The organism is Paenibacillus spongiae, assembly GCF_024734895.1.
Taxonomy (GTDB): Bacteria; Bacillota; Bacilli; order Paenibacillales; family Paenibacillaceae; genus Paenibacillus_Z; species Paenibacillus_Z spongiae.
In genome coordinates this window covers 350,172-407,842 of sequence record NZ_CP091430.1, presented here as the reverse complement: position 1 = coordinate 407,842, position 57,671 = coordinate 350,172, and the positions used below count along the sequence as shown (strand labels likewise).

Here is a 57,671-nt window from a genome sequence, read left to right as displayed (position 1 = left end):
GAAGCCGAGCAGCGCGAACGCGAGGAACCCCGCGCTCAAGAACAGGAAGATACTGTTGTCGGAGACGTAGCGCATCCCCAAGCCGCCGAGTGTCGGCCCCAGGATGCTTCCGATGCTGAAATGGATGGAGGCAATGACATTCGCCGCCGGCAGGATCGACTTGGGCAAAATATCCGCCGCATAGGCAAGCCCCAAAGAAAAGAATGATCCGACGACTCCGCCTGCGATGGCGAAGAGCACGAACAACAGCGCTACGCTGCTTCCAGCGGCGGGTATCGCGAAGAAAGCAAGCGAGCCTATGACTCCGCAGCCGATCAATACCGGCTTTCGCCCGATCCGGTCGCTCCATATGCCTAGCGGCAGCTGCAAGATCAGCCCCCCTATGCCGAAGGCCAATAACAACAGAGAGATCCAATGCTGGCTGAGCTCGATGCGCAAGCCATACAGCGGAAAGCTGCTGTTCATGGATGCTTCCATCAATCCGTACAGAAGACCCGGAATGAGCACGAACCATGCGGCTCGATAGGTGGTCACGAAGCGGTTTTCCTTCGCAGCCCCCTTCGCTGCCCGTTCGGGCAGCTCGTTCTTCATCCGCAGCACAAGCAGCAGCACGGTGATGAAGAACAAACTAGGCACAAGGAACGGAACCGCCCTGCCAAGCGGAAGCAGGTTGATGCCAAGCGGCCCAATGCTAAAGCCGACTCCGTATGACATGCCGTATAAAGAAATATATTTTCCCCGCGCATGCGCAGGACTGGAGCTGACGATCCATAGCTGGGTGGCAAAATGAAGCGCGCTGTCGCCTACGCCGACCAGCAGCCTCAGGACGAACCAGACAGCCAGCGAATGGGTGAACGGGAAGAGGATACTGGCAAGCGTGACCAGCGCGATGCCTGCCAATATAACTTTCTTGTAGCCAAATCGTACTACCGGCCTCTCGATAAAGAACATCGTACAGAAAATCCCGATATACATAGCCGCCGAGTTCATACCGTTCATATCCGGGGAGACGCCGGCGTCTTCGAGCATGATCGACAGCAGCGGCAGCAGCAGCCCTTGGCTCATGCCTGCGACGACGACGACCAGAAGTAATGTAACTAATCGATAACGGAAGGAAATGGAATCCGAAGAAATAACACCTGATGACAAACCTGCTGCACTCTCCTTGCATAACGAAACACCTGATTGCCCTTACCCATTCTATACTCGGCGGTCAAGTCTGACAACCGGTCTTTCATTGGCAATTAACGTGCCTAAGCTTTAGCCGAACGAACCCAGCAGCTTCTCCTCCAGTTCATGGCCCCATCGGACATGAAAATCGGAAGTCGGATGATTAATGCCATTAGACAGATAATCGTGGATATCCAGACCGTCCTGCTCCATTCTCTCCCACAGCGCATACACATCCAGCAGCGGAATATGGCGTTCGCGCGCGAGATCCCGGATCGCCCCGGCATAGAGAGCCAGCATTCCTTCTTCGGCCAACCGGATGAAGGCCGGCACAAGCGGCTTATGAATGTCCGCCACGCGTACGTTATTCTTCGTCATCATCATGCAAGGCGTCATCAGCAGCACCTCGGCTTCCGTCTCTGCCGTAACCCTGTCGACCAGATCGGCAAGAGCCCGGGCGAACGGCCCAATGCCATCGCGGCCGCCATGAGCATCGTTATGGCCGAAGCAAATCGTCACCAGATCGGGTTTGTACATCAGCACGTCGCGTTCCCAGCGATGCCGGGAAGCTTCCGCACCGTCTCCCGAGACGCCGGAGTTAATGACATTAACGACCGTCTCGGGATATCTCCGTTCCATCGCCCTCCGCAGTATTTGATGGTAGACATTCTCGTACTCTACAACGCCTGCCTGCATGCAGCCCTGCGTAACGCTGTCGCCCATGGCGACGTAGGTTACGGCACGCGCTCTTGCGTCGCCGGACTTCTCCCCCAGCCGTTCATGCAGCCGGTTAAATGGTTTCATGCTCCGCTCCCCCTGCTTCGTATTGTTATGCCGATAATAGCGTACTCCATATGGATAATCTTGTCTTTGTACGCTATCGACTTATTCCCCTTCTCGATGTCCGGTTGCAAGCATCACATGCCGATCTTTGCTCATATTCCACCTCTTTAGCGATTTCCACAGCCCAAAAACCTTTATATTCCGGGGTTTCACCTCGCAACCGGCACCTGAAGGGGAAAATGATAAATAGAATGAAAACCCTTTCTTTACGCCGCTAAATCCATTCTCTATGGTCGTTATAGGAGGCCGCCCGGCAACAAGGCGGCAGGTTAACATAAGAAATGGAGGTCGTATCTATTTTGCGAAGACGTTCATGGGTATCAGGCTTGTTGATTTTGTCATTGATGCTAGGCCTGTTTGGCTTTGCGCCATCTAAGCCGATAGCGGCAGCGGCGCCATCCGCCCCCTCGGCCGGACAATCGAATGAACCGGTGGATCTGGGCGCGCCGGTTCAAACCGCGCAAGCGATCGATGTTGAATTCGGAATTGAGGAAGGGGTTAACGTGGCGTACACAACCGTAACGGGCAGCGCCTCGGCAGGCGACTATGCCACCTTCAGCGTGCTGGATCTCGACAACGAAGTGCGCCTGCGCACTTACAAGCTGGAAGGCGCTTCGAACGCCTGGAGTCATACCAAGACACCGGATGGCCGGGTGTTTATCGGCGGCTCCAATAAGATGTTCGTGTATTCGCCCGTAACGAAGCAAGTTACCGACCTCGGGGTGCCGATTGCGGGATCAAGCTCCATCTGGTCGCTGACCTCCGATGAGCAGGGCAACGTTTACGGCGGCATTTACTCCGAAAGCGTGAAAGGCCGTATATTGCGCATCGACGCGCAAACGTTGGAAATCACCGATCTGCTTAACGGACCGGTCGACGCCCAGGAGGCCTATATCCGCAGCATCGTCTACCATGACGGCTACCTATATGCGGGCACTGGCTCCAGCAACGGCCGCGTATGGAAGATCAGCACGACAGAGCCTCAGCAGGACCAAACAAGACTCGAGCTTCCGGGCACGCCTTCGGATGATATCTACGCGGGCAAATATAACGCCATGGGGTTCGTCTATGCACTGAATATTCATGAGCATTATTTGTTCGCCTTCTACAACGGTCCGTCCATCATGCAGGTCTACGATCTGGATACCGGCCGCTGGATCGACGCCAGCTTCAGCAATATCCGCGGGGTTGAGGCTGCTACCGGCTATAAGGACGGCAAAGTCTATACAAGCAAGAAAGACAAGATGATGTGGGAAATCGATTTGGCTGCGATGACCGAGAAGCCGGTCATGCCGTTTGACGGCAACATCCGGCATAGCGAATGGCTCCAATTGCCGAACCAGCCGGATTTCCCGAGAGGCGCGATGGCCTCCATCTCGTTCAACGCCAAGGTGACGCTGTCCGATCCCGGGCTTCAGCTGCAGCGGTCGATGAAGCTGCTCGTGGACGGCCAGGGCATCAATCTTCAAGCGCTCGAAACCGGGCCCGACGGCAAGCTGTACATGAGTACGTATTTGAACTCGGAAGGCGCTCAGTACGATCCCGCCACGGGCAAATTCACCATATTCCCTCTAGGCCAAGCGGAAGGCATCGGTCATGTGGGCGACAAGGTATACTTCGGTTTGTATCCGAAGGCCGATATAGCCGTATACGATACGACTGCGCCGCTGTCCACGACGAAGGAGCCCGCGTCCTTGTTCCATATCGGCGAAGAACAGGACCGACCGTTCATCGTGACGGAAGGCGACGGCAAGCTGCTGCTCGGGACGATTCCCGGTTATTCGCAGACGGGCGGCGCGCTGACGATCTATGATCCCGCCGCAACGGAGGCGAGCGGCCAGCCGCAGTTCGAGGTGTTCCGCCACATTGTGCAGGATCAAAGCATTACCGGCCTGCTGTACCATAACGGCCTGATCTTCGGCTCGACGTCGATCTCCGGCGGCCTCGGAGAAGCGCCTGCCGGCGCCCGCGCCAAACTGTTCGTATGGGACATGGCGGCGAAGAAGAAGCTGTACGAGTGGGAGCCGACCATTGAGGGAATATCGAGCCTGCAGATGATCAGCGGCTTGACGCTCGGTCCGGACGGTCTGATCTGGGCGGCTGCCAATGGCGTGGTGTTCGCCTTTAATCCGGAGACGCGCGAGGTTGTAAAGTCGAGAAATATTCATCCTGATGTGACGTTATACGGCAAATGGCGTCCGGTTCATCAGCGCTTCAGCAGTGATGGGCTGCTATACTCCGATGCGGCAGGCAAGCTGGTCGTCATCGATCCGGAGACGATGGGCTGCACGCTAATCCGCGACAAGGCGAGCCTGTTCACCTTGGATCGCAACGACAATCTCTATGTGGCCGATGCAACCAGGCTGCTGCGGTATGCGCCTTTCGCAAAGCCGGAGGCTCCTGGCGGAGAACCGGAGGGTCCAAGCAAACGATACCTGGACATTAAGAATGACGGATTCGAGGATGTCAATGAAGACGGGTCGATTCCCGGCTGGACGATTACAAGCTTCCTGGAAGGCTATGCATCCGTGTCCGTAACGGATGAGAAGAGCGCTGCGGGCGGCAAAAGCGTGAAGCTCGTGGATTCAAGCGATAAATCGGCCGTCGAGCTGAAGTCCGATCCGGTGCGGGTGAAGCCGGGAAGACAATATACCGTCAGCTTTAATATGTACCTGGACGGATCCTTTCCGAATCCGGATTCGGATAAGCCGTTCAGCATGAGCCGCGCCTCCGTAGGCGTCCGCTATTATGATGCTGACGGCAAGGAGCTGAAGGTGACCGCGAGCGAGAACAACCATGTTGCCGGACCGCAGAAGAGCTGGATTCCGGTCGAAATGAATGTGATGGTTCCCGCGAATGCCGTTGAGATGCGGCTGATCGTCTTCTGCTCGCCATTGTGGGTAGCAACCGTATATTACGATGAAGTATCGGCCTATACGATTATCGATCCTTCCGAGGTGCCTGTCGTAAGCGCGGAAGCTGCAACCACGGACATTAAGGAAGGCGCTGATGCGACGCTGTCCGTGAAAGCGACGGAGCAAGCGGACATCATTGTGATGGAGGGAGACAAGGTCGTCGCGCAAGGAATCGGCGCCGGCGACACGCCGGTTACGCTGACCATTCCCGCACCTGGCGCCGGCGCGCACAATTACACCGTAACCGCCGATGTGCCGCTTGTCGCTTCGAGCGAACCGGCGGCATTGCCGACGATTCACGTACACCGCTTATCCAAGCTGGAGCTGAGCGAGGATTCGATTCACATGCAGGTCGGCGACGTCTATCAAGTCAAAGCCATTGCGGTTTACGGCCCCGTGACGGAAGACGTCTCGTCCGAGGCGATTCTCCAAGTCAAACCGGCCAAGACCGTGAACGTCGAAGGCAGCACAGTGACGGCTTTGAAGCAAGGAAACGCGAAGGTTACAGTCGCCTATGGCGGGAAGACCGAGGAATTGCGCGTAAAAGTGACTCAGAAAGGACATAAGTAAAGCAGCGAACGAAATCGGATGCGTCATAGAAGCCACGGCCGGTTACCATGATCTGAGAATGGCCGCAATGAAGGCTGACGATTCATGTCCGGTTGAGCTATCCTACGAAAGGGGGTTCCGAGGGGCGATACTGCCCCCCGGAACCCCCATTTACTATACTTAGGATTCAATCTCCGCCGTCTCTGCAAACAAATGCTTGTATTTCTCATAGTCCGCTTTCTTGCATTCCATCGTTAGCCGGGTTCCTTCCGGCTCATAGCTGGTCTCTTGGACATTCGCATTGGCGTTGAAGTAAGCGACCAAACGGCCTTCCGCGAACGGAATGGTTACCTCGCATTGCATATAATCCTGGAAGATCCGATCCTTCACCAGCTCAATCAGCTCGTCGAGCCCCGCTTCTTCCTTGACGGAGAGATACACCTCTTCTCCTTCTACCTTCGGATACCGCTCGCCAGTCAGATCGGCCTTATTGTAGGCATAAATCATCGGAATATGATCGGCGCCCAGCTCCTTCAGCGTCGTATTCGTCACTTCAATGAGCCGTTCGTACTCCGGATTGGAGTAGTCGACGACCTGAATCAATAGATCGGCTTCGGTGACTTCTTCCAGAGTGGAACGGAACGCTTTGACCAGATAATGCGGCAGCTTGCTGACGAAGCCGACCGTATCGGTAAGCAGAAACGACTTGTTATCCGGCAGCTCAATGCTGCGAACCGACGTCTCCAGCGTGGCGAAAAGCATATCCTTAGCCAACACCTGTTTGTTGGAAGCAGGCATGTAGCGATTCAGAATCGCGTTCATGACGCTGGATTTGCCAGCATTGGTATACCCGACAAGACAGACGATCGGCACGCCGGTTTTCTGCCGCTGTCTGCGCTGAACCTGACGCTGCCCAACAAGCTTCTCCAGCTCGGTCTGCAGAGCGGAGATTCTCTCCTCGATGCGCCGGCGGTCGAGCTCCAGCTTCGTTTCGCCCGTTCCTTTATTTTTCATGCCCGATCCGCCGCCTTGACGGCCGAGCGATTCACGCAAGCCGACGAGACGCGGGAGCATATATTGCAGCTGCGCGATTTCCACTTGCAGCTGAGCTTCACGCGTTCGAGCCCGCTCGGCAAATATATCGAGGATCAGAATCGTGCGATCAATAACCTTCTTCTGCAGCGCGCTCTCCAAATTGCGGATTTGCGAAGGGGACAGCTCGTCGTTGAAAATAACGGTCGATGCATCGACCCCTTCCACAAGTGCGGACAATTCCCCGATTTTTCCGGTACCCAGATAATGAGAGCTATTGATCTTGGCAGCCTTCTGGCTCAGCTCGCCGGATACCTCAATGCCGCATGCATCCGCAAGATTGCGCAGCTCCTCCATCGAGTAAGCAAAATCAGGCCGATCCTGCAGATTAACGCCGACGATAACGGCTTTATTGTTCGGTTGTTCCATATCGAAATTCCTCCTTTAGGTCGATCAACTTTAGTTAGAGTGAAGCCAAAAAAACGCACGGGCGCTATGGCCTGTGCGTTCGATTTACGAATAGAGGAAACTTGGGATCATACCCTAACGGAAGCCGCAGCTTGCCGCTTAGCGGTATAGAGGTCATGTCGGACAGCAATACAAAAGATACCTGCCTCACCTCATGGGCGAGCAGCACAATCATACGCAGCCGAATATATATTCCTTATAAAGGCAGCACGAGTCCTGTATCCTGGTTCGTCTCGTGGTGTGAAATCCTGCATATGGGTTACCTTTAATCGGACAGACCTATCCTGAGTCCTCTGCACACAGGCAGAGCCTTGGCGCTATTCAATTAGCCGCGCAAAGTTCTAACTCGGATATAATCTATCACGGTAACCCTCCGTTCCAATTTAAGTAAACCCATTCTAACATACGTTTTAGCAGGATTGCAATTCATTATAGAAGCGAGGCGATTCCCCCCGCTGCGGAACGGTCAGATCAGCGCACCTATCCAATCGCGCGGCATGAAGGATGCTAACTGTCCGAGGCGGCACGCAAGTTTCGAGAGTTTGTCGTCCGGAGCTTTGCCGAATTATCTTGGCATTAAATGTTTCATTTACGAAACAAGAGAACCCCCTGCCCGGAGAAAAGGGCGGAAGATTCTCTCGATTTGAACCTGTTTTACTTATAGTATGATGTCGTTAACGGCACGAACAGTTTACCCTGGCCTTTCAAATCGCCGTAGATGTATAGCTCGCTCACGCCTCCGATATCGACGACAATCGTCTTCAGGCCGTCGGCGACCGTCACGGATTCCTGCTTCAGGATGATGTCCTTGTCACTGTCCTTAATGACGAGCTCCTCGACATCTTCCCCGATCGCCGCCACTTGCAGATACAGCTTCTGGTATTTGCCTTTCGGGTACAGCATGAAGGAACCGCTGCGGTTGCCGGTGGCATTATTGAAGTACACGTCTTTATAGTCTTTGCCGTTGAACGTCGTCATCTGCGGATCTTTCGTCCGATACATATCCTCGAAGCCGTCCGCGATCGGCGTTCCTTCGGTTTTCTCGCCGATGGACACCGTCTTGGTCTTCGTATCGTAATCGACCGCCACGCCCAGTGCGCCGGAGACGGCTCTCACAGGCAAATACGTCGTCCCGTTATATACGATTGGCAGCGTCGGCACTCCCTTGTCATTGGTTGGCTGGAACGCCTTGCCGTTCACCGTCATCTTCAGGCTCTTATCGAAATAAGCCTTGATTTCCTGCAAGTTCGAGCCCGCGAAGGCTCCGGTCCCGGCACCAAGCATCATGCTGGCCGCCGAGATCGTTACGATCCACTTCTTCTTCACTCCGGTCAACTCCCTCTGAATTGTAAAAACTGTAAGCAGGTCCTAGTATAGTGAATAAAGCTGGCGGCAACAAGGCACGAGGAATCTATTTATCTTCCATAAATTGGTTAATCATGTGTCTAAAGAACCACTTTTACTTGATATTTAGACATTGGCTATGTTCAGCTTAACAGACAAAGGGAACACCGGACGAAGCGTAACTGAAGAGCATACCCCGTCCTATTTGGCATCTAAAAAATAAGGCCAACCCTCCGCGAGACTTGGGGTTGGCCTTTATTCGGATCCGCTCTTATTCCGCCAGATGACAAGCGACGGCGTGTCCGTCCTCCGACGTTCTAAGCTCTGGCATCTCCGATTTGCACCGTTCCACGGCGAACGGGCAGCGCGTATGGAACCGGCAGCCAAATCCACGAACTGCATCTCCCGGCGCACGTCACGCATCTGTTTGCGGTTCAGCCCCGTAATTTCCCGCCCGTCAAAATGGATCGTGCCTTCCGTCGGCTCGATCAGCCGCAGCAGAACCTTGGCGAGCGTCGATTTGCCGCAGCCGCTCTCGCCGACGACGCCGACGATTTCGCGTTTGTATAGCGTAAGGTTGACCTTATCCAGCGCGTGCACCTTCTGCTGCGCCGTGGCAAGCAGGCCGCCGTTTACCGGGTAATGCTTCGTAAGGCCGTTCGTTCTTAACAGGATGTCCGTGAAGGAGACCGCTCTGGGCATCTCAAAGCAATTCGGCTATCGCACGCCGGACGAGCCGGCTTCCGGGGAAGCCGGCTCTTAAAGGGCGTTATCGCGGACGCCATGGGGCGGATCCGATTATGCTCTGCAGGAATTCAATGCGGGGATTCATAGTTCGCAGCCTGGGGAGGGTATGTCACGTGATTAGACGAGCGCAATCAACGTTCCGCCCATCGCTCCTGTGATCACGATAACCCACGGCGGAAGCTTCCAAAAGACGAGCATCGCGAACAGAATCGAGACCAAGGCAAAATCGGCAGGAGCCAGAATCGCCGTCGTCCAGAGAGGGTCGTACAGTGCCGCCAGCAGGATGCCGACAACCGCCGCGTTGATCCCGGCCAATGCTCCCTGAACCTTTGCGCTTCTCCGCCATGAATTCCAGAACGGCAGCGCCCCCACGATCAGAAGAAACGCTGGCAGAAAAATAGCCGCCGTGGCTAGTACAGCTCCTGAAACCCCGCCCATCATCGCGCCCAAGTACCCGGCGAAGGTGAACAGCGGTCCGGGTACGGCTTGCGCCGCGCCGTATCCGGCCAAGAAATCGGCCTCGCCGACCCACCCTGTCGGCACGACTTCCCGTTCGAGAAGCGGAAGGACGACGTGTCCTCCGCCAAAAACAAGCGATCCCGACCGATAAAAGCTGTCGAATACGGCTATCCAATCCACAGCAACCATGTTCCGCAGCAGCGGCAAGAGAATGAGCAGTCCGAAGAAGACAGCCAAACATAGCACGGCAGTCCTTCGGCTAACAGGGACCGATAAACGGGACGCTTCCGGCACGGCTGTTCTTCGATATAACACCATGCCGATCATGCCCGAAGCAGCAATAAACAGGACTTGGCTGAAGGCGGTCTGCCACAACAGGGTAGCGGACGCAACCAAGATTGCGATCGTTGCCCTGCTGCGGTCGGGAGTCAGCTTCTGCCCCATGCCCAGTATGGCCTGCGCGACGATGGCCACGGCGACGATCTTAAGACCGTGAATCCATCCCGCGCCGCCTATATCGAAGCCCTGCAGCAAGAAAGCGAACAGAACCAGCGCCACAACCGACGGCAGCGTAAAACCAAGCCAAGCCGTCAGCCCGCCGAGCAGTCCGGCGCGGATAACGCCGATGCCGATGCCGACCTGACTGCTGGCAGGACCGGGCAGCAGCTGGCATAATGCGACCAGATCCGCATAGCTGCGTTCGTCCATCCACCTGCGGCGGCGTATGTATTCGTTATGAAAATAACCCAGATGCGCGATTGGGCCTCCGAATGAGGTAAGACCGAGCTTTGCCGATACCGTCAACACCTCCAGAAGAGACTGCGCTTTGCTCCGGGGCTCATGTTGGAGGTCGGCATCCTTCTTTTCCACGCGTTGTTCCCCTTCCCTTGATTAATTAGGTTCCGTCGGATACTACGACGACGAATCGACGTTCATCCATCCGTCCGTTAGGCGCCCATGCCGTCCATTCAATATAACATCTGAGAATATTTCATCTCTACCTCAATAAAGGGATTTACAGCTTCTTCATATCCGAAGGCAAAACAAACAGCCTCAGTCTGATGGAAGCTCTAACTAAGGCTGCCGTCTCTGGCATCGCTCATCGATGGTCAGTTTAACGGGGATTGCTCGACAATAGCTCCCGATCCAGGAGCGGCTTGCCGGTTTCGGCGTAACGGGCCGTGTACGATGAGGCTTGAAATGCGAAAGCGCGTCTAGGCTTGTCCGTATGATTGCCTTTGCTGTGATGAAGCGTTTCCCGATGAAAGAATACGGCGTCTCCCGGCTTCATCGGCTTGCAGGGCATGCCGTTCTCCGGTACGGCGGCACGGCGGTGCGCGCCTCCCTCATCCAGATTCGGCTGTCTCCCTAATCGGTGCGAGCGGGGAGCGATCCAAAGGCCGGCATTCTCCTGCGTAATAGCGTCCAGCGCTATGAAGCCGTTCAGCATATGACCGAGGATATGCGTGTACTGGTTATCCTGATGCCATTCCAGCCCTTTGCCGCGAGGCGGAACGACGGCGTACATGCCCATCCACAGACGCACGGCGTCGCCAAGAACCCCTTCCAACACCCCTACAACCTTAGGATCCCGGAGCATCCGGGCGGTAGCCGGATACTGCAGGCCGTGCTTGTCGTAGTGCGTGAACGGGTTGGACCTCCATTCCCCGCCGCCCGAGCCGTTCGCGAACGCTTCCTGTTCTTCATTGATCGCTTCTACGGTCTCCGGAGTAATAAAACCGGGCGCATAGAAATATCCCTCCCGGTAAAATTCCTCTACCATCTCGTCTGTAAGCACGAAGTGAGACACAGCCGCCGACATAGCAATCCCTCCTTTTGTGATTCTATTATTCGGCTGCCGCCGTCCGTTTCCTGCATAAGCGTCAATAAACCCTGCAGGAGAGTATAGAAGAAGCTAGGAACCCCTAAGTCCTCTGTAAGCTATGTAAAAAACGAGATTATTCCTCGGAAGGGCTTATCGGCCCTCCATAGGAATAACCTCGCATTGATGAAGACATACCCGCATACGAGAGAACGAATTTCCGCGGAGCAGCGCAATCAAGCCCAATCCTCGCGAGGACTGGGCTTTTTCTGCCTATTAATAAGCGTTCAACGCGACATCATCCGCAACGAGCAGCTCCGCCTGCGTGCACGCCTTAATCTCGTTGACGGTATAACCGGAAGCGATCTCGACAAGACGCAGACCGTCCGGCGTGACGTCGATAACCGCCCGATCCGTGATGATGCGGTCGACGACGCGCTTGCCCGTTAACGGCAGACTGCACGACCGCAGGATCTTGGGCTGGCCGTCTTTGTTGACATGGTCCATGACCACGATGATTCGCTTCGCGCCATGCACCAGATCCATCGCTCCGCCCATTCCCTTGACCATCTTGCCGGGAATCATCCAATTGGCCAGATCGCCCTCGCAGGATACTTCCATTCCGCCCAGAATCGCCAAATCGATATGCCCGCCCCGGATCATGCCGAACGATTCCGCGCTGTGGAAGTAGGCCGCGCCTTCGGCTGCGGTGATCGTTTCCTTGCCGGCATTGATGAGATCCGGATCGAGCTCGTCCTCCGGCGGATAGGGACCGATGCCGAGCAAGCCGTTCTCCGACTGCAGCACGACCTGCTTATCCGACGCCAAGTAATTCGCGACCAACGTCGGGATGCCGATGCCGAGGTTCACATAGAAGCCGTTCTCGATCTCACGCTCCGCCCTCCTGGCGATCCGTTCCCGAACCGATATTTTAGTATTATCCATAGCTGCAATCATCATCCTCTCCCGCTGCCCTGCCGGGCACGGCAACGTGTTACGCCCGGACCGTCCGCTTCTCGACCCGCTTCGTCTGCCGGCCGGCAATCAGCCGCTGGACATAGATGCCGGGAGTCTGGATCGTTCCCGGACTCAATGTCCCGGTTTCGACGATCTCCTCCGCCTCGGCAATCGTAATGTTGCCCGCCGCCGCCATGATCGGATTGAAATTCATCGCCGTCTTGTTGTATACGAGATTTCCCATCCGGTCCGCTTTCGCGGCGAGAATTAGGCTGAAGTCGGCCGTCAGCGACTCCTCGAGCAAATATTCCTTGCCGCCGAACACGCGCGTTTCGCGTTTGTCCGCAATCGGCGTGCCGACGCCCGCAGGCGTGTAGAAGGCCGGAATGCCTGCGCCGCCTGCGCGGATTTTCTCGGCCAGCGTGCCTTGCGGAATGAGCTTCACTGTAATTTCACCCGACAGCGCCTGCCTCTCGAACTCTTTATTCTCGCCTACGTAGGAGGCGATGATGGTACGAATCTGCTTGTTTCGCAGCAGGAGCCCCAGGCCGAAGTCATCCACGCCGCAGTTGTTGGATATGATCGTCAAATCCTTGACGCCCTTCTCCACAAGCGCCGCGATCAAATTCTCCGGAATGCCGACCAGACCGAAGCCGCCGACCATCAACGTCGCTCCGTCCTGAATATCCGCAATCGCATCCGCGTAAGAAGCTGCTATCGTCTTCACTGTCCATCCCTCTCCTTCTTCAGCCGGCATTCGGCCGCTCGACGATTGTCGCGACGCCCTGCCCGCCGCCAATGCAGAGCGCAGCCAGGCCGTAACGCGTCCTGCGGCGGTTCATTTCATGCAGCAGCGTTACCAGAATGCGCGCACCGCTGGCGCCGATCGGATGGCCGAGCGCAATGGCTCCGCCATTGACGTTCAGCACATCCTGGTCGAGCTGCAATTCCTGCGCGACCGCGAGCGATTGCGCCGCGAATGCCTCATTCGCTTCCACAAGCCCCATATCCGCGATCGTCAAGCCGGTTTTGACAAGCGCCTGACGAACGGCCGGGACAGGCCCGATGCCCATGACGGCCGGGTCTACGCCGGCAGAAGCGTTGGCGCGGATGACCGCCAGCGGGGTAAGCCCATGCTCCCGCGCTTTCCGGGCACTCATCAGCACCATCGCGGCTGCGCCATCGTTAATGCCCGAGGCGTTGCCCGCCGTCACATGGCCGTCACGCTTAAACGCCGGACGCAGCTTGGCTAGGTCCGCGAGCGATGTATCGCGCGGATACTCATCCGTATCCACGACGAGCGTGCCGCCTTTGCGCTGCGGAATCTCCACGGGCACCGTCTCGTCCGCAAAGCGCTTGTCCGCCATCGCTGCCGCCGCCTTCCGCTGGCTCTCCAGCGCGAAGCGGTCGAGCTCCTCGCGGCTCAGCGAGTACCGGTCGCACAAATTTTCGGCTGTCACGCCCATATGGTAATCGTTCGCGGCGCACCACAATCCGTCGCGGATCATGCTGTCCACGAGCGGATGATCGCCCATTCGCAAGCCGCCCCGCGCACCCTTCACGAGGTACGGAGCTTGGCTCATGTTCTCCATCCCGCCGGCGACGGCGACCTCGCTCTCCCCTGCGAGGATCGACTGCGCCGCCAAGTGCACCGCCTTCAAGCCGGAGCCGCATACCATATTGACCGTTAGCGCCGGCGTTTCTTGCGGCAAGCCTGCCGCAAGAGACGCCTGGCGCGCCGGATTCTGGCCAAGTCCCGCCTGCAGGACGTTGCCCATGATGACTTCATCGACGTCCGCGGCGTCAAGACCGGCCCGCTTCACCGATTCCCGGATCACCAGGGCGCCCAGCTCAACGGCGCCCACATCCTTCAACGCTCCCTGAAAACTGCCGATCGGCGTCCGTACGGCACTGACTATGACAACATTCCGCTCGTTCCTATCCATTATAAATCCACTTTCTTGGTCTCAGGCCCGAGCAGTGCGCCAATCGTAATGAACAAGCCGCCGATGACCAGAATGACAATCGGTGTAAATTCGTAAGGCATGAAATTCTTCAGGCCGAGCATGAAGAACGGCGTCAAGGCCGGTATGACCAGCGCCAGGCTGTAACCGATCCCGTAGCCCGAAGCGCGCACGCCGGTGCTGAAGCGCTCGGAAATATACGACGTCAGAACGCCGAATACCGGAATCGCCAAACAGTTCACAAGCACAACGAGCACGATCAGCTTCGTCGTATTCTGATAGCCGCCGTTCAGCAGCATGTAATAAAAGATCGGAGACAGGGTGAAGCTCAGAATGCCGAAGATGAGCAGGACCGTTTTGCGTCCGATTTTTTGGCTGATGGCACCGGCGAAGATAAACAGGAAGAACATGATGACGTTGGTCACAAGCTGAGCGTTCGTCGAATCGACACTGTTGACGTTAAGATATTTGAGAATGCCGGGCAATGACGAGACAATCGCGTTCGTGACGAACCATACCCCGCTCATGACGAGGAATACTTGGCCCAGCAGGGACAGGTTCTTTTTGCTGAACAAATCCTTGATCGGATTCTCCGCCTTCTTCGATCCTTCCCATACTTTCGATTCTTCGACATTCCGATACGTATAGACGAACAGGATAAAGCTCAGCAGCGCGCCGATAAGGAAGGGAATGCGCCAGCCCCATACCGCATAGAGGGACGTTGCGTCGCCCGCCGGGAACAGCTGCAGCGTGCCGAGCGTCGCGAGCGATACGACAATCGTTCCGGTTGGGAATCCCGCATTAATGAGGCCACCGTACATGCCGCGCTTATTCTTGGGGGCATATTCCATGGCCAGCGGATTCGCGGACGTATATTCGCCGCCCATGAAGATCCCCGAGATCAGCCGAAGAGCGGCCAGCAGCAGCACGCCGCCGAGTCCCAGCGTCGCGTATCCCGGCAAACAGGCGATGAGCAGCGTCGTGACGCCGATGCCCATAATCGAGATGAGCGTCGTCTTTCGGCGGCCGATCTTGTCCCCGGCATAGCCGAAGATGAACGATCCGATCGGACGACCGATCAGGGACAGCACGAAAATCAAATAATAAAGCGTTGTGGACAGCGTCGGCGACATATCCGCAGGCTGGAAATAGATCATCGCCGGCGCAAGCGCTATAATAGGCAGGTACACGTCGATCATATCGACCGAGAAACCGAAGTATGCCGCGATTAAGGCCTTCTTGCCCTGGCCGTTCTTGTTGGAGCTTTCTGCAGCAGCTGCCGAAATGGTGCTTGTGCTCATCTAAGATTCCTCCGTATCTTCGAGTTCTATGGTACTTTTCGTCCGGACGACAGCATCGAGAGCTTGTTTAAAGAATGCCACGTCGGACGACCATACGATGTAAGGAATATGCTGTTGAAGCGCAAACTTATATTGCGCCGCATTCGTGACGGCAATGCCCGGTATCTTCCCCGTCTGCCGGCAGGCATCCAATATCGATTGGACAGGTCCGGCCAGCTCGCCTCCGATATAATCAGTCCCAGCAATCCCTAAGCAGACGCTTAAGTCGAGCGGTCCGATGAACACGACATCCAGTCCTTCAACGGCGCATAACTCATCGATTCTCTCGTAAGCGTTTACAGTTTCGACGTGAACGATAACCGTACTTGCTTCATTCTGATCCGCCATATAGGTGTCCGGCGTGTGGCCGAATCCTGCGGCGCGGTGCGCATAGGTGAGTCCCCGCGAGCCGTGAGGCGGATATTTGGCCTTGTCGACAATTTCCCGCACCTCGTCCGCCGAGTAGACTTGCGGAACCTGAACGCCAGCGGCCCCGAGGTCGAGTGCCCGCAGAATGGACATCCTGCTGGCATCCGGAACACGGATGATGCTGCTCATGCCGTGCAAATCGGCAATCCGCACCATCCGCTCCGCCTGTCCAAAGTCAAGCGTCGTATGCTCCATATCGATCACGATGAAGTCGAAGCCGGCGTACCCGAGCAATTCGATGGTTTCCGCCGAGTCGATCTTGACGAACGTCCCGACTTGGGGCTTGCCGGCCAGACGCTTCTTGAACCGATTAGGACGCATATTCATCCCTCTTCGGCGTGAACACATCCAGGTTATAGACCGGCTCGTCGCCTACCACTTCCGCATAATGCGTTACATTCGGCGGCACGGCGAGCAGCCCGCCCGCTTCCAGCAATACGGACTCCTCACCGATGTGGAATTTCACTTTGCCGCTTAGAATATAAACGATTTGCTCATACGCGTGACTATGCGGCTTCGGCTCGTGTCCGGGCTGCAGCACGTGAAGAGCGAGCGTCGCGCCTTCTCCACTGAACGCCTTGCGCGTTACGCCTTCACGGACGAGAACCTCCTGCAGCGTATTCCAGTTGGCAGCTTTCATACTCATGTTGATATCCTCCTCTGTTGTCCATTATCCTTCCGCCAAGAAGGTCGTGTTCCTGACCGTCATGAACTTGATTTCATCCTTCGAAAAGCCGTTGTTGTACAAATTGGTGACGAAGGTGATTAACCCTTCATCGGGATACGGATTGCTCGTCTGACCCAGATCGCTGGAGAGGATGCAATTCTCCGGCCCGACGAACCGAATCGTCTCGTATAGCGCATCCCAGTCGATGCCGTAATGCGGCGTAATGACGCCGAAGCACTGCTCCATATAAGCGCCGAGCCCGGCCAGTTCCTTCTGCTCCTCCTTTGAGAGATTGACCGAAGAGAATGTCGGATGCGTTACGACGACCTTCCGCAAGCCCTGCTGCTTCGCTTCGGAAACGAGCGCATAGATCTCTTCCTTGCCCAGATGCCCGGTAGCGAGAATAAGGTCGTTCTTCGCGGCGATATCGAGCACCTCTCGCACATTCTGTTTCAGCTTCCCGTCTTCCAGAATCGTGATGCCCGCCTGCACCTTGCCCTGCTTGCTGAGCTCGAATTGCACCTTCGCCCAGGGCGGCAATTCTTCATAGCTCGTCTGATTGAACATGTATTCCATTTCGTTGGCCGCATCGAACGTGGGCATCCATATGATTTTCGCCCCGACCCGCGCAGCCATCTCCACCGCGACCGGATTGATGCCGCCCACCGTATGGTTGAGGCACAGCGCGCCGATTGGATTGAGATCGGGATACACTTTCTTAACGATCCTCGCGCGCTCCCCCGTGCAGAAGTAGTGGGATTTTATGCCGAAGCCTTTCATCCCGATTTTCTGTATACGTTCCGCCATGTCCAGATCGTCCAGCTTCCGCGGGCTTACGTCCGGTCCTGTGTGTACGTGCAGATCATACGCGCCTTCCAGCAGTTCTTGCATCGCTTTCTCCTCGCCTTCTGTCGATTCTTAGGTAGATCAGGCCGTCAAATAGGTGTAATTAGATATCATAATTCATAAATCATATATCTTTTAGTTCATAATCATATATTAAAAGTATTGATGAAAGAAATCAATAGAAAATGAAAACGTTTTACACTTGAAAATACTAGAAAATATACTATGCGTGTGTTTATGATGTACAATTTCATAAAAATCATATATGATAAAGTATTAATAGTTCCCCTTTTGGGATTATCAAGGTAAATTCCTTTTGGAGGTTATATATGAAGTCGATTGATCAACATAAAGGCAATACGAAGTCCGATCTTGTTTATGATTTCATCAAAGAGCAGATCATAACGGGTGTGTATAAGCCTGATGAGCGGATCATTATCCGCGATGTTGCGCGGCAGCTCGGAGTTAGCGACATTCCCGTCCGGGAAGGAATCAAACGCCTGGTGGCCGATGGTCTTCTCGAAACGAAATCGCACAGCGGAGCTCGCGTCGCTCCGGTCAACACCGATACGCTGGAAGAAATCTTCCTTATTCGAATCGAGCTGGAAACCCTCTCGACGCGATTGGCCGCGAAGGCCGCTTCTCCGGAGGAAATCGATTCGCTGGAGCGGCTGGTCGACCAAATGGATGAGAGTATAAACAAACAAGACCTGAACGCGTATTCCCTCAGCAACCGAGCGTTCCACCAACAGCTCTATCGTGCCTCGCATGCCCAGGTCTTAATCGACATGGTCGAGAACCTGTTCCTGCGCAGCGAGAATTCCAAGATGGTGTTCCACTATGACCCGGACCGCCTGCGCCAATCCAATGAGGAGCATCGCGCGATTGTGGAAGCGATCCGCGATCGCGACGAGGAGAAGGCCGCGCGAATTATCCGTTCCCAGAAAGAAACCGGGTTCAAAGTCGTGCTGAACGCGCTGCGGATCTCCAGGATGCTGCAAGGCGGCGAGACGAAGAGCTGAGAATCGGGCTCGGAAGAGCCCTCCCTTTTTAGCCATCTAACCACAAAGGCACCCTTAGGAGCACAATCGGCGCCCCCCATGACGGCCCGATTGACTTCTTAAGGGTGCTTTCTTTTTGAAGTTAATCATCTATTAACAAACCGGATGTATACTGGATCTAGAACAGCACACCATATCTTCATCAAAGAAAGGAGTCCGGCCTATGGGAATCCATACGTATTTTCAATCGCTTAACGATTTAGAACGCATCATCCGTTGCCCGGGCAAATTCAAGTTTGAAGAGCACAGCGTATCCGCCCACTCCTGGAAGGTTGTTCAATACGCCAAGACGCTTGCGGATATCGAAGAAAGCAAAGGCGTTACCGTAGACTGGAAGAAGCTGTATGAAATCACAAGCAGCCATGATTACGGGGAGATTTTTATCGGCGATATCAAGACGCCCGTGAAGCACTATTCGATGGAGCTTCGGTCCATGCTGCAGCAGGTGGAAGAAGGCATGATCGCTCATTTCATCGACGAGCATATTCCCGAGGAATTTAAGCCCATCTTCCGCAGACAGCTGCGCGAAGGCAAGGACGAATCCGTGGAAGGGCTGATCCTGGAGGTTGCCGATAAGCTGGATCAGATCTACGAGGCCTTTACCGAGCTGAAGCGAGGCAATACGGAGAAAGAATTTATCGTCATGTACCGGAATGCGCTGATCAAGATTAAAGCCATTAAGCTTCACTGCGTTAATTATTTCCTGGAAAATATTTTACCCGATATGGTTAACGAAGGCTCGACATCCTCGATCGATATCGTCCAAATTACGAACGAAGCTTTAGCCTCCTAAATCGTTCACTCTATTAACCCCAGCCTTACTACTGGCCCTCCCCCTGCGTTGGTCATCCCCTTTTTCAACAAAACCTTCACGACCGCTTCTCAATATTTTTTGAATAATGATTCTCTCTGTATTTCATAAGAAAAAAGAAGCCTTGAGGGTCAAGGCTTCTTTTTAATGTTTCTCTTTCAATTGTTCCAGCTGTCTTAATAAAACTGCAGCGGCTTTGTGACGTTACATACTATTTAACTATTATGGGGGGATTATCGAGATTCCATTTTTTATAAGGTTAGTCATAGAAGCCGCCTTGCTTAACGCAGTCAATTCTTCTTTTAGCGGCAGCTCCAATTGTTTCAATTCGGGTCTGGATGCAGCTAATTCAAGCAGCTCCAAACGCAGCAACCAGTCCTTGGGATAAGAACGGCGAAGTTCATTATGAATGTCACAGAGCTCTTGAATGCATTCATCCGTGAAGGTGTTCTTCTCTCTTATTGCCGCAGCCTTCCGATATAGAATTTCCAACTCGGATAAAGGAGAAGGCGGCTCTTTTTTCATAGACTCGGCTTGCTCATGGGCTGCACGAAAGTAAGAAGCAGGGTCGGCTGCACCAGGATATGCCGAGACGATACGCGATCCGACCGCCATATCATATGTGCCCCATTCCTTCTTGAACAGCTCGTTTCCATCCAACGTCACTGTACAATCCTCGAATGATATTAAAATTACGTGATGATTGTTTCTTATGATGCCCGTAATCCGCCCCGAAACGCTTATACCGCTTGCGAACAAGATGTCCACGAAGTTTCCTGCAACCATGCCCAGCTGTTCAAGAGCTTGATCATCGCACGCTTCTAATGCAATATCGCCTTGCAGCATACCGATCGGAGTGCCGAACCCTTTGCTGTGATCGTCCTTCCCGTGTCCTTCTAATGGTTGGTTATGAACCGCAAGAGCCGTTTCACCCTTCGTGTTCACATAGATCGCTTCACCGTTCTGATCCTTTACAAGTGCCTGGACTTTACCCGTTACGCTGATGCCGGAATTGAATTCGAAGGTGGCAATATTCCCCGAGCGCAGCGCTTTCTCTAAACTTTCCGTTCCGCCAACACGGAATGCCATCGTATTCGCCAAAGCTTCTACGCCTTCCATTAATTCGTCAAAGCTCTTGCAAACAAATAGTTGAGATTGCATCTCTGTCACGAGTTTAGGGCTCTCTATGCACGCTTCGACGGAGTACGGCAATTTCTTGACCGCATCCGTAAAGCAATGCTTGCTTTCGCCAACGGAAGACAATAAACCGGCGCCGTAAATTTTCGGATCAGTCATGTCCCCTATCAGTCCATATTCAACCGTAGCCCAGAACAAACGAGAAACTTTCTCTGCTTCCGACAACCCGATGACCGCATTTTGTTTTTCCTCAACTACCTTTTGGGCGGCCGCTTTTTCTTCAGCCGTTGATTTGGGATCCTCCATGACGATCGTTAATTGCCGAAGCGCCTCGAAGGCTTCACTCCTTTCCTTCATGGAAAAAGCTTTTGTGCCGATCGAGCCGATTTTCTGCACATACGATCGATATTCCGGATCGAACAAGATGGGCGCATGCCCTGCCGCTTCATGAATAATATCCGGGGCAGGCGTGTATTCAATGTTCGTTATTTTTCTGATTTCTGCCGCGATAGGTAAAATTCCGCCCGCCAGCAGTTCATAAAATACAGAGCCTGGGATAAGTCCATTTACGATAATCGCGCCCCAGCCAATTTTCGAAAGGCACTCATTCATCTCGGACACGCGAGGTATTTTCTCCGTTTCAATACCTGACCGCAGCAGTCCGTCAACAAAAGCGGAGTGGGCTTTATCATGTAAGGCATGACGATTCTGACGCATGACATAACGCCACACGGCATGATTAATAGGTGTGTAACGGTCATAATGCTGCTCTGCTGCATATGGCTTCAAATGAGATGGAATGATTTTCATTTCATCAACTCCATTTGCTTATTGCCTATTCATGGTTGAATCCAACTGTATGGATAGTGTTGATCTTCAAGCTGCTCCGCCCCTTTCGCCACACGCAATGGACGGAACGTATCGATCATAACCGCCAATTCAAGCGTCTCCTTCTGACCTATGCCGGCTTCAATCTTACCCGGATGCGGACCGTGGGGAATCCCATTGGGATGCAGCGTAATAGAGCCTTCCGTGACGCCTTTGCGGCTCATGAAATTGCCTTTCACATAATAGAGCACCTCATCGCTGTCCACATTGCTGTGAAAATAAGGAGTCGGTATCGCGTCAGGATGATAATCAAATAATCTCGGAACGAATGAGCAGACGACGAAGTTATGCCCTTCGAAGGTTTGGTGGATGGGCGGCGGCATGTGAATGCGTCCCGTAATCGGTTCGAAATCCGCAATATTGAAAATATACGGATACAGATAGCCGTCCCAGCCTACGACATTCAACGGGTGATGACGATAGAAGTGAGCGTGCAAATAACCTCTACTTCTCGTTCGAACCTCGTATTCACCGGTGTCCGTATAGGTTTCCAGCTTTTCGGGGAGCCGGATATCCCTTTCACAAAACGGACTGTGCTCAAGCAGCTGTCCATGTTCGTTTCGGTAACGTTTCGGCGTGGTGATCCAGCTTCTCGTTTCCAGGTTCAACAACTTGGAATCTCCCGGATCCGGAACGACCCGGTAAATCGTGCCCGTCGGAATCACGATGTAATCCCCTGGCCGATAGCTGAGCGTGCCGAAGATCGACTCTACCTTCCCGGTTCCCAGATGAACGAACAATAATTCGTCTCCGTCTGCGTTACGGTAGTAATAGGTCATGGCTTTCGTCGGATTCGATATGGAAATCATGACGTCTTCATTCCCGAGAATATAGCGTCTTCCGCCGACGGCATCGCCTTTGTCTCGATATTGTCCGGATAAGAAGTGCCGGTGTCGCAATGCTCCTTGTTCTTCAAACCCAACGTGGCACGACGCATAGATTTCGGCCTTCACGATTTCCGTTGGAGCGGTATGATGATACAGAATGGATTGAATGCCGGAAAAGCCTTTTGTCCCCATAACCTGTTCCCGGTACAGCGTGCCGTCGCTCTTCCTGAATTGCGTATGTCTTTTCCTCGGTATCTCGCCCATACGATGATAAAAGGGCATCCTGCCCGCCTCCTCTTCAAGTTAATCGGAGTGCCGGCAATACCCGCCCGGTCACCTCTCCGAAACCGACCTTGTATCCGTCGCCTTGGCACCAGCCGGTCATGGTTAATCGGTCTCCATCCGCCAGCCATACCCGCTCCTCTCCATTGCTCATTCGTAACGGCTCCATACCGCGCCACGTCAATTCCAGCATGCATCCCCGCGATTCCTTATCAGGACCGCTAATCGTTCCGGAAGCGAGCAAATCCCCAGGCTGCAGATTGCAGCCGCCCACCGTATGATGCGCGATTTGCTGCGCGATCGTCCAATACAAATTACTGTAGTTGCTTGCCGCAATCCGTTCCTGCCGCTCCAAGTCTTCGCTTTGCAAATAAACTTCCAATTGAATATCGAAGGAGCCCAATTTCTTCTGGCGCAAATACGGCAGCGGATCCGGCTCCTGCTTCGGAGCAGGAACGCGGAACGGCGCAAGCGCTTCAAGAGGCACGACCCATGGCGATAGGGATGTAGCGAAATTTTTACCCAGAAAGGGGCCGAGCGGCTGGTACTCCCAAGCCTGGATATCCCGAGCGCTCCAGTCATTGACGAGCACAAGTCCAAAAATATGATCTTCGGCTTCTTCAATCGGAATGGGCATGCCTTGTTCATTGCCGGTTCCAATCAGCCAGCCCATCTCCAATTCGAAATCCAGCTGACGGCTTGGTCCGAAGACAGGCACGGCTGAATCAAGGGGCTTCATCTGTCCATGCGGACGACGCACTTCCGTACCGCTGATCACAACGGAGCTCGCTCTGCCGTGATAACCGACAGGAAGATGGAGCCAATTCGGCATAAGCGCATTTTCCTTGCCGCGAAACATGATGCCTACATGGGTTGCATGCGCTTTGGATGCGTAGAAATCCGTATAATCGCCAATCTCAGCCGGCAGCAGCATCTCGACTTCGCTTTGAAGATGCAGCGCGGCGGTCCGCAGCTTTTCGTTATCCCGCAAAGTCGGTTCTTCCGCATCCAGCAGCCGCCCGATGGCTGAACGAAGCTCGCTCCAGACCGGACGGCCCATAGCCATGAACGCATTCAACGAAGGCCTTGCAAAGACGGCTTTGCCGCTCACGGCCGTCTTGTCGAAGCAGCCCGCTCGATCTAACGCCGCCAGATCCAGCACATAATTCCCGATCGCAACGCCGATACGCGGAAGACCGCCTTGGCGCGGACGGAATACGCCATAAGGCAGGTTCTGTATAGGAAAATGCGAATCCGGCTCCACTTCAATAAAAGAACGCGCCATATGATTAACTCCTCTGACCCAGTTTATGAAGCTCCCGCATCTCATCGCGCGGTTCGTCGAAGCTGCAGCTCCCGTAGGCGCTTAAAGCGGCTTTGCGACAAGACCGGATTTCCGCAGATGTCATGGAAAGGCTCCTCCAGCGTATGCCTTCGCCTGTAAAGTTGAAATTGTCCGGATTCTCATCTTCAATAATTTCCGCAATGCTCTTACTATCAAGCTTATGAGCGTGAGCCAGCATTCCTGCAAAAAAGACGTTGAGAAACCCATGCATCTTCGCGTTCACTTCATAACGGTACATGCGGACGGGATGATGCAGTCCTGCCGTAAATTTCATCGGGATATTTCTGTCTCTGCATGCTTCCAGAACAATCGCGATCTGGGACGGAGCAGGATATGCATCGGCCGTAACGCCGCCAGTTCTTAGCTTCATGCCAATCTTCGCCTCGCTGACAGAGTTGTGCGCCGCGATATGATCAAGGGCCTCAAGCAGATTTGATTGCCAACGTGAATCTAGCGCATACGTCAGTTCGCAGAATGTCCGCAATCCGGCTTTAGATGTCTCCCTTCCGATCGCATCCAGAAGATGAGCCCCAATCGGAACCGGCGGCAGCGGCCATTCGAGCGTATCGATCCCGACCGCTTTTTGATATTGATTCCTGAACGTTTGAATCCGGTCCAAACTCCCAGTCAGCAGCTCCGAACATTCCTCCTTGCTGCGGCTTCGATTCCCGACGATCGACAGCAACAAAGGATGATCTTCCGAGAACATAGCCTTGTAGGATGCCAACTCACCGAGGCGCGAGACAGGAACAACGAATCGGCCTAACATCCAGCTGTCTTGATCATGGCCGTATCGATTGTAATTTTGGATAGCCGCTTCAAGGGGCAGCTCGGCCGGAGGGAACAGCCCTGCGTAATCGATGAGCCTCTCCATGAAAAACCGTACGCTGGGATCCATCATAACGCCTCCCCGGTTAAAGATTGCCTCTGCGAGCTTGTTCTCTTTCGATCGATTCAAACAAAGCTTTGAAGTTGCCTTCGCCGAATCCTCGAGATCCTTTGCGTTGAATGATTTCAAAGAAGAGGGTAGGACGGTCAACGATAGGCTTGGTGAAAATTTGCAGCAAATAGCCATCTTCATCGCGGTCTACCAGTATTTTATTCTCGCGAAGCCTCTGGATATCTTCATCAATGGAGCCTACCCGCTCGGAAAGCACGTCATAGTAGGCATCAGGGGTATTCAGGAATTGCACGCCATTGTCATGAAGTTTTTTTACCGTGGCCACAATATCGTTCGTCAGAATCGCAACATGCTGAACGCCCGCGCCATTATAGTAATCCAGGTACTCTTCAATCTGCGATTTGCGTTTGCCGGTTGCAGGCTCGTTGAGAGGAAACTTGATCCTGCCGCCGTTATGCATCACTTTCGACATGAGCGCCGAGTACTCCGTGCTGATGTCCTTATCGTCGAAGTGCATCATTTGCGTAAAGCCCATGACGGTCTCATAGTAGGCGACCCACTCTTCCATCTCGTTCACGTTCCCGACAACATGATCGATCCCGATCAGACCCGCATCCTCATCAGGCACCGCATGATTGACCGGCTTGTAGCCAGGCATAAACACGCCGTTATAATCTTTTCGTTCAACAAGCGTATGGACCGTATCGCCATAAGTTCCGATAATCGCTTTCTTCAGCGTGCCGTTCTCATCGGTTAAAACCTGAGGCTCCTGGATTGGGATAGCCCCTCTCGCAACCGCCTCCATGTAGGCCTTTTCAACATCCTCCACACGAAGCGCAATGTCTTTCGCCCCATCGCCATGCTTCTTCACAAAATCGCTGATCGGATGATCTTCTCGAAGAGAACCGGTAACGACGAATCGGGTCTTCCTCTGTTCCATCACATAGGAAACTTTATCCCGCTGTCCGGTTTCCAGCCCTGCATAAGCGACAACTTGAAATCCGAAAGCTCTGCTGAGGAAATAACTCGTCTGCTTTGCATTTCCAACATAATATTCAACATAGTCATAATCTTGGATCGGGAAGAAATCGCGCTCCGGCTCATGAAGCTCTTTTTTCATGCTGCAGCCCCCTTGGAATGGAATTCCTCGTATATTCTATTCAGACAATCCGGCAAAAGCGTCCGGCATCGCATGCATGAATCGACTCTTTTTTCGCTTTGGGCTGCATTTGGAGTCATTAAAAAAGCAAAAACCCGCTCAATGAGCGGGTTTTTCCTAAGTTTACCTATTAATAAGCGTTCCACAGCAAGCGCCTTCGCAAGACGGCCGAAAATATACTGTATAGAGCAGCACATAACAATTCATCAACGAAAGAAATCCGGCCTTTGGGAATTCATTCTCGGTCGGGCGCGATCTCGCGCGGACTGGCCGTATGGAGCAGCACTCCTCTTGCGGACCGATCGCGAAGGTCATGTACCGGGCTGAAGATGAAACGGCCTGGGCCAACAAAGCGGAGCTGCCTTTTCGAAGGCGGCTCCGCTTGTCGTTCCGGCGATTACAGGCATTTCACGGACTTGATCTCGAAAGGCCTGAAATCCAGGCGAATGAATCCGTCGTTCACGTCCAGCGGCTCCAGCTCGTCCTCGAGCAGGTTGACCGCATACGCCTTCGCGGTGCCTTCCGGCAAGCGGAAGCACACCGATTCCCGGCCTCCGGACGATTCGTAGAAGCGGAGAATCGTGCCGGCTTCGCCGGACTCCGGCGCTTTGACCGTATCGAGAACGACGTGGCGGCTATCCAGCCGCAGCAAGGAACGTACGGGCGGCAGAAGCTCTCCGCGGGCGTCTCCCGCGGCCGCCGCCTCATCGACCCGGATGACCGTCGCGGGATGATTCAATTCGGCCGCGCGGCGGACGACGTGCGCTTCGCGCCATCCCCCCTCGTGCGGATAGACCGCGTACGTGAAAGCGTGCTCGCCCTGATCAGCCGTATGATCCGGCCATTTCGGCGCGCGCAAGAGCGACAGGCGCATGACGCCGTCCTTGATATCGTAGCCGTATTTGCAATCGTTCAGCAGGCTGATCCCGTAGCCGCCTTCGGAGACGTCCGCCCACCGGTGGCCGCACACCTCGTATTGCGCCTGCTCCCAACTCGTGTTCGAATGGGCCGGCCGCTCCAGGGCGCCGAACGGGATCTCGTAGGTCGCTTTATCGGATACGATATCGACGGGGAAGGCAACCTTCAGCAGCTTATGCGACTCGTTCCACTGCACGCGGGTGTTGAAATCGACGCGGGCCTGATCATGATGCAAAACGATGTCCTGGCTGATCAGAGAGTCGTTCAATCGCCATTGGAACCGGAGCACGTCTGCGGTCTTCCCGGAAGCGACGATCTCTTTCTTCACCGGCCGAATCGAGCCGGCCCGCTGTTCGGCGAACCGGGGATCGATGTCCCAGGCGTCCCAGGAAAGCGGCTTGTCATGGAAAAGCTGCAGTTCATTGGCCTTGGCCCCGGCCGGCAGCAGCTCGCGACCGGCCGCCTTGTCCAGCCAGCGCACGATCTCTCCCTCCGGATTGAATTCCAGCCGGTAACGCTTGGTCTCCCACTCGAAGGATGCATCGGGCGGGATGATTCGAACGGCGGGCGCAGGGACCGATTCGGCGGCAGGCATGATCCATATCGTCGTGTAGCCGAAAGCGGGTATCGACGGAACCGTAACCATCATCAGATGCCGGCCCCGGCCCCTCTCATCGCGGCGGATATCGCATGGCAGGCGCTCTCCCCGGTCATCGTAAGCCTCCGCCCCGGCAAGCTCCTCGTCCCATTCGATCGCAACCGTCTCGTCCCGCTCCCAGCCGAGACTGTTGAATACGAGGTAAGGCGTTCCTTCGCCGGGAGCGCGGGTCCCGCCGGTAGCGATCCGGGCGGCGAGCGCCTGAAGCGACTGCCCCAGGCTCGTCTCCCCAAGGCGAAACACTTGCTCATATTCGCTTGCGGACGTTTCGTACGTCTCGGGAATCGCCGTCCCCGGAATGATGTCATGGAACTGATTGAGCAGCATCAGTTTCCACCCTGCGAGGAGCGCCTCCCGGCCTTGGCGGCCAGAGGCGTTGCGTCCGTCCGTGCCGGAAGCCAGACGTTCCCATACTTCGGCCTCCCGGTACAAGACCTCCGCTTTCCGGTTGCTGCGCTTATTGCGCGCGTGCGTGGTGTATGTCCCCCGATGCAGCTCCAAATACAAGTCGCCGCGCCACTGCGGCAGCGTGTCCGCGACCTTCCCGGCTTCCGCGAAGAACGCGGCAGCCGTGCTGAACCGGCCGGCCGGCAGATCCGGCATGAGCGGCGACCGGCGGATGAACTCGATCATCTCGCGGGTTACCCCTCCGCCTCCGTCGCCATGCCCGTACAGCAGCATCTGCTCGTCCAGCTTGTCCTTCTGCCGGAACGACTCCCAATGCTCCCGGATGTCGCGCGGCTTCGTATGCTCGTTCAGGCCGTGGTTAAGATAAGAAACGACGGAGGTGCCGTCGATCCCCACCCAGCGGAACAAATCGTACGGGAAACGGTTCGTGTCGTTCCAGTTCAGCTTCGTCGTCATGAAATAGTCGACGCCGGCCAGCTTGAGCAGCTGCGGAAGCGAAGCGCAGTAGCCGAACGTATCCGGCAGCCACTCGATCCGCGAAGTCATTCCGAACTCCTCGCGGTAGAAGCGCTGCCCGTACAGGATTTGGCGCACGAGGGACTCGCCGCTCGGAATGTTGAGGTCCGGCTCCACCCACATGCCCCCGACTAGCTCCCAGCGCCCTTCCGCGACGCGTACTTTGATCTTCGCGTACAAGTCCGGATCGTGTTCCTTCGCGAAGGCATATAAGAGCGGCTGGCTCTGGGAATAGACGAAATCCGGGTATTCCTCCATCAGGGTTAGGGTCGTCGAGAACGTGCGGCTCACCTTGCGGACGGTCTCCCGCACGGGCCACAGCCACGCCACGTCGATATGCGACTGGCCGACCATGTGCATCAAGCCGTTCGCGCGAGGGTCAGCCGGCATGAACGCTTTGACCCTGTCAGCCAGCTTCGTCTCCAGCGAACCGAGCCACTCCTCGTCGTTCAGCCGGGTCTCCGGATTCCGCTCCACCTCGTCCATCGTTTCGAGCAGGACGGCGCTCATCCGGGACCGCCTGACGTCGTGTTCGGGCAGCGGCAGCATCGCTTCGTGCACGGCCGCCACGCTGTAGAGCAAGCTCTGGAGCGGCCCGTTGACGCGGACGAGCCTGATCCGCAGGTTCCGTATAGGCGGTTGGATCGTCGACTGGTTATTCAGGGGATCGACCGGCTCGGGAATCGGGTCGTAGAGCTCGATCTCGAGCAGCGGCTCGAATCCGGTCCTGAGCGGGTCGAGCGGCACGAACGAATGGTTATTGTCGATGCCGTGATAGGACGCCCCGTTCACCCGCAGCAGCCCCTCGCCTCCGCCTTCCGTGATCAACCCGACGCCGGACCCCGCCCATTCCCGCGGAATGTCGATCCGCTTGGTCAGGAAATAAGTGACGCCGTGCCTGGCGTCCAGCTGAATCGTCTCTCCCGCCTCGCTCGGCGCCCGTTCTCCCCGAGCCGTCTCGTATTGGTACTCGCCGGGGAGCACGTACCGCGCCTTGCGCATCGCAAAGTCGCCGATCGGCAGCTCGGAGAGCCATTGTTTATGCGATAAATGTTTGATGAAGCGAATGATTCGAACCATCTTCTCACACCTCGTTCCCGACAAATAGAGGCACCCAGGCGGTGTCCTCGGAATGGCGTCCCACCAGGATGCGGAACTCGCCTTCTTCGACGACCGGCCGCAGTTCGCGGTCGATCAGCTGCAGCTGCTCCGCTCCGATCGTGAACGTGACCGTGCGCCTCTCGCCCGGCTCGAGCGCGATCTTGCGGAATCCCTTCAGCTCCTTCTCCGGCCGGGTAACGGAGCTGACCCGGTCGGATACGTAAAGCTGTACCACTTCCGCGCCGGCAACGGCGCCCGTATTGGTGACGTCGACCGAGACGACGGCTTCCCCGTCCGGCGCGATCCGATCCGGAGATACGGTCAGCCCGCCGTATTCGAACGACGTATAGCTTAATCCGAAGCCGAACGGATACTGCGGCTTGCTGTCGGTCTCCAAGTACCGCTTCCCGCGGCTTCGCTTGCCGTTATAATAAACCGGGAGCTGGCCGACATGCTTCGGCACCGAGACGGTCAGTCGTCCGGAAGGATTCATATCGCCGAACAGAATGTCCGCCAGCGCCCCGCCGCCTTCCTGCCCCGGGTACCAGGCTTCCACGATCGCATGGGCGTGCTCGTCGATCCACGGCTCCACGATCGGACGACCGTTGATGTACACGACGACCATCGTCTTGCCCAGCTTATGAATTTCCTGCGCCAGCTCCAATTGGACGCCGAGCAGATGAAGGTCCGTGCGGTCGATTCCTTCGCCGCATTCCATGTCGCTCCACGAATGCCCGCTGACGACGGAAGCGCCCGTGCGCAGATCGATCGTCCCCTCGCCGAAGTCGCGCGCGCTCGACCCGCCGAGCGCCAGCACGACGACGTCCGCTTGCTCGGCGTATTCAAGCGCAAGCCCGAATCCTTCCCGGGAATCTCCTTTGATCCGGCAGCCCGGCGCGTACAGCACCCGGTCCGCGGAAGCCTCCCCGCCCAACTTGCCGCGGATGCCATTCAGGAGCGTGACGACCTGCTCGCGATGCTGCGGGGACGTGTAGTCGCCGAGCTGGTTGTACATGTGGTTCGCGTTCGGTCCGATGACGGCGACTGTCCGCGTTTCTTTGCTCAGAGGCAGGGTGGCCCCCTCGTTCTTCAGCAGCACGATCCCTTCGCTCGCAACTTCCCGGGCGAGCTCGACATGCTCCTCGCAGCCGATAATTTCCGCCGCCCGCTGCGGATCGACGTAAGGCCGCTCGAACAGGCCGAGCCTGAACTTGACGGTCAGAATGCGCCGGACAGCCTCGTCCAGCTCCGCTTCCGCGATAGCGCCGGCGGCCAGCGCGGCCGGCAAATATTTGGCGAACATCTCGCCCGACATCTCCATATCGACGCCCGCCCGGAGCGACATGACGGCCGCTTCTTCGCCGTCCTTCGCCACGTCGTGGCCGTAAGCGAGCATATTGATGGCGCCGCAGTCCGTGATCACGAACCCGTCGAAGCCCCATTCCTCGCGGAGCAGCCGCCGCAGCAAGTAGTCGCTCGACGTGCAGGGAACGCCATCGATTTCGTTGTAGGCCGTCATGACGGACACGGCGCCGGCCTGAACCGCCTTGCGGAACGGAAGCAGGTCGTTCTCGTGCAGCTCGCGGAGCCCCATATGGACGGGACCCGCGTTCCGCCCCCCTTCGGAGCTGCCGTAAGCGGCGAAGTGCTTCAGCGTCGCAATGACGGCATTCTCCCCGTCGATGCTTTCCCCCTGCAGCCCTTCCACGGCGGCGACCGCGAATTCGCCGATCAGGAACGGATCTTCGCCGAAGCACTCCTCCGTCCGTCCCCAGCGGGGATCGCGGACGACGTCGAGCACCGGCGAATAGGTCGCCGCTCCCCCCTGGCTGCGGGTCTCCGCGGCGATCGCGCGGGACATCCGCCCGAACAGCTCCGCGTTCCACGTGCTTCCGACGAGCAGCGGAACCGGAAACACGGTCGCGCCGATTGCCATATGCCCGTGCGAGCATTCCTCGCCGAACAGGATCGGGATGCCGAGCCGCGAACGTTCAATGGCGTAGCGCTGGATCTCGTTGATCGCCCGCGCCCCTTCTTCGGGGGACAGGCCGTTCGCAAGCGTGACCTCCGTCCACGGGTCGGCGCGCAGCACGCCGTAAAGGGAGCCGACGCCCCCGTTCTCCACCTGCCGCCGGAATCCTTCTTCCAGCGCAATGGCGCCGTTCTCCTTGCGGTACGTCTTCCAACCGAACGGCTGGATCAATTGGCCGATTTTCTCTTCGGTCGTCATCAACGCGAGCAGATGCTCGGCCCGTTCCGCCGCGGGCAGCGACGGGTCGCGGTAAGTCATTCGTGTCACGCTCCTGCTTTCGTCTTCCTATGCAAACGGAAGAAAGCAGTCCCAGGGGACCGCTTCCTTCCTGCAAGGTCGTCCGATTATTGTTTTTGAATCGCGTTCTGGTAAACCTCGACGTACTTCGTCAGATTCAAGCCGTCGAAACCTTTTACGTATGCGTCCCAATCTTTCTCGATGTCCTTGTTGCCGATGATGAATTGGGCCATGTTCGTCATGACGTAATCCTTGATCGACGTCGTCAACTGGGAAGCCGCGTCGGTATCTTCCGGACGGATGAACACGCCCGTCGGGTAAATTTCTTTCGGACTGTACGGCGCGTACTCGTTCGTCGCCTGCGCCAGGCGCGTATCGTAGCCTTCCGCGGCGAGCGGATCCTGTCCGGCCGCGAACAGATCACGGAACTCCTTGGACAAGTCCTTCGGCCCCATCAGCGACCAGCTTTCGTTCACGATCGCATTCGGATCCCGCTCCGGAAGGTTATAGTAGGTGTACTTCGCAGGCTGGCCGTCGATGTTCTTGTCTTCCGCGCCCGCCTTCTTCCAACCACTTCCCTCGATGCCGAATTCGCTGAGCACCGCGCCTTCCTCGCCGAACGCATAGTCGGCGATTTTGATCGCGGCGATTTGTTGTTCCTCGGACGCTTTGTTCGTGATCGCCATCGCGAATTCGCTGATCCCTTGCGTCGCGCCCGCGAGCTGAACGCCGCTAGGCCCTTTGAGCGGGGGCACGATCACCCAATGGCGGTGCCGGGTTTTCTCCTTATCGTACGTGTCGACCAGGTAGCTGACCAGGGCCGTCGTGATGGAGCCTACGATTTCGTCGCCTTCGCGGTTGCCGAGCTGTCCGACCGCCTGATCGTTCTGGGTGAACGACGCCTGGTCGATCAAGCCTTCCTTGTACAGCTTGGCCATGTAGGCGAGGCCTTCTTTCCACTCCGGCTTGTTGGCCGCGAATTCCACTTTGCCGTCCTTCAGCATCAGATACTTGTCGTTGTCGTTATAAACAAAGGCGTTCATCAGGAACGCGTCGATGTTGCCGTTCCAGACGGATTTATTCGGCGCGCCCGTGAGCGGAATTTCGTCGGCTTTGCCGTTCCCGTTCGGATCCTTCTCTTTGAACGCCTTCAATACGGTGTACAGCTCGTCCGTCGTCGTCGGAACCTTCAGGCCGAGCTTGTCCAGCCATTCCTTGTTGATCCAGAATTTCTGCGAGAAGGTGCAATGATAGCACTCGTTCAAGCGCGGAAGCGCGTAAATGTTGCCGTCCGGCGCGGTAATGGCGTCTTTGAAATACGGCTTTTTCTCCATCATCGCCTTAATGTTCGGGGCGTGCTTGTCAATCAAATCGTTAAGCGGAATAAAGACGCCTTGCTTGCCGTAGGTGAGCAGGTCCGTGTTCGTGAATTTGCCCTCCAGGAACACTTCAGGATAGTCGCCGCTGGCCAGAAGCAGCTGCCGGCGGTCCTTCAGCGCGTCCGACGGGGCGAGGTCCCACTTGATCTTGACGTTGAATTTCTCTTCGACCAGCTTCGTATAGTAGTTGTCCTCCAAAGGCGCCTTGCCTTGCGGCGCGAAGAACGTCACTTTAACCGGCTCGGACGACTGCCCGCCGCCCGTTGTCTCTTTATCGGTTCCATTGCCGGCCGCCTGGTTGCCGTTGTTTCCGCATGCGGAAAGCACCATGCTCGCGACCAATGCGATGACGAGCGTAAGCCATAATGACTTTTTCAAACTGACTCCTCCTTTTAATTGACTCCATTGTAGCAAATCCGAAAAGTTCGGTCGTTCATTAATCGCTGGAAATCACCTCCAACCGTAATTTCACCGTTTGCTTGTCAGCCTTTCAGCGAACCGATCATAACGCCCTTGACGAAGTGCTTCTGCACGAACGGATACATGATCAGTACCGGAATACAAGCGACGACGATGAGCGCGTATTTGAGCGCTTGCTCGAAGCCTTGGTCGCGAAGCTTCTGCGCCGTATTGGCCAGCATTTCCGGATCGGCCGCATTCAGCAGAAGCACGTTGCGGAGCACGTACTGCAGGGGGAACAGGTTCTCCGACCGCAGATAGATCAGCGCATCGAAGTAGGCGTTCCAATGGCCGACCGCGTACATGAGCGTCATGACGGCGAGAATCGGCTTCGATAACGGCAGCACGATGCTCACCAGGAAGCGCGAATCCCGGCAGCCGTCCATGCGGGCCGCTTCCGCGAGCTCCTCCGGAATCGAGGTTTGGAAGAACGTCCGGGCCACGATGACCTGGAAGATCGATAGCGCGCCGGGAAGCCAGAGCGCCCACCGGGTATCGAGCATATGCAGATTCTTGACCAGCAGGTAAGTCGGAATGAGTCCGCCGTCGAAGAACAGGGTGATCATCATGAAGATCATGATGATCTTGCGGGCCGGGAACGTCCGCTGCGCGAGCGGAAACGCCAGCAGTACCGTGAATACCACATTGATGAGCGTTCCGACCACGGTATAAATGATCGTGTTGTAGTAGCCCATCATCAGCTGCGTGCTGCGGAAGATCGATGCATACGCCTTGATCGAGAAATCGACCGGGAACAGCCATACTTTGCCCGATACGATGGCGCTGGGCGAGCTGAGCGACGAACTGAAAATGTAGAGCAGCGGGTACAGGACAACCAGCATTACGGCCGTGAGCGCGATGTAGATCACGATGAGCAGCATGCGGTCGCCGAGCGGCTCTTTGATTTTGTTTTTGCTAAACATGGTCTGCCCCCTTCCCTACCATAGACTCGTCTGCGAAACTCTGCGGGCGATGAAGTTGACGCTCAGCAGCAGCACGAGGTTAATCATCGAGTTGAACAAACCGACGGCGGCGGAGAAGCTGAAGTTCGCGCCGACCAAGCCGACCTTGTACACGTACGTCGAGATGACCTCCGACGAGCTGGCGTTGAGCGGATTTTGCATGAGATAGATTTTCTCGAAGCCGACGCCCATCACGCTGCCCAGGCTGAGGATGAGCATGATGATGGTGATCGGAACAAGCGCCGGAAGGTCGATATGGATGATCTTCTTCAACCGCGACGCGCCGTCCATGCGAGCCGCTTCGTAGAGCGAAGGATCGACGCCGGCCAGCGCGGCGATGTAGATGATGGAGGCGTAACCGAGCTCCTGCCAGACGCCGGACCAGACGTAGATGGATTTGAAATATTCCGGCACCCCGAGAAAGTTGGTCGTCGGCAAGCCGAGAAACGTGAACAGCCGGTCCACGATGCCGACGTGCGGCGTCAGGATCAGAACGATGATCGATACCATGACGACGGTTGAAATAAAGTGGGGCGCGTACGTGATCATTTGAACCGACCGTTTGAAGAAGCCTGTCCGCACTTCGTTGAGAGCCAGGGCGAGCAGAATCGGGACGGGGAAGCCCGCGATCAGGGAGTACAGGCTGATGCCGATCGTGTTCTTGATGAGCAGCCAGAAATTCGGCGAATGAAAGAAGTTCTCGAAATGCTTGAATCCGACCCAGGGGCTGCCCCAGATCCCTTTAATGACGTTAAAGTCTTTGAATGCGATTTGGACGCCTACCATCGGAACGTATTTGAAAACAATCAAATAAAGGACCGGGAGCAGAACCAGGAGATACAGTTCCCAGTGCCGTTTTGCGTTCATGAGGGTACGATTGCCGTTGCCTCGGTTCACCCGCATCTCTCCTTGTGAAGTTGAATTTGTCCGGGGCCATTCGATGCCGCCCTGGTCGTAAAGCGATTCTACCGCTCTCCCGCACCCGGCGGCAATTTGTAAGAATCGTGCATTTCACGATTTTCCCTCAGGGGCGCCAAATGCAGCGAATACGCGGGTTTTTCGCATTATTCCCGCCGTTCTTCACCTTTTTCGCCGCCCAAAAAAAGCCCTGCCGCGGGGCACGTTCGTGCGCCGATGGCAGGGCGGTTCTTTCGGTATCCGGCAGGATTAACCGGCATCGTTCGTTGCTTGCTTGCGGTAGTCTCTAGGCGACAGTCCCGAGACGTTCTTGAAGGCGCGGTTGAAGGAATTGTAATTGTAATAACCCACCTCGAGACTGATCTCCTGCATCGATTTCTGCGTCTGCGCCAGCAGGTCCTGCGCCCGTTTCATCCGGAGGCCGATCAGAAAATCGACGAAGTTCTCGCCGAATTCGTCCTTGAACAGCTTGCTCACGTTTTTCGCATTCAGCTGGAATTTCTCGCTCAGATAGTCGAGCGACAGGTCCGGGTTGCCGTAATGCTCCTCGATATAGCAGCGGATTTCCGCGATGACGGCCCGGCTGCCGTGCGATTCGCGCAAAGCCTGCATCCGCTCCACCGCGGTCTCGAAGATCCGGGCGCAGCCGTCCTCCAGCTCCTCCAGCGTCTCCCATTGCTTCGCAAGCTCCAGGAGCTCCACTTGCGTCGCCTTCCACATTTGCCGATATTCCTTGGACAAATCGAGAAACTCGCGGTCCAGATGCTGCTGAAGAAACAGCATCAGGCTATCGATTTCCTTGCGTGAGGACAGCGAGTCGCGGATTTGCCCGAACAAAAAGGCAAGATGCCCTCTCCATTCCGGGCCCGACAAGCGCACGGACTGCGACAGCTGGTTAATCGTCTTGAAATATTCGTGAATTTCGGTCTGTGGCTTCGCGATTTGCTCCGGATGAATGATCCGGTTCGCGCCGAGAACCGCCTTATATTGCAGCAGGTTGCCCGCTTTCTCGTACGACTGGCGGATTTCCTCTAACGTGAGCGCCTGTCCGCCCTGTCCGATCGTGACCGTGAAGCTGAGATTCTGCTCGACCCACTGCAGCACCGCCTGCGAGATGGCGTCTTGTATTTCGCCCGGGTCCGCGCCCTCCGGCGCCCAGATGATGGACGTGAGCCGGCGGTCCGTCGTCCATTCCGACCAGACGCTGGCGCTGTGGTTCTGGACGACCTCAAGCACGACGACGAAGAGCGTGAACCTCAGCAGCGATTGATCGCGCTGGTTGTACGCGGCCGAGAACTGGTGGTACCCGTCGATCTCGAACATCTGGACGAGCGCCGTTCTTCCCGCGACGTCGAGGTCGTATTTCTTCAGCTCGGAGATCCATTCGGCCTCCTTGATCGGGGCGAGGCCCTCCATTACTTCCTGGAAGCGGTATTTCTTCTGCAGAATCAAGCTTTGGCGGTGCTGCTGCCGGAACTGCTCCGTCTCTTCGATCATCTGCTCGAGCGATGCTTGGATGAACCCCATCTCGCTCTCGCTCGGCCCGCCGTCGGAGCCTTGATTCTGAAGCGCGTTCGTTCTCAGGAGGGAGACGATCTGCTGGATCGGCCGGTAGTTCTTGCGGGTCACGAGAATGACCCATACGACGCCGAGCACGACGGACACGAGCGCCATGATCATCCAGACGTTATACAGGTTCAGCGCGAAGCCGATCATTCCTGTGTCGATGAGACCGCTCTCCACGAGCCAGCCCGTATAGGGCGACGTGAAGGACGAGAACTGGCGCCCCGCCTCCCCTTCGCCGGCAGCCTTGGCGAGCAAATCGTGGCCTTGACCATCCGTCATGCGGACGAAGGTGATGTCGCCGTTGTACATTTGGGCGATGGAGTCCCGCAGCGCGGATACGCTTACATTTACGACGAAGTAGCCCTTCTTCTGGCTGGAGAAATACGGCACGTCGCGAACGAGCGTGATGACATTCTTCGAAGGCGAATCCGCGTAAGGGGTGAATTTCCGCTCTCCCGTCCATTTCACTTGAACCTGGCGTTTATTGGATTGCGCGATGAAATCGGCATCGGGGAAATCGGCCAGCTTGCTCGGAGCGTCGCCCAGCATGCCGCCGTCCTTCAACCGCACGAAATAAACGGAATCGATCAGCGGGAAATTGACCTTCAAATCGTCCATCACTTTGACGGCTTGTATGTTAGCGAATACATCGTTATAGTCGAGATTGAAAAATCGCGTCACGGTCGGATCGGTCATGACCAGTCTGGCCACTTTATAATCGATCGCCTTCAAGGTGCTGTCCGTATAACGGATGACCTGCTGCACCATGAATTCGTTCGCTTTGATCGCTTCCTTGTGGTTCTGCTCATTCAAATATTGGAAGAACACGACGAACAAAATCATGATAACGCCGAAAAAAGCAGGAAGGTAGGAAAACAACAACCTGCGGAACCAACTTTTTTTCATTTGAAAAAACCCCTTCCCCCACCTGTCTGAAGCGTCCGATCTTGCAAGTTTACTTGATTTCAACAAGACGGACAAGGTTCTCTTTAACCATCTATGCGAAAAGCTGGCGACCGTTTATTGCGTCGCCAGCTTCTCGTCGGTAGTATTCGATTAGGATGGGAACCGGCGATGGACAGGTGCTGCCGTCCCCTCTACCCCCAGATCCGGAAGACGTGCGCGATCGGCGCTTCCTCGGACAGGGCGGCCAGCGGAAGACGGATGACAAGTCCTTCGTCAGTGCGGCTGAATTCAAGCCGCCCTTCGCGGCCGACCAGCTCAACGGCGGTCGCCTCGCCCTTGTAAGGCAGCTTGATCTCTTCCGTGACGGGAGCGTCCGCGCCGGGGTACAAGTAAAACCCGTATACCGTATCGCCTTTTCGCGTAAACGCGCATTGCCCCGTATAATAAGGCTCGCAGATGCGGGTGCCGTAGACGCCCTCGCCATACTCGTTCATCCAGACGCCCAGTTCCTTGATCCGCCGGATCGCTCCTTCCGGAAGCCTGCCGTCAGGCTGCGGGCCGACGTTCAAAGCCAGGTTGCCGCCTTTTGCCACCACTTCGAGCAGAAGGTGGACGATCTGGCGAACCGACTTGTACTTGTCCTCGTATCGGAAGGAGAACGACGTCCCCATCGTAATGCAGCTCTCCCACGGCACGTTCATCGGGCGGTCCGGAATCGTCTGCTCGGGCGTGACGACATTCTCGTACGGACCGCCTACGGTACGGTCGACGGAGAGGAGCCACGGCTGCTTCTCGCGCGCCTTCTCGACCACCTCGCCAAGCCGGATGTCTTGTCCGACGCGGCCGCCGGCCCGGACCCATCCGGCATCCAGCCACAGCGCGTCGATCCGTCCGTACTCCGTTAACAGCTCCATGATTTGGTTATGCGTGAACTGAATGAAGTTGTTCCACAGCCACGGATATTTCTCCGGGTCGTAGGACGGTCCGCGCCACATGTTGCGCCCCCGCTCCATCCCGGACGCCCAGTAGTACGGAGTATGCCAGTCCGCCTTGGAGAAGTACGCGGCGATGGCCAGTCCCTTCGCCCGGAAAGCGTCGAACAGATGCCGGCAGATGTCCGCGTATTTATGGGTATGGAACGGCGTCTGCGGACCGGTAATCCGATAGTCGGTCGTGTGGGTGTTCCACATGCAGAACCCGTCATGGTGCTTGGTCGTGAAGATCAAATATTTGAAGCCGCCCTCCGCGGCCAGGTCCGCCCACACGTCCGGCTGGAACCGGATCGGGTTGAACGTTCGTCCCAGGCCGAAATATTCTCGCTTCAATTCTTCGCTGTCCGCCTGCCAGTCGATGCCGTCGCGCGACCAATCGCCGTCCTCGTCGCTTAACGCCCACGATTCCACTACGCCAAGCTGGGAGTACGGTCCCCAATGCATCATGATGCCCAGCTTCTGGTCTTTGAACCATTCCAGACGCTCCCGGATAAGCGGGTTCTCGGGCTCCACCCATTCATCCTCGCTGCTGAAATTGTGGACGCCATGCTCCACGACCTGCGTTTCTTCCTGCTCGCCTAGCGTTGCCGCCGTTTGTTCGCTCATTGTTCAGTCTCCTTCCATGACGACTCGATCATGCGCTTTTACGCGTCGTCTCCCTATTCCTGGAATGTTTTAAAGAGGTTATTCAAAAAGCCGTCTTTTGATCACGAAGTGCAACGGGAAGCGGATTTCCGCATTGAATCTTGAACACCTGTTTTTTGAACACTCATTTAAAGTTAAACGCTACGGCGTAAGCGCTCAACTGCTTTTTTTCGCCTAGTTATCTTTTTTCCGCTCGGGCGTTCCCCGGTGTAACGAATCGTCCGCGCGGCGGGCGAAAGCCGGGGAACCCGCCGCCGGCGTTCGCCGATCCGCACGCAAAAAGAAGGCCCTCTGTCGCCGAGGACCTTCCGGATTCCCAAAGTTGTAATGATTGCCTTCGTAAACAAGATGCTTCATTGGATCTTTGCCCTGCTTAAACGCAAAGAGACTTTCCCCGATTCGGCCTAAAGGGCTGTATACATGAAAAACCCTCCAATTTCATATTGGAGGGCTGTTAAGGATGGGAACGACCGCGACTGATCGTTCCCAGGGCAGGCTTATTCAAATTTAGTTTCGCTATTTACGACAAACCATACATCTTTTACTCCTTGTCCGTTTACATCCCCTTCTTGCTGATCTTTTGCAAAATAATAGAGAGGAAAGCCTTTGTACGTGACCTGCTTCTCCCCATTGTCTTCTCTTGTGATCGTATCGAAATCCTTTTTGTCAAAACCTTCCGGGACGGAGAAATCCTCCGAGGTAAATGACGGCCAGTTTGCCAAGCAGTCTCCGCTGCAATTGCTTTTTCCTGCTTCGTCCTTTTTAAAGTAATACAGGGCCCTTCCCTGTGGATCCGCCAGGTACTCTCCAGCCGTCTCATTCTCCAGAAGCTGTAAGCTATCAGCCGGAGGTTGTTCCGATTTAGATTGTTCCGTTTGGGCTTGATCGGGTTGATCCGTATCTGTTTTTTCCTCAGTGCTTTTTCCGCACGCAGCCAAAACAAAAATAATCGAAAGTATCGCGAGGGTAAAGATTGCTTTTTTCATGTATGTTTCTCCCCGTTTTTTTTGATTTAAGGCTCGTCCTTACTTCCAGCCCCATTTTTGAAAGATTTGGTGAGATTCTTCCGTTCTTAAATAATCAATAAATTGCTGTGCCTCTTTTTTCTGATCGGTGATTTTCGTCAAGGCGATCGGCGTTCCACGATAGAGCTTTTCTTCTTCGGGCAGCTCGACCAAGTCCGTCACATCCTGGAGCCGGTAATGCCACGATTCATAGGTAATCCAGGCGTCCAGGCTGGAATTTGATTTCCATAATTCAATAGCTTCGGCACTCGACTTTACAGAAAGGTTAATATTTTGGGAAATGCCTGCGATCAGCCCTTTTCTGCCTGCCAGGTCTTCCCACAGGCCAAGCTGGCCAGCCCCATTCACATCGATTATTTTAACTCCCTCTTTCGTTAAATCCTCCAGGCTTGCAATCTTCTTAGGGTTTCCTTTCCTCACCAATATTCCTGCAGCACGAGGATAAAGTTCCGTTCGTGATTTAGTGTCGATTATTTCGGGGTGATTTAAGATGAAGTCCTGCAGCATATACTCGGAGCCACCGAAAATAATATCTGCATCTTGCTTTGCCTGGCCGATCCAATTGCCCTCTGGTCCGGCTGTTACTTCCACCTTGATTCCCGTTTCAGATGAAAAATGTTCAGCAGCTTCCTTGATCGGTCCAAGTGGTCCACCCGGTCCGTACACCCGGATGACATGATCACCTTGGCTGGAATTTGGTGTCGCCTGGGACGCTGGCTTACTTTCCATTTTTGCATAGGCTGTCAATCCGGCAGCCGTTATGATAAAGAGCAGTAGAGCTGATAGGAACATGGTCTTCTTCATGATTTTTCCTCCATTTCATAGATGATTTTTACCGGTACTATTTAAGGAAACGAAGGGAGGCTGTAAACGGTTTGATCATATTGAAAAATAGTTAGAAAGTTTCATAAATCTATTGAAAATTAGTCTGGTCGACTCGCTTTTACGTTCCGGCGTCCGGTCCAGCAGCACGACCGTCGCTCCGTATTGAGCCAGACGCAGCGTAGCCACTTGTCCGATGCCGGACCCGCCTCCCGTCACGATCGCCACTTTACCCTTCACCGTTTGCTCGATAACCATCCACGCAGCCATTCCTTCGCTTTCTTGGAATTGTCAAGAAATGTTTGCACCGCCCTGGACCTACTTAAACCCACCCAGTATTTTCCTGGTTCAACTCGTTATCACTCGGTTTAATAGCATCTCGTGTACCTGTTTGGACCTATACAGAATAGGAGGCAGCGCATGTGACCAAAATACGTTTCGTTTTATTGGCATTGGTCGTTATCCTAACGGCCAGCGGCTGTTCGACCGAAACATCCGCCGACAAAAAGACAACGCTTACACTGTGGTACTGGAACCGCGGCTTGGATGACAAGCTGATCGCCTCCGTCGAAAAGCAGTTTCCGGACTTCCGAATCAACGCTCAGAAGATCGGCGGCGATTTCAAGTCCAAGCTGAAGACGACGCTGGCTGCCGGTTCCGGCGGGCCCGATATCGTTGCCTTCAACGATTGGGTAACCGAGATGTTTCCGAACGCCGACCGGTTCTACGACCTCTATGAGCTGGGCGCTAAGGAAATCGAGAAGGACTATTTGGATTGGAAATGGCAGCTCGGCGTGACGCCGGACGACAAAATGATCGCGCTCCCGATCGATACGGGGCCGACAGGGTTGTTCTATCGGGCGGACTTGTTCAAGAAAGCCGGCCTTCCAAGCGATCCCGGCGATGTCAGCCAAGCGATAAAGACGTGGGAGGATTATTTTGCGGCCGGAGAAAAGCTGCAAGCCGCGCTCGGCAAGGATGTCAAGCTGACGGACAACATCGGCAGCATCTATACGCAGGTGAACGCCCAGAGCGACAAAATCTACTTCTCCGAGGATGATGCCTTTATCGGCGAAGATCCCTCTTCTTCCATGAAGAAAGCATGGGACCTCGCGGTCGAGGCATCAGAGAAAGGACTGCTCGCAAATGCCAACGGCAACTCATCCGAATGGAACGCCGCCTTGAACAACAGCAAGATCGCCTCATTCGTCGGCGCGGTCTGGAACAAAGAGGTGCTTCAGCAAGCCGCCCCAGAGACTGCCGGCAAGTGGCGCGTGGCGCGCGCACCGGGCGGAGACGGCAACAACGGAGGTTCCTTCCTGGCCATTCTGAAGACGAGCGAGCATCCGAAGGAAGCGTTCGAGGTAATCAAATGGATTCAAAATCCCGACAATCAAGTCGACACGTTCGTTAATGTCAACCTGTTCCCTTCCGCCGCGAAAGCGCTGGAAGCGCCGGAGCTGCTCAAGGAAGAGGAATTCTTCGGCGGCCAAGCGACCGGCGAAGTGTTCACCGAATCGGCGCGAAACGTCAAGCCCGCTTACTTCGGACCGAAGTACGCCAATCTCAACGGCATCGTGAACCGGCAGCTTCAATCCGTGGCGCTTCAAGGGAAAAATCCCGATCAAGCATGGGAAGACGCGCTCGCCCGCATCAAGAAAGAGCTGCTAAGATGACAAGGCGCACAGCTAGCATATACGTTCGTGAGACGTATGCATCGTAGGACGGATATCATTTAATCATCATGAAACCGGTTGCACTGAAGAACGGCTCTAACCTTTATCATTCATTATTCGGACGAATGGCAGGAACGCCATCCGAAACGAGGAGGCTGAAGCAGTGGCTGAACCCCTACAGACCCGTACTAGGCTCGAACCCGATCTTCGTACCCGGCAGCCGGAACGCAGGCGCGGGCTCGGCTCGGAAATTTGGAAGCACCGTTACGAATATTTGGCCATCTCCCCTTTCTACCTGTTGTTTGCCGTCTTCGGATTATTCCCGATCGCCTTCTCGATGTATCTGTCGTTCCAGCGGTGGGACGGCATCGGCGAGATGACGTTTAACGGCGTAAACAATTACCGGTTCATGCTGACCGACGTCGAATTCTGGAAAGCCGTCGGCAATACGCTGCTCATCTGGGTTTATTCGACCGTGCCGATGCTGTTCTCGGCGCTCGTCGTCGCTTTCCTGCTCAACGCGTCGTTCGTGAAGTTCCGCACGTTCTTCCGGATCGGCTACTTTCTGCCGAACGTGACGTCGCTTGTCGCGGTGGCGATTATCTTCAGCACACTGTTCTCCAACAACTACGGCCTGCTGAATTACATCCTCACCCAATCGGGGCTGAATGCGGTCGAGTGGCTGAACAAGACCTGGGGCATCCAGCTCGCCGTATCCCTGATGGTCGTCTGGCGCTGGGTCGGTTATAATGCGGTGATCTATTTGGCCGGACTGCAGAGCATTCCGACCGTATTGTACGAAGCGGCCAAAATCGACGGGGCTTCCGGCATCCAGTCTTTCTTTCGGATTACGGTGCCGATCCTGAGGCCGATCATCCTGTTTACCGTCATTACGTCCACGATCGGCGGCATGCAGATCTTCACCGAACCGCAGGTGCTCGTCGGCAACGACGGCGGCGTCAGCGGCGGCGGGCTTACCATCGTTCTTTATTTGTACCGGGAAGCGTTCGTCAACAACTACTTCGGATACGGGGCGGCCGTCGGCTGGGGCATGTTCGTGCTGATCGCCTTGTTCTCGATCGTGAACTGGAAGCTGGTTCAGGGCAAATCCGACACCTGACGGACCAAAGGAACAAATCACCGATTACTTGACAATGGGGTGAAGTGAATGGCAGTAACCAAATGGAAATCCGCGCTGCTGCATACGGGCTTGATCGCGGGGTTTCTCCTGTCCATCTTTCCGTTCTACTGGCTTGCGGTCATGTCGACGCGCACGACGCCGGAAATCTACAGCTACCCGCCCAAACTATGGTTTGGGACGCAGCTGTTCGACAATATCTCACGGGTCATAGCCAATATCGATTTCTTCGGGGCATTCATGAATACGCTGTTCGTCGCTTCCACTTGCACGGTGCTGGTGCTGTTCTTCGATTCACTGGCCGGCATTACGTTCGCGAAGTATCATTTTCCGGGCAAAAAGGGGTTGTTCGTCCTCCTTCTCGCCACGATGATGGCGCCTGCCCAGCTCTCGCTTGTTCCCTCCTTCGTCATCATGGCGAAGTTCGGATGGGTGGGAACGTACAAGGCGCTCATCATTCCCGGCATGGTGAACGCCTTCGGTATCTTCTGGATCAAGCAGTATGCCGAGGAATCGATTCCATCGGAGCTGCTGGACGCCGGGCGGATCGACGGGTGCGGCTTCTTCCGTCTCTATTGGAACATCTCACTGCCGATCCTGCGGCCCGCGTTATCCTTTCTGGGCGCATTCACGTTCATCGGAGTTTGGAACGATTATCTGTGGCCGCTCATCATTCTCACCGACGAGAGCAAGTTCACGCTTCAGGTTGCCCTGTCGTCCTTGAACGGCATCTACACGACTGACTATTCGATGGTCATCGCGGGCACGCTCCTGGCGGTCCTGCCGCTGATTCTCCTGTTTCTCTTCATCAGCAAGCAGTTTATTTCCGATATCGCGGCGGGAGCGGTGAAGAGCTGAACCGCCCTCTCATCGGTCTTCGCACCCAATACGCAACAACCCGGATGCCGCGGCATCCGGGTTATTGCTCTTTCCGTTCCTTAAGTGCTCCCCGGGCGGTTAATACCGGAGGCAGGTTTCACTATCGTAAACATCGTTCACAGTCCGTCATCAGCACGGCCGGCAAGCCGCAATCGGCTCTGGCGCATCAAGGCAAAACGGCAAGCACCGTCTCCCGGGTCGTCGGGGCGCGGCGACGAAGGAGGTAGAGGGCTGAATAATTGGCGCATAACCGGGTAAAATAGGGGACGTTTCCAACTATGCGGCGGAGGTCGGATGAATGAATAAGCAGCGAGCGCAGGAAATATCGGAATCGCCCGTGATGGCTCAAGTTACTTACCAAGGTACGGCGGTTTATATCCAGCATGTCGACCATGATCGGGAGACGGCCAGAATTTATCCGCTCAATCAAAAAGATCAGGAACTGGAAGTGTCGCTGGACAGCCTGATGGAGCAATAAGGCAGGTAGCGGCATGGAGTATATGATGTCATTCGTGAGAGCCGCCGGCATGTTCCTTGTCGGGTTAGTCGCTTTTCGGCTGATGGGCAGCCAGTCCGTGGGCAGACTGACGGACTTCGATCTGGTCGTCGTGATTGCGATCGGCGCCATTATCGGCGACGGGCTGGCCGATCCCGAGCTTGACTTCTGGATCCTGCTGACCGCGATCGCGGGACTGGTTCTCATGCAGATTGCAGTCAGCTTTCTCTCCATGAAAAGCGCGTGCATCGAGAAGCTCGTCATGGGCAGCCCGATTAAACTCGTGGAAAAAGGCAAAATATTGATGAATGGCCTGCGCCGGGCGCGCATTACGCGCCGTAACCTTGAACAAGAGCTTCGGGTTAAAGGCTTGACGGGCCCCGAAGATATCGAGCAAGCCTATATGGAGCCGAACGGCAAGCTGAGCATCATCGAGAAGGAAGGATCGGGATAAAGCCGCGCTTCCTCCACTCCCTTCGGATACGAACGAGCAGGAGGGGCGGCTAACCCCGTTGCGCCAAGGCCGGACATGCAAAAAACCACAGCCACTTACGGTTGTGGTTTTTCATCGTGGAGGCGAGTCCCCGCCATTCCTGCCTATACTTTATGATGTTACCGAATCCTGAAGACTCCATCGCGCTTGCGCTGCTTAGTACGTGCGATAAAACAACCTCGCGCTTTCCTTCTCCGAAATCGGGAGACGAAGCTCGACCGGCAGCATCTCCGGATAATCTTTATGAGGTTCCCGCTGATACCAGTATGCGACGGATGAATAATCATTCGATTGTGAATTTCCATGGCCGTGCTCGATGCTGAAGCGAATGGATTGACGGAAGATGATCGGGTCCACGATATGGAATCTGTATTGCGTCATTTTGCCTGAGTAATCGCTAAATAAAATGGTGTTGCTTTCCCTCCAGGCATCGCCGTTCCCCTTAATTGGAGCATACAGGGACAAGCCGTGATAAGGCGCGTCATATTTACCCGAAGGATAGCCCCATGCGGCGCAGAAATAATCTTCCGTTCCCGTCCCATGCATCCGCGGAGGCCAAGGTTCCCCGTCAATAAAGAACATGTCGTCCCCTTCGCCAGGCCAGCTGAATCCCGGCATCGGGTTCAAGTGATCGATACTCAAGTTGCACCCTACGTAATGCCCTTCTCCTTCGGCGTCCAGCAGGACATAATTATCGTCGCCGGTCAGATTCTTCAACTCGTACACCCTCTGATCCGAATAATTCGATCGATCCTGTTGGTCATGCGCGGCCTTCAATGCGGACAGGTCATATAAACCTCTCGTAGGATTTTCCCTGCGCCAAGAAGCATGAAAGTAGAAACTATCTTCCGAAACCGGCTTTAATACATAATCGACGTAATAATACAGCGTGATGTCATTCTCGCATTCATTCGTCATTTCAATTCTGGCACCTTTACGGAACGGCATCTCGAAGAAGCAGTTCATGGCGGCCTTGTTCTCGATCACGCCTTGCGTTGTAATCATGTTGAGCGGCATCGAGACGTAATGGCTTGCAACGCCGTGACCGACGCCGAAGAAGTCGCCAACCGGCGACTCCACGCTCGGTTTCGCTTCATCATCCCAATACATCGAAATCAACACTTTGCGGAAGGCGTATTTATCCTGCGCCGCGACCGTCATCCAGATATGCTGGATGACACCCGCGCCTTCAATTTCGGCAATGGCGGCTGTTTCACCCGCTTTGATGACGATGAAGTCCATATTGCCGCCTGTCTTGTCCCAACTGGATTGCCGGCAGCTTTTACCTTCCTTGCGGAGATACAATGAATTCATGTGACATTCTCTCCTTCGTTCTGTTATGAATGCAGGGCGCTTTCAAACCATCTCTTCTACTCCGCCTGCCCCATCTCCTTCATAAGAAAGCCATTTTTTGATGTTCTTTCATCGTGTCATCTGCAAAAAAGCCCCATTCCACGGCGGTCAAGCGTTCGCGGAATGGGGCGGTTGCCGGGCGGGGGCTCCTTATCTGTCTCCTAGAGCCTTGATCTTGCAGCGCTTATTGTTCAAGCAATTTATCCAGCAAGCGAATGATGATCGCGACGGACTCGGCGCGGGAAGCAGATTCATTCGGTTTGAACAATCCGTTGCCTACACCGCTTACGATACCTGCAGCTGCGAAAGCATTGATTTGTTCAGAAGCCCAACTCGTGCCTGTATCCGAAAATAGATTGGATGTGCCGGAAACATAGTCCGTCAACCGGGCAAGCATGGCAACGATCTCGGCGCGGGAGATCTCTTGATTAGGATGGAAAGAACCATCGCCATAACCCTTGATGATCCCTTTGGCCCGTAATGCTCCAATCGCTTCTGAAGCCCAATGCCCTTGCGTGTCAGAGAAGGAAGAACCGCTTGCACCCGTCAGACCAAGAGCTTTTGCAAGCATCATGGCGAACTCGGCGCGAGTAGCCTTTTCATTGGGACGGAAAGAACCATCGTAACCCGTTACAATACCCATCTTAGCGGCGCGTTCCACTACTGAAGCACTCCACGAAGAAGCCGGAACGTCCGTAAAGCTTACCGCAGGCGCAGATTTCTCTTTTTCCACGACAGCCTTAACTGCGTCTACATCTACCTTGTCGTTGAAGACAGGCTTCGAAGGCGTTGGTGTCGGCTTTGGCTCTGGTGTTGGCTTTGGCTGTGGTGTTGGCTCTGGCTCTGGTGTTGGCGTTGGTGGCGTTGGCGTTGGTGTTGGCGGCGTTGGCGTCGACGGCCCATTTTCCGTTGTTTTCACGACAGAAAACTCATCGATCAACTGACCCGCACTCGTACGTGCTTCCACATGAATCTCATCCTCCGTAATTTCAATAGCGGAATATACGGGAACGTCTTCATCAAAGATATGACTCAAATAATTATATTGAGTGCCATCATAGAATTTCCAGCCCGAAGCACCGCCGTCAAGATAAATAGCACCCTCATTGGCAGCTTTATTTGGCTTTCCATTCAGCATTGGATAGGTGCGCGCATACACATGATCATGTCCAACCAGAACCAAATCAACTTTCTTCTCTTCTAATATAGGCGCAAAATACGTTTGCGTATACTCAACAAGGGTTTCTCGGCCGCTTTCTGTATGGTAGGCCGGACGGTGGAACATAACGACCGTCCACTTTTTATCATTCTGATCCAAATCTTCTTCCAGCCATGCTGCTTGTTCAATCATTTGTTCCTCTGTACCTTCTGAGTTCAATACGACAAAATGAGTATCATCAACCTCATAAGAGTAAGCATATTGCAGTTGGGATTCCGGTCCGTTCATCGGGAAATTCGCGCCTTTGGTAAAGACTTCTTTTCCTTCGCTCTTCACGTCATGATTACCCAATGTTAGAGCAGATGGAAGTGTTGTGGCATAGACCGATGAAGCTTGCCAGAACTTTTGCCATTCTTCAAATGCGCCTCCTACATCTACAATATCTCCACCATGCATAATAAACTGCGTCGATGGATATTGTGTCAAAGCGTTAGTCATTAGTTCTTGGTAGATTTCCAATCCTTGTAATTGATTCGTATGAGAATCCGTTATAAACAAGAATGAGGTCGGTGTTGAGTTGTTCCGATCTACAGTAGAATATTCATACCACTGCGACCAATTGCCCTCATAGCCTACACGGTATTTATAAGCGGTATCTGCTTTCAAGCCTTCAATCAAAGCATTATGAAACCGGATTTCACCCTTCGTTCCTTTTTCCTTCATACTAAGCACTTGAAGCTCGCTCTCGGCTTGATGCTGTTTGACGTGATCGGCATCAGGGCTTTCTCCCGTTCCCCATTCGCTTGCTTCGATGTACTGAATATAAGTAACGGTTCGATCCGGCTTCGTTTGCCAGGCAGCGCTCAGCTGCGAAGACATATCTTCTGCCACATAGGTTTGAACATATTGAGGTTCATCCGTACCGTACTGCTCCACGACTTCATAATTGACAACCTTGCTGTTCTCATTACCGTTGACGGCTTGTACCTGATAGGTTCCAAGCGCCAATGTAGTCAGGTCTGTCGTTAATTGCCCGTTGGCATCTGTTTGACCAAGGCTGCCGCTCAATAACTGACTGCTAACATCGGCTTCAGAGATATAGCCTGTTGTCTGGCCGTCTGCGAGAATAACCTCGAATAATCCATCCTCGGCTTCTGCCGAAGCATAGTAACGTTCGCCAGCCTTTGCAACCGCTAATACATCGGAAGACGTATCATCGTCCTCATATACATTAGACGTTGCAGTGTTGACTGTAACGACTGAGCTTTGCTTTAATAATCCGGCGAAAACAATATCCGCACCTTCATACGCTCTGCCCTCGCGATCTAATACCGTAAATGTAGAAGGTGTGCCCAAACCAACGCCTGTCATTTCCAGTTGATAGGGAAATGCGATTGTAAAGTGAACAGGAGCAGCTATGGGCGAGCTAGTCTGAACTTCGCCGGCCGAAAGATTCGCATTGCTCATCGTTATGGTTTTATAATCTTCACCGCGCTCTAACGCGGCATGAGCGTTCACTCGGAAGTTAACCGTCACGACATCATGAGCGGCTGCTGTTACGTTTCCAAGTGCGATTTGGACAATACCGTTCTCATTATCAACATCTGAGGTTAGGTCAACTCCGGCCGCCTGAGTAACACTTTCAACTTGAAGGGTATTTGCATCATAATTCAATGCGAATTCTGCCCGGTCTGCATTCAAGTAATCTTGGATACTCACTTGAACAGAATAGATTTCATTACTTACGGCTTCTTCGTCCGCAGTCATGAACAAACGTTCTCCTGCATTCATTGTGAAGGCGAATGTTTTCCCTGCCGGGTTGCCATTCCTATCCTTCACTTCAATGACTAGCTCATGATAACCGCCATCCACATATTCTCCTGGATAGGTTAATAAATTTGTATCGGGAGAATAGTGCACTTCGTCCGTAATATCCGTTCCATCCAACAGAACAGATAAGGTATCCAAATCCAAGCCTGATCCGTGATCGGTCAGCTCAACTTTTAATTCATCCAGCGGTGCGCTTAATAATTCATTCTCAACAGGGGCTATAGGTTTAATAACGGGAACGTCTTTATCCTCTTCAAGCTCCTCATAGATAAAGGTAATGTCGTCTACCCAAATAGAGCCCTTGTTCTTCTTGCTCATATTCGATTGTTTCAATTGGAAAAACAATTCGAGGACAACCGGACCCGGTTTGCCCTGCGGAACGTCGGCCTCGATATATTTCCAGCCATACCAGTCGATACCGATTTCATTTTCATCATAAAATTCTGCCTGGAAAGAGGATCCGCCGCTATCTCTAAATTTGGTCGTTAGCAAATGTCCTTCATTATTCCCATAAACCCACATGCCTACCTTAGCAGGGTAACCGGTTACCGGGATATTCCCCGTCTTATACCCTACTTCAATTTGAGAGGGGTTATCGACTATGCCAATCATGTCGTAATCAATTCGAGCCGAATATTGTCCGTTTCTTACATGCTTCTTGTTATCTTCCAAGTGCAGCGTAGCCTCATACATACGTTTAGGATTAAATCTCACATCGGAGAGTCCATCTTCAAAATCCTCAACCATGACCGATGGAGTGGTTTCGTCTGCTGCATAGACATGATTATTTTGACGAGCTCCTGTATGTAACCCTCCTCCTAGTAACGTTATCACGGATGCGATCACTACTGTCTTACGTAATACTTTTGATTTCATTTCTTTTCCTTTCCCCCTTGGTAAAATTAGGTTGCAAAGAGTACTGTATCAGTGCAATGTAAAATTAAAACTCCTTAACTATTAAGAAATTGTTTTTTTCACATAAATTGTCATTATTAAGAACCCTACTAATAAGTAGGACCCGAACATTTATGAGTCGTTATACAGCGCGCGTGCCAGCACAAGTTTTCTATATCAGGTAAGAGATTCATAGATGGCATCCATTCAGCACGAACCGCGTTGCATGCCTTGACTAAAAAAAATAGACCGCCAAACCCTTTATGTGTTTGACGGTCCCAGCTATGCACTCCGATTTAGTTCAAAAATTGCAAGTAATGCAGCATTCGTTTCAACATGGCGGCGCTTTGCCTTCGTTCAGGTCGAAGGATAACACGCGATAATCCGCGCCGAATGGGGAGCCATGCCGTCAAGCGTAAATGGCCCCTGGTACTGCCCCAGCTGCTGTCCGCTCCAGAAATCCTCCATCCTCCCCGGCTGAGTAAGCTGGATCGTCAACGTTTGCGGCTCATCGCCCCAGTTAAACAGACAATAGAGTGTGCGCTCAGGCTCGCTTACGACGCCTATGATGAACCGATCGTCTTCGAATTTCGCTGCGATATTGCGGGTAGAGGCGGCTTTCTTCAGCATTTCCAGCTTGTTCGCAGAGATCGCCGCAAGGTCATCTCCGGAGAGCACCATCCCGCCCGTAGCCACAACGTAAGCCGCGTGAAACTGAAATTCATCCTCCGATAGCGGCGTGCTTGTCTGGCGAATCGTCCCGTCTGGATTGACGACGGATATAACTTTGTTTTCCAGCACCAGGCAGTCGGGATCATTCACCCAAAGCCGGTTATGCTGCCAGTTGCGGTGAAACCCTTCATACGCCAACCCGGTAACGGACGACCAGTGGCGTTCAATGTCATTCGTGACGCGCATCCCATGTACGGTGCCAAGCGACGGCCACATCGGCGCGTTGCAGCCCAACAAGAAGCTATCTTCCCCTGCGCCCTCCAACACAGCCGCCATTCCTCTTCGGTATGCTTCGACCTTCGAGGCCTTCGGATCGAACCGGCGTCCGCCAGGAATCGCTCCCCACATGTTCGCGTCCAGCTTGAAATAGTGGCTGCCCCATTCTTCGCGCATCGTGCGGAATACGTGACGCAAATAATTTTGCGCACCCGGGTGGGTGCCGTCCAGCATATACCAAGGGCCATTGCGCCAGCCCCCGAACGTAATCGCATTGGACGCCAGCGGCTGACCGTTATCATCTTGAATGAACCAATCGGGATGCTCCCGGAACACCGCCGACTCCGCTTGCGCAATAAACGGGGCTACCCAGATAGCAGGCTCGAAGCCGGCTCGCTTGATTTGCTGGCACAATGCTTGCATATCGCTGAACGATGCGCCCGGCGACAGCCAGTCCCCCATATAGGCCTGATAGCCGTCGTCGATTTGAATATATTTTAACTGCGGCACTTGCTTCGCAATAGCTTCCATATTGTCAAAGATGTTCTGCTCCGTTACCTCGGGCCCAAAGCAATACCACGAACACCAGCCATTCGGAATGCTGGCTGTAGGCAGCATGGGATGATGCTGCTTAATAGCGGCGGCATAGCGCTCCAGCAGCGCTTCCCGCTCCTGATCGAAATCGATTGCGAAGCTTTCCAGCTCCCAGCTTTGTCCCGGTTCGAGCACCAGCTGCTCCCCGTCCAGAACAATTTCGAAATGGCCGTCCGCCAGGCGGATTTCACCTGTAAAACGCTTGCACGAAGTAAAGCCGAGCAGTAGATAGCCCTCCTCCTCGCTCCCGGGGGATAGCAGCACGAAATGATAAGCGGTGAAAAAACCGTCGGTCGCCGGCATTTTATAATGCTTGCGGTCGTCATAGCCGCCGATCATCCGGGGCTCCCCAATCGTTCCGCCATACTGAGATAGCTTGCTGTAGCCCTCCCCATAGAACCGGGTATCGGCAGTGAAGGGCCATGCTCCTTTGAACAATACCAGTTCCTTCACGGTGACGGGCTGATCTCCTTCATTCCATACGCGAAAAAATATCTCCTCGCCTTGCCAATCGGACTTGACGACCGCTTGTTTGCTCATCTGGCCGTCAGCCTGCCGGACAAAACTGTCCGCCGCTGTCATAAACTCCGTTTTAATCGTTTGCACGGTATTATCCTCTCCCCAATTTCGCCTTTATTCGGATGCTGCTGCTGAATTCAGAATAGTTCGTTCCGTATGCAGCTTCATTCTATCATCCGAGGCTTGGACTGGATTTAGCCGAAGCTCTTCCATTTGCACGATATTAGGATTAAATATGGGCAAGGCGCGGCATTTTATGATACGTTTTATACGAGTATAGACGCTTGTTTCGAGGAGCTTATATGTGATGAAAGGGGCAACGGCATTGAAAAAAGAAACGGTTTCACTCCCCGATCTTCGATCGAGAATTTTAAGCGCCAACTTTTATTCTTTTTCTCCCAGGCAGCTGGTGAAGACCCGTTTTCCTTACGTCCATGTCTTCGTCTATATCACGGCTGGCAAAGGCATCGTCACAATCGGCGATCAAACCTGGAAAGCTGAAACGGGCGATTTGTTTTATTTGGCGCCTGGCGTACCTCATAGTTACACAGCCGATCCGGTCGACCCAATGGTGCATGCGTCCGTCTATGTCGATCTGCTCTCCCCTTCGACTCCGAAATGGAAAGGGGATCAGCAGCTTAATACATTCACCCCCTCGGCCTTCGATGAATCGATTTGTGCGTCGTTGGTTACGTTCTCGGAAGGACTTTCCATTCCTGCGCGTATTTCCGCACCTCGCAATACGCCCTGGATGAAGCCGTTTTTTGCCGTGATCGAGGCCTTCCCGGAGCAAGCCGTCGGCAACGATTTGCTGCTTCGGGCTTATTTCGAATCTTTTTTTGTCCGTTATTTGCAATACTCGCAGAAGGAATCGAGCACCTTCTCCGATCCGCGGATCGGCAAGCTGACCAATTGGCTGGGCAAAGCAGAGACCTCCCAAGTCGATTGCTCGGAATGGGCGGAGCGGCTGGGCATGAGCGTCTCCTATTTATATGAACTGTTTCACAAACAGACCGGAACGAGCCCGCAGCAATATTTGATCAAATGCAAGCTCGACAAAGCAAAAGCTTACTTGCGCGAAACGAACCTGCCGGTCACGGAAATCGCCGAAAAGCTCGGCTTCTCCTCGCTCCATTATTTTGCAAGGCAGTTCTCGAGGGTCGTGCAGGAGCCCGCCACCCAGTATCGGCAGCGATTCCGAGGAAAGCTTTAACCATATCTTCAAACGCTTTTTACCTTTAGATCGATATAGTCATAAATTTCGACTTCCTGCTTATTCGCATGAGTACGGTGCAGCCTGCCAGCATATTGCTGTCATGTGCCTGTCCAAGAAATAGGATGAACAAGAAATCCTCGGTTGCGATCCTTCAAGTCATTCATGTTGATCGGAGTGATATTTCCAGATAGCCCGTCAGAATCATATGATCCACTTTGTCCGTAATCTGTTCTAATGTAAGTTCCTTAGTCCAAAAAAGCGACCTATCAAAGGTCGCTTTTAGTTATCGATGCTCTTTGCATTTAGGAGAATCGGAAGGTTTGTCGTCTCATCCACATCGTTGCAACCCACTTTTCCCCTTTGATAACTGGTGTTCCTGCATGCAAAGTAAACTCGTTTAATTGATGATCACCATAAAAATATTCAAAGTAGACCGCCATGCCTTTGTTAGGGAAAACAGAGAAATCAAGCAGCGGGAACGCCGTTTCTCCGCCTTCCTCCACATCATTTAAATATATCAAGAGCGTACTGATTCGATTGTTGGCACTTCCTCGACTCGTTTCCGCGAAGAAATCATAATGGGGTTTATATTCTTGTCCAGGGGTATATAGCAGGACCTGCAAGCCATCACCGTGCTCAATCGGAATATTCATGACTTGAGCGATTCGCTTCTCGATTCTCGTAATCGTCTCATTCTCCCCGCAGAACACCCCGCTGCTCGTTCTAATTGGATTAACCGCACGATCCTCGCCTATTTTGGAGCGCTGCAATCGTTCTCTGGAATGTTCAATAAGCTCATCGCATTCCTCGCCGCTGAGCACATTTCCTAATACGACGATCAGCGGTTCCTCATACTTCGCAACAATACGAATCTCTCGATCTTCCGTCTTGATCGCATTTCCAGCATGATCAAATATCGTCCGTTCTTTCGCTGCCGTGTTCCCCTTCACCCCTGCACACCCCCATTTAATGACATCCATTACAAAAAATAATATACCATAAAATGGTTAAAAATTGGCCGGCTCGCTTGCAAAAAAAATTTACAATCTTTTTTTATAAATCAAGTAGGATAGGAAACCATAATAAAGAAAGAAGTAAGGATCACGAAATATAGGAGGAAATCATGGGCCGATTAGTTCATTTCGAGATTCATGTCGATGACATGGAGCGTGCCAAGAAGTTTTACGGAGAGGTGTTTGGATGGACCTTCGAGGATTGGAGCGACTACGCAGGAATGCCCTATTTTGGAGCGGTGACGGGCGATGCGAACGAGCTCGGCATCAACGGGGCTCTGGTGCAGCGCAAAGGCGCCTCCCCGGAACCGGGTCAAGCTATGAATGGGTATGCATGCACAATGGGCGTGGAGGATTACGACTCGACGGAAGAGAAAATCGTCAGCCTTGGAGGCAAGGTCGCATTGCCCAAGTATGCCCTTCCAGGAATGGCGTGGCAAGGCTACTACATGGATACGGAAGGAAATCTATTTGGCATCCATCAGCCAGACAAGAATGCCAAATAGCCGATTTCTTATGAACGCCAAATAGGCCCCACATTATGTGGTAACGGGAACTGCACGCGTTCGGCCATCACGGCCTTATCGCTCCCTTGCGGCATCCAGAACCCACCATGCGATACTCCTCTTCACGAAGTCGGTTTCATTCATTAAGCCTTCCCTCATTACCAACTAAAACGTCATTCATCATACTCAGAACAATCTTGTCTTCCATGCTCTCGGTTCGTATCATCTGCTGATTCACGTCGTTTGCGATTTTAGCATGGGCGCTGATTTCCAAAAGCTGTTTACTATTCGCGTAAATGAATGCAGAGGTGGTTTCAGAAATTCCATGCTTTTCGATCCACATAAACATTTCATAAAAAGTGATGGCCCATGAACGATTTTGACTTAACCAATCGGCTCTTTCTGGATGATCCTGACTTTGTAAATTCAACTCTACCCTGTCTTCGATCATCGTTGTCGTCGTAAATAAATTTCGTATGTTGTGGTTGCTATGGCTGCTATCTTTATTTTGAAGGAGTCCACGCACTTCGACTAACATAGCTTCAAGTGTTGTCTGGTACATTCGTTTAAGGTCCTTATTTGCATCCTCCATTTGATAGGAGTAGACGAACTTATTGAGAAACAACGCGATAAGTGTACCTGCGATGACAAACAGTACACGATTGATCGTCAACAGCTCCGTTGCACCTGAAAGTATAGTCACAGAACCGATAGCTGAGAATGTAACAATAATTGTGCTGTACCGATAAACCTTAATATAAGTCATCAAATAACCAGCCATCATCAAGATAAGGGTTCTCACCGTATTCGTCTGGAAAATTGAAAACACGATCAGTACCAGCACGGAACCTACAAGCGTTGCAAAAATACGATCCCGAACTCTTTTATGCGAGCGTTCATAGATTGGGATGACTAATGACAAAAGAGTGAACATGATCCAGCGACCTTCATGGATCTCGAACAGATCGACTATAAAACCACTTAAGCTCATCCCAATCGCAATGCGGATGGCAAAAGAAAATTTAATCGAGTTCGTTTGATGTCTCCGATGCCCAAAAGTCACCTTTCTATATTTTTCAGGAATCTGTTCAATCTTTTTAACAAGGTTAACTTTTTCTTTTTGTAACGAATGAAGATCGGCTACATTTCCGATTAGAAAATCAATATTACTTAATACTTTAAGGATGATCGGAAATGCAATCTTCTGCCGGCGATATTTCTCTACAATGTCAGCGAATACACGGCTTAAATCTTCAGCTTTCGCTTTATTAACTAGACTTTCTCCTATTAGCCCTAGACAAAGCGATAAATCATTTAAAATCTCTTCATTCCCGTCTCTTTGTGGCACTGTTTTTAATAAGGCATCGATTCTTTCCAATGCCGCAGATAGGTTTAACCTAATTCTTCCTTCTTCGGTAAGATAGAAATCATCGGCTCTTCTATCGAAAAT

General features: G+C 53.9%; 44 protein-coding genes (2 of these 44 cut by a window edge). 10 read left to right on the top strand and 34 right to left on the bottom strand.

All coding sequences use genetic code 11. The annotated features are described in order from the left end of the window. Together L1F29_RS01855 and L1F29_RS01850 are read right to left on the bottom strand one after the other, a co-directional pair. A protein-coding gene (locus L1F29_RS01855; RefSeq protein WP_309252373.1) for an MFS transporter crosses the window boundary here: on the bottom strand, positions 1 to 1,149 show its 5' portion. It extends 45 nt beyond the left edge of the window; only the first 1,149 of its 1,194 coding nucleotides appear in the window; the start codon lies at positions 1,147 to 1,149; its stop codon lies beyond the left edge, outside the window. A gap of 111 nt (positions 1,150 to 1,260) precedes the next feature. Next, positions 1,261 to 1,974 carry an SGNH/GDSL hydrolase family protein gene (locus L1F29_RS01850; protein WP_258386710.1) on the bottom strand — a complete coding sequence of 238 codons (714 nt, stop codon included), beginning with the start codon at positions 1,972 to 1,974 and terminating at the stop codon, positions 1,261 to 1,263. A 338-nt stretch (positions 1,975 to 2,312) separates the two neighbouring features. Here L1F29_RS01850 and L1F29_RS01845 point away from each other — a divergent pair, with 338 nt between their 5' ends. Beyond that, a complete protein-coding gene (locus L1F29_RS01845) occupies positions 2,313 to 5,498 on the top strand; it encodes a carbohydrate binding domain-containing protein (protein ID WP_258386709.1) in 3,186 nt (1,061 codons plus the stop codon). Positions 5,499 to 5,657: 159 nt separating this feature from the next. Here L1F29_RS01845 and hflX read toward each other — a convergent pair whose 3' ends face one another. The 12 genes from hflX to L1F29_RS01785 form a co-directional block, all read right to left on the bottom strand. Next, positions 5,658 to 6,938 (bottom strand): GTPase HflX, encoded by a 1,281-nt coding sequence (hflX, locus tag L1F29_RS01840; protein ID WP_258386708.1) that lies wholly within the window; start codon positions 6,936 to 6,938, stop codon positions 5,658 to 5,660. 693 nt (positions 6,939 to 7,631) lie between these two features. Then, the gene (locus tag L1F29_RS01835) at positions 7,632 to 8,303 is read right to left on the bottom strand and encodes a stalk domain-containing protein (protein ID WP_258386707.1); all 672 of its coding nucleotides are present in this window, start codon (positions 8,301 to 8,303) and stop codon (positions 7,632 to 7,634) included. 273 nt (positions 8,304 to 8,576) lie between these two features. Beyond that, positions 8,577 to 9,023: an ATP-binding cassette domain-containing protein gene (locus tag L1F29_RS34575; protein WP_258386706.1), complete on the bottom strand. Its 447-nt coding sequence runs from the start codon at positions 9,021 to 9,023 to the stop codon at positions 8,577 to 8,579. Positions 9,024 to 9,185: 162 nt separating this feature from the next. Next, positions 9,186 to 10,397 (bottom strand): chromate transporter, encoded by a 1,212-nt coding sequence (locus tag L1F29_RS01825; protein ID WP_258386705.1) that lies wholly within the window; start codon positions 10,395 to 10,397, stop codon positions 9,186 to 9,188. A gap of 244 nt (positions 10,398 to 10,641) precedes the next feature. Further along, a complete protein-coding gene (locus tag L1F29_RS01820; protein WP_258386704.1) occupies positions 10,642 to 11,349 on the bottom strand; it encodes a phytanoyl-CoA dioxygenase family protein in 708 nt (235 codons plus the stop codon). A gap of 276 nt (positions 11,350 to 11,625) precedes the next feature. Next, positions 11,626 to 12,294: a 3-oxoacid CoA-transferase subunit B gene (locus tag L1F29_RS01815; RefSeq protein WP_258386703.1), complete on the bottom strand. Its 669-nt coding sequence runs from the start codon at positions 12,292 to 12,294 to the stop codon at positions 11,626 to 11,628. A 49-nt stretch (positions 12,295 to 12,343) separates the two neighbouring features. Beyond that, the gene (locus L1F29_RS01810) at positions 12,344 to 13,063 is read right to left on the bottom strand and encodes a CoA transferase subunit A (protein ID WP_373876467.1); all 720 of its coding nucleotides are present in this window, start codon (positions 13,061 to 13,063) and stop codon (positions 12,344 to 12,346) included. Continuing rightward, complete coding sequence (locus L1F29_RS01805) at positions 13,053 to 14,252, bottom strand: acetyl-CoA C-acetyltransferase (RefSeq protein ID WP_258386701.1); 1,200 nt, start codon at positions 14,250 to 14,252, stop codon at positions 13,053 to 13,055. Before L1F29_RS01805 ends, L1F29_RS01810 begins: the two co-directional genes overlap by 11 nt. After that, positions 14,252 to 15,571, bottom strand: a complete 1,320-nt coding sequence (locus L1F29_RS01800) for an MFS transporter (RefSeq protein ID WP_258386700.1) — start codon at positions 15,569 to 15,571, stop codon at positions 14,252 to 14,254. The genes L1F29_RS01805 and L1F29_RS01800 overlap by 1 nt, the downstream gene beginning before the upstream one ends. After that, the gene (locus L1F29_RS01795; RefSeq protein WP_258386699.1) at positions 15,572 to 16,360 is read right to left on the bottom strand and encodes an HpcH/HpaI aldolase family protein; all 789 of its coding nucleotides are present in this window, start codon (positions 16,358 to 16,360) and stop codon (positions 15,572 to 15,574) included. It lies immediately after the preceding gene. After that, positions 16,350 to 16,685, bottom strand: coding sequence for a cupin domain-containing protein (locus tag L1F29_RS01790; RefSeq protein ID WP_258386698.1), 336 nt, complete (start codon positions 16,683 to 16,685; stop codon positions 16,350 to 16,352). Before L1F29_RS01790 ends, L1F29_RS01795 begins: the two co-directional genes overlap by 11 nt. Before the next feature lie 24 nt (positions 16,686 to 16,709). Next, the gene (locus L1F29_RS01785) at positions 16,710 to 17,597 is read right to left on the bottom strand and encodes a DUF6282 family protein (protein WP_258386697.1); all 888 of its coding nucleotides are present in this window, start codon (positions 17,595 to 17,597) and stop codon (positions 16,710 to 16,712) included. 284 nt (positions 17,598 to 17,881) lie between these two features. Between L1F29_RS01785 and L1F29_RS01780 the strand changes: the two genes are divergently transcribed. Beyond that, positions 17,882 to 18,574, top strand: a complete 693-nt coding sequence (locus L1F29_RS01780; RefSeq protein ID WP_258386696.1) for a GntR family transcriptional regulator — start codon at positions 17,882 to 17,884, stop codon at positions 18,572 to 18,574. Positions 18,575 to 18,776: 202 nt separating this feature from the next. Further along, positions 18,777 to 19,406, top strand: coding sequence for a YfbR-like 5'-deoxynucleotidase (locus L1F29_RS01775; RefSeq protein WP_258386695.1), 630 nt, complete (start codon positions 18,777 to 18,779; stop codon positions 19,404 to 19,406). 240 nt (positions 19,407 to 19,646) lie between these two features. Here the strand turns inward: L1F29_RS01775 and L1F29_RS01770 are convergent, their stop codons facing one another. The 15 genes from L1F29_RS01770 to L1F29_RS01700 form a co-directional block, all read right to left on the bottom strand. Further along, positions 19,647 to 21,371 carry an aromatic amino acid hydroxylase gene (locus tag L1F29_RS01770; RefSeq protein WP_258386694.1) on the bottom strand — a complete coding sequence of 575 codons (1,725 nt, stop codon included), beginning with the start codon at positions 21,369 to 21,371 and terminating at the stop codon, positions 19,647 to 19,649. A 29-nt stretch (positions 21,372 to 21,400) separates the two neighbouring features. Further along, complete coding sequence (locus L1F29_RS01765; RefSeq protein WP_258386693.1) at positions 21,401 to 22,558, bottom strand: homogentisate 1,2-dioxygenase; 1,158 nt, start codon at positions 22,556 to 22,558, stop codon at positions 21,401 to 21,403. Between the two features lie 16 nt (positions 22,559 to 22,574). Beyond that, positions 22,575 to 23,843, bottom strand: a complete 1,269-nt coding sequence (fahA, locus tag L1F29_RS01760) for a fumarylacetoacetase (protein ID WP_258386692.1) — start codon at positions 23,841 to 23,843, stop codon at positions 22,575 to 22,577. Positions 23,844 to 23,847: 4 nt separating this feature from the next. Next, a complete protein-coding gene (locus tag L1F29_RS01755) occupies positions 23,848 to 24,801 on the bottom strand; it encodes a hypothetical protein (protein WP_258386691.1) in 954 nt (317 codons plus the stop codon). A gap of 16 nt (positions 24,802 to 24,817) precedes the next feature. Then, on the bottom strand, positions 24,818 to 25,924 hold the full coding sequence (hppD, locus tag L1F29_RS01750; RefSeq protein WP_258386690.1) for a 4-hydroxyphenylpyruvate dioxygenase: 1,107 nt from the start codon (positions 25,922 to 25,924) through the stop codon (positions 24,818 to 24,820). A gap of 436 nt (positions 25,925 to 26,360) precedes the next feature. Beyond that, positions 26,361 to 29,543 (bottom strand): alpha-mannosidase, encoded by a 3,183-nt coding sequence (locus tag L1F29_RS01745; RefSeq protein WP_258386689.1) that lies wholly within the window; start codon positions 29,541 to 29,543, stop codon positions 26,361 to 26,363. 4 nt (positions 29,544 to 29,547) lie between these two features. Then, positions 29,548 to 31,854 carry a glycoside hydrolase family 3 N-terminal domain-containing protein gene (locus L1F29_RS01740; protein WP_258386688.1) on the bottom strand — a complete coding sequence of 769 codons (2,307 nt, stop codon included), beginning with the start codon at positions 31,852 to 31,854 and terminating at the stop codon, positions 29,548 to 29,550. Positions 31,855 to 31,940: 86 nt separating this feature from the next. After that, complete coding sequence (locus L1F29_RS01735; RefSeq protein ID WP_258386687.1) at positions 31,941 to 33,590, bottom strand: ABC transporter substrate-binding protein; 1,650 nt, start codon at positions 33,588 to 33,590, stop codon at positions 31,941 to 31,943. A gap of 104 nt (positions 33,591 to 33,694) precedes the next feature. Then, positions 33,695 to 34,594: a carbohydrate ABC transporter permease gene (locus tag L1F29_RS01730; RefSeq protein ID WP_258386686.1), complete on the bottom strand. Its 900-nt coding sequence runs from the start codon at positions 34,592 to 34,594 to the stop codon at positions 33,695 to 33,697. 15 nt (positions 34,595 to 34,609) lie between these two features. After that, positions 34,610 to 35,536 carry an ABC transporter permease gene (locus L1F29_RS01725; protein ID WP_258386685.1) on the bottom strand — a complete coding sequence of 309 codons (927 nt, stop codon included), beginning with the start codon at positions 35,534 to 35,536 and terminating at the stop codon, positions 34,610 to 34,612. A 264-nt stretch (positions 35,537 to 35,800) separates the two neighbouring features. After that, positions 35,801 to 38,023, bottom strand: a complete 2,223-nt coding sequence (locus L1F29_RS01720) for a helix-turn-helix domain-containing protein (protein ID WP_258386684.1) — start codon at positions 38,021 to 38,023, stop codon at positions 35,801 to 35,803. A 191-nt stretch (positions 38,024 to 38,214) separates the two neighbouring features. Then, a complete protein-coding gene (locus L1F29_RS01715) occupies positions 38,215 to 39,621 on the bottom strand; it encodes an alpha-L-fucosidase (RefSeq protein ID WP_258386683.1) in 1,407 nt (468 codons plus the stop codon). 536 nt (positions 39,622 to 40,157) lie between these two features. Continuing rightward, positions 40,158 to 40,646 carry a hypothetical protein gene (locus L1F29_RS01710; protein ID WP_258386682.1) on the bottom strand — a complete coding sequence of 163 codons (489 nt, stop codon included), beginning with the start codon at positions 40,644 to 40,646 and terminating at the stop codon, positions 40,158 to 40,160. Positions 40,647 to 40,685: 39 nt separating this feature from the next. Continuing rightward, positions 40,686 to 41,489 (bottom strand): extracellular solute-binding protein, encoded by an 804-nt coding sequence (locus tag L1F29_RS01705; RefSeq protein ID WP_258386681.1) that lies wholly within the window; start codon positions 41,487 to 41,489, stop codon positions 40,686 to 40,688. A 75-nt stretch (positions 41,490 to 41,564) separates the two neighbouring features. Beyond that, complete coding sequence (locus L1F29_RS01700; protein ID WP_258386680.1) at positions 41,565 to 41,777, bottom strand: SDR family NAD(P)-dependent oxidoreductase; 213 nt, start codon at positions 41,775 to 41,777, stop codon at positions 41,565 to 41,567. Positions 41,778 to 41,929: 152 nt separating this feature from the next. Between L1F29_RS01700 and L1F29_RS01695 the strand changes: the two genes are divergently transcribed. The 5 genes from L1F29_RS01695 to L1F29_RS01675 all read left to right on the top strand — a co-directional run bounded on the left by L1F29_RS01695 (position 41,930) and on the right by L1F29_RS01675 (position 46,150). After that, on the top strand, positions 41,930 to 43,183 hold the full coding sequence (locus L1F29_RS01695) for an ABC transporter substrate-binding protein (RefSeq protein ID WP_258386679.1): 1,254 nt from the start codon (positions 41,930 to 41,932) through the stop codon (positions 43,181 to 43,183). A 163-nt stretch (positions 43,184 to 43,346) separates the two neighbouring features. Beyond that, on the top strand, positions 43,347 to 44,303 hold the full coding sequence (locus L1F29_RS01690) for a carbohydrate ABC transporter permease (protein WP_258386678.1): 957 nt from the start codon (positions 43,347 to 43,349) through the stop codon (positions 44,301 to 44,303). 48 nt (positions 44,304 to 44,351) lie between these two features. Further along, positions 44,352 to 45,179, top strand: a complete 828-nt coding sequence (locus tag L1F29_RS01685) for a carbohydrate ABC transporter permease (RefSeq protein WP_258386677.1) — start codon at positions 44,352 to 44,354, stop codon at positions 45,177 to 45,179. 319 nt (positions 45,180 to 45,498) lie between these two features. Continuing rightward, complete coding sequence (locus L1F29_RS01680) at positions 45,499 to 45,678, top strand: H-type small acid-soluble spore protein (RefSeq protein WP_258386676.1); 180 nt, start codon at positions 45,499 to 45,501, stop codon at positions 45,676 to 45,678. Positions 45,679 to 45,691: 13 nt separating this feature from the next. Further along, positions 45,692 to 46,150, top strand: a complete 459-nt coding sequence (locus L1F29_RS01675; RefSeq protein WP_258386675.1) for a DUF421 domain-containing protein — start codon at positions 45,692 to 45,694, stop codon at positions 46,148 to 46,150. A 195-nt stretch (positions 46,151 to 46,345) separates the two neighbouring features. On the opposite strand, the gene L1F29_RS01670 is transcribed toward L1F29_RS01675, so the two are convergent. The 3 genes from L1F29_RS01670 to L1F29_RS01660 form a co-directional block, all read right to left on the bottom strand. Then, on the bottom strand, positions 46,346 to 47,503 hold the full coding sequence (locus tag L1F29_RS01670) for a glycoside hydrolase family 172 protein (protein WP_258386674.1): 1,158 nt from the start codon (positions 47,501 to 47,503) through the stop codon (positions 46,346 to 46,348). A 223-nt stretch (positions 47,504 to 47,726) separates the two neighbouring features. After that, positions 47,727 to 51,407: an S-layer homology domain-containing protein gene (locus tag L1F29_RS01665; RefSeq protein ID WP_258386673.1), complete on the bottom strand. Its 3,681-nt coding sequence runs from the start codon at positions 51,405 to 51,407 to the stop codon at positions 47,727 to 47,729. 375 nt (positions 51,408 to 51,782) lie between these two features. Beyond that, positions 51,783 to 53,573 (bottom strand): glycoside hydrolase family 36 protein, encoded by a 1,791-nt coding sequence (locus L1F29_RS01660; RefSeq protein ID WP_258386672.1) that lies wholly within the window; start codon positions 53,571 to 53,573, stop codon positions 51,783 to 51,785. A 220-nt stretch (positions 53,574 to 53,793) separates the two neighbouring features. Between L1F29_RS01660 and L1F29_RS01655 the strand changes: the two genes are divergently transcribed. Beyond that, entirely contained in the window at positions 53,794 to 54,699 is a 906-nt protein-coding gene (locus L1F29_RS01655; protein WP_258386671.1) for an AraC family transcriptional regulator, read from the top strand. A 305-nt stretch (positions 54,700 to 55,004) separates the two neighbouring features. Here the strand turns inward: L1F29_RS01655 and L1F29_RS01650 are convergent, their stop codons facing one another. Next, positions 55,005 to 55,682, bottom strand: coding sequence for a 2OG-Fe(II) oxygenase (locus tag L1F29_RS01650; RefSeq protein ID WP_258386670.1), 678 nt, complete (start codon positions 55,680 to 55,682; stop codon positions 55,005 to 55,007). 143 nt (positions 55,683 to 55,825) lie between these two features. Here L1F29_RS01650 and L1F29_RS01645 point away from each other — a divergent pair, with 143 nt between their 5' ends. Further along, positions 55,826 to 56,221: a VOC family protein gene (locus L1F29_RS01645; protein WP_258386669.1), complete on the top strand. Its 396-nt coding sequence runs from the start codon at positions 55,826 to 55,828 to the stop codon at positions 56,219 to 56,221. Positions 56,222 to 56,357: 136 nt separating this feature from the next. Here L1F29_RS01645 and L1F29_RS01640 read toward each other — a convergent pair whose 3' ends face one another. Beyond that, positions 56,358 to 57,671: the 3' portion of an FUSC family protein gene (locus L1F29_RS01640; RefSeq protein ID WP_258386668.1), read on the bottom strand. The gene runs 591 nt beyond the window's last position; 1,314 of the gene's 1,905 nt are visible here — the last part of the coding sequence; its start codon lies off the right edge, out of view — the gene reads right to left on this strand; it ends in the stop codon at positions 56,358 to 56,360.

Bases quoted from the DNA above. Each gene is read 5' to 3' on its own strand.
- L1F29_RS01850 (WP_258386710.1), bottom strand. From the start codon at position 1,974: ATGAAACCATTTAACCGGCTGCATGAACGGCTGGGGGAGAAGTCCGGC.
- hflX (WP_258386708.1), bottom strand. From the start codon at position 6,938: ATGGAACAACCGAACAATAAAGCCGTTATCGTCGGCGTTAATCTGCAG.
- L1F29_RS34575 (WP_258386706.1), bottom strand. From the start codon at position 9,023: ATGCCCAGAGCGGTCTCCTTCACGGACATCCTGTTAAGAACGAACGGC.
- L1F29_RS01820 (WP_258386704.1), bottom strand. From the start codon at position 11,349: ATGTCGGCGGCTGTGTCTCACTTCGTGCTTACAGACGAGATGGTAGAG.
- L1F29_RS01815 (WP_258386703.1), bottom strand. From the start codon at position 12,294: ATGGATAATACTAAAATATCGGTTCGGGAACGGATCGCCAGGAGGGCG.
- L1F29_RS01810 (WP_373876467.1), bottom strand. From the start codon at position 13,063: ATGCCGGCTGAAGAAGGAGAGGGATGGACAGTGAAGACGATAGCAGCT.
- L1F29_RS01805 (WP_258386701.1), bottom strand. From the start codon at position 14,252: ATGGATAGGAACGAGCGGAATGTTGTCATAGTCAGTGCCGTACGGACG.
- L1F29_RS01800 (WP_258386700.1), bottom strand. From the start codon at position 15,571: ATGAGCACAAGCACCATTTCGGCAGCTGCTGCAGAAAGCTCCAACAAG.
- L1F29_RS01795 (WP_258386699.1), bottom strand. From the start codon at position 16,360: ATGCGTCCTAATCGGTTCAAGAAGCGTCTGGCCGGCAAGCCCCAAGTC.
- L1F29_RS01790 (WP_258386698.1), bottom strand. From the start codon at position 16,685: ATGAGTATGAAAGCTGCCAACTGGAATACGCTGCAGGAGGTTCTCGTC.
- L1F29_RS01785 (WP_258386697.1), bottom strand. From the start codon at position 17,597: ATGCAAGAACTGCTGGAAGGCGCGTATGATCTGCACGTACACACAGGA.
- L1F29_RS01780 (WP_258386696.1), top strand. From the start codon at position 17,882: ATGAAGTCGATTGATCAACATAAAGGCAATACGAAGTCCGATCTTGTT.
- L1F29_RS01775 (WP_258386695.1), top strand. From the start codon at position 18,777: ATGGGAATCCATACGTATTTTCAATCGCTTAACGATTTAGAACGCATC.
- L1F29_RS01770 (WP_258386694.1), bottom strand. From the start codon at position 21,371: ATGAAAATCATTCCATCTCATTTGAAGCCATATGCAGCAGAGCAGCAT.
- L1F29_RS01765 (WP_258386693.1), bottom strand. From the start codon at position 22,558: ATGCCCTTTTATCATCGTATGGGCGAGATACCGAGGAAAAGACATACG.
- fahA (WP_258386692.1), bottom strand. From the start codon at position 23,843: ATGGCGCGTTCTTTTATTGAAGTGGAGCCGGATTCGCATTTTCCTATA.
- L1F29_RS01755 (WP_258386691.1), bottom strand. From the start codon at position 24,801: ATGGATCCCAGCGTACGGTTTTTCATGGAGAGGCTCATCGATTACGCA.
- hppD (WP_258386690.1), bottom strand. From the start codon at position 25,924: ATGAAAAAAGAGCTTCATGAGCCGGAGCGCGATTTCTTCCCGATCCAA.
- L1F29_RS01745 (WP_258386689.1), bottom strand. From the start codon at position 29,543: ATGGTTCGAATCATTCGCTTCATCAAACATTTATCGCATAAACAATGG.
- L1F29_RS01740 (WP_258386688.1), bottom strand. From the start codon at position 31,854: ATGACTTACCGCGACCCGTCGCTGCCCGCGGCGGAACGGGCCGAGCAT.
- L1F29_RS01730 (WP_258386686.1), bottom strand. From the start codon at position 34,594: ATGTTTAGCAAAAACAAAATCAAAGAGCCGCTCGGCGACCGCATGCTG.
- L1F29_RS01725 (WP_258386685.1), bottom strand. From the start codon at position 35,536: ATGCGGGTGAACCGAGGCAACGGCAATCGTACCCTCATGAACGCAAAA.
- L1F29_RS01720 (WP_258386684.1), bottom strand. From the start codon at position 38,023: ATGAAAAAAAGTTGGTTCCGCAGGTTGTTGTTTTCCTACCTTCCTGCT.
- L1F29_RS01715 (WP_258386683.1), bottom strand. From the start codon at position 39,621: ATGAGCGAACAAACGGCGGCAACGCTAGGCGAGCAGGAAGAAACGCAG.
- L1F29_RS01710 (WP_258386682.1), bottom strand. From the start codon at position 40,646: ATGAAAAAAGCAATCTTTACCCTCGCGATACTTTCGATTATTTTTGTT.
- L1F29_RS01705 (WP_258386681.1), bottom strand. From the start codon at position 41,489: ATGAAGAAGACCATGTTCCTATCAGCTCTACTGCTCTTTATCATAACG.
- L1F29_RS01700 (WP_258386680.1), bottom strand. From the start codon at position 41,777: ATGGCTGCGTGGATGGTTATCGAGCAAACGGTGAAGGGTAAAGTGGCG.
- L1F29_RS01685 (WP_258386677.1), top strand. From the start codon at position 44,352: ATGGCAGTAACCAAATGGAAATCCGCGCTGCTGCATACGGGCTTGATC.
- L1F29_RS01680 (WP_258386676.1), top strand. From the start codon at position 45,499: ATGAATAAGCAGCGAGCGCAGGAAATATCGGAATCGCCCGTGATGGCT.
- L1F29_RS01675 (WP_258386675.1), top strand. From the start codon at position 45,692: ATGGAGTATATGATGTCATTCGTGAGAGCCGCCGGCATGTTCCTTGTC.
- L1F29_RS01670 (WP_258386674.1), bottom strand. From the start codon at position 47,503: ATGAATTCATTGTATCTCCGCAAGGAAGGTAAAAGCTGCCGGCAATCC.
- L1F29_RS01665 (WP_258386673.1), bottom strand. From the start codon at position 51,407: ATGAAATCAAAAGTATTACGTAAGACAGTAGTGATCGCATCCGTGATA.
- L1F29_RS01655 (WP_258386671.1), top strand. From the start codon at position 53,794: ATGAAAGGGGCAACGGCATTGAAAAAAGAAACGGTTTCACTCCCCGAT.
- L1F29_RS01650 (WP_258386670.1), bottom strand. From the start codon at position 55,682: ATGGATGTCATTAAATGGGGGTGTGCAGGGGTGAAGGGGAACACGGCA.
- L1F29_RS01645 (WP_258386669.1), top strand. From the start codon at position 55,826: ATGGGCCGATTAGTTCATTTCGAGATTCATGTCGATGACATGGAGCGT.